The sequence below is a fragment of the Kitasatospora sp. CB01950 genome (genome assembly GCF_001905465.1).
Classification (GTDB): domain Bacteria; phylum Actinomycetota; class Actinomycetes; order Streptomycetales; family Streptomycetaceae; genus Kitasatospora.
The window spans coordinates 111,766-154,342 of record NZ_LISX01000014.1 but is presented as its reverse complement, the minus strand read 5'-3'; the positions used below and the strand labels follow the sequence as shown (position 1 = coordinate 154,342).

General features: G+C 73.7%; 47 protein-coding genes and 1 pseudogene (1 of these 48 cut by a window edge). 19 read left to right on the top strand and 29 right to left on the bottom strand.

Annotation, left to right across the window (positions count from 1 at the left end; all coding sequences use genetic code 11):
* Positions 1–920: pseudogene (locus tag AMK19_RS28295) on the top strand (cytochrome P450); the annotation flags it as partial.
* Positions 921–1,083: 163 nt separating this feature from the next.
* Here the strand turns inward: AMK19_RS28295 and AMK19_RS28290 are convergent.
* Positions 1,084–1,794, bottom strand: a complete 711-nt coding sequence (locus AMK19_RS28290; protein ID WP_073816652.1) for a lytic polysaccharide monooxygenase — start codon at positions 1,792–1,794, stop codon at positions 1,084–1,086.
* Between the two features lie 378 nt (positions 1,795–2,172).
* Between AMK19_RS28290 and AMK19_RS28285 the strand changes: the two genes are divergently transcribed.
* On the top strand, positions 2,173–3,312 hold the full coding sequence (locus AMK19_RS28285) for an LLM class flavin-dependent oxidoreductase (RefSeq protein ID WP_073816650.1): 1,140 nt from the start codon (positions 2,173–2,175) through the stop codon (positions 3,310–3,312).
* A gap of 123 nt (positions 3,313–3,435) precedes the next feature.
* On the opposite strand, the gene AMK19_RS28280 is transcribed toward AMK19_RS28285, so the two are convergent.
* Positions 3,436–4,071: a TetR/AcrR family transcriptional regulator gene (locus AMK19_RS28280; RefSeq protein ID WP_073816646.1), complete on the bottom strand. Its 636-nt coding sequence runs from the start codon at positions 4,069–4,071 to the stop codon at positions 3,436–3,438.
* Positions 4,072–4,153: 82 nt separating this feature from the next.
* Here AMK19_RS28280 and AMK19_RS28275 point away from each other — a divergent pair, with 82 nt between their 5' ends.
* Complete coding sequence (locus AMK19_RS28275) at positions 4,154–4,543, top strand: Dabb family protein (protein ID WP_073816643.1); 390 nt, start codon at positions 4,154–4,156, stop codon at positions 4,541–4,543.
* On the opposite strand, the gene AMK19_RS28270 is transcribed toward AMK19_RS28275, so the two are convergent.
* Complete coding sequence (locus AMK19_RS28270; protein ID WP_073816639.1) at positions 4,540–5,199, bottom strand: class I SAM-dependent methyltransferase; 660 nt, start codon at positions 5,197–5,199, stop codon at positions 4,540–4,542. The genes AMK19_RS28275 and AMK19_RS28270 overlap by 4 nt on opposite strands.
* A 132-nt stretch (positions 5,200–5,331) precedes the next feature.
* Here AMK19_RS28270 and AMK19_RS28265 point away from each other — a divergent pair, with 132 nt between their 5' ends.
* Together AMK19_RS28265 and AMK19_RS28260 are read left to right on the top strand one after the other, a co-directional pair.
* Positions 5,332–6,462 (top strand): sensor histidine kinase, encoded by a 1,131-nt coding sequence (locus tag AMK19_RS28265; RefSeq protein ID WP_241844629.1) that lies wholly within the window; start codon positions 5,332–5,334, stop codon positions 6,460–6,462.
* Positions 6,459–7,109, top strand: coding sequence for a response regulator (locus tag AMK19_RS28260; protein WP_073816633.1), 651 nt, complete (start codon positions 6,459–6,461; stop codon positions 7,107–7,109). The genes AMK19_RS28265 and AMK19_RS28260 overlap by 4 nt, the downstream gene beginning before the upstream one ends.
* 182 nt (positions 7,110–7,291) lie before the next feature.
* Here AMK19_RS28260 and AMK19_RS28255 read toward each other — a convergent pair whose 3' ends face one another.
* Positions 7,292–8,689: a uracil-xanthine permease family protein gene (locus tag AMK19_RS28255; RefSeq protein WP_073816630.1), complete on the bottom strand. Its 1,398-nt coding sequence runs from the start codon at positions 8,687–8,689 to the stop codon at positions 7,292–7,294.
* Positions 8,690–8,866: 177 nt separating this feature from the next.
* On the opposite strand from AMK19_RS28255, the gene AMK19_RS28250 reads away from it, so the two are divergent.
* The 7 genes from AMK19_RS28250 to AMK19_RS28220 all read left to right on the top strand — a co-directional run bounded on the left by AMK19_RS28250 (position 8,867) and on the right by AMK19_RS28220 (position 12,352).
* Positions 8,867–9,271 (top strand): hypothetical protein, encoded by a 405-nt coding sequence (locus tag AMK19_RS28250; protein WP_073816627.1) that lies wholly within the window; start codon positions 8,867–8,869, stop codon positions 9,269–9,271.
* Between the two features lie 495 nt (positions 9,272–9,766).
* Positions 9,767–9,985: a hypothetical protein gene (locus tag AMK19_RS28245; RefSeq protein ID WP_073816624.1), complete on the top strand. Its 219-nt coding sequence runs from the start codon at positions 9,767–9,769 to the stop codon at positions 9,983–9,985.
* A 33-nt stretch (positions 9,986–10,018) separates the two neighbouring features.
* Positions 10,019–10,504, top strand: coding sequence for an NUDIX domain-containing protein (locus AMK19_RS28240; RefSeq protein WP_073816621.1), 486 nt, complete (start codon positions 10,019–10,021; stop codon positions 10,502–10,504).
* Position 10,505: 1 nt separating this feature from the next.
* Complete coding sequence (locus AMK19_RS28235) at positions 10,506–10,748, top strand: hypothetical protein (RefSeq protein ID WP_073816618.1); 243 nt, start codon at positions 10,506–10,508, stop codon at positions 10,746–10,748.
* A 37-nt stretch (positions 10,749–10,785) separates the two neighbouring features.
* Complete coding sequence (locus AMK19_RS28230; protein WP_073816615.1) at positions 10,786–11,370, top strand: class I SAM-dependent methyltransferase; 585 nt, start codon at positions 10,786–10,788, stop codon at positions 11,368–11,370.
* On the top strand, positions 11,367–11,840 hold the full coding sequence (locus AMK19_RS28225) for a GNAT family N-acetyltransferase (protein WP_073816613.1): 474 nt from the start codon (positions 11,367–11,369) through the stop codon (positions 11,838–11,840). Before AMK19_RS28230 ends, AMK19_RS28225 begins: the two co-directional genes overlap by 4 nt.
* Positions 11,837–12,352, top strand: coding sequence for an NUDIX domain-containing protein (locus AMK19_RS28220; RefSeq protein WP_073816609.1), 516 nt, complete (start codon positions 11,837–11,839; stop codon positions 12,350–12,352). Before AMK19_RS28225 ends, AMK19_RS28220 begins: the two co-directional genes overlap by 4 nt.
* Positions 12,353–12,488: 136 nt before the next feature.
* Here the strand turns inward: AMK19_RS28220 and AMK19_RS28215 are convergent, their stop codons facing one another.
* The gene (locus AMK19_RS28215; protein WP_083647438.1) at positions 12,489–13,664 is read right to left on the bottom strand and encodes a methyltransferase domain-containing protein; all 1,176 of its coding nucleotides are present in this window, start codon (positions 13,662–13,664) and stop codon (positions 12,489–12,491) included.
* Positions 13,661–13,795 carry a hypothetical protein gene (locus tag AMK19_RS38300; RefSeq protein WP_274537006.1) on the bottom strand — a complete coding sequence of 45 codons (135 nt, stop codon included), beginning with the start codon at positions 13,793–13,795 and terminating at the stop codon, positions 13,661–13,663. The genes AMK19_RS28215 and AMK19_RS38300 overlap by 4 nt, the downstream gene beginning before the upstream one ends.
* An 872-nt stretch (positions 13,796–14,667) precedes the next feature.
* Between AMK19_RS38300 and AMK19_RS28210 the strand changes: the two genes are divergently transcribed.
* Positions 14,668–15,243, top strand: coding sequence for an AAA family ATPase (locus tag AMK19_RS28210; protein WP_241844628.1), 576 nt, complete (start codon positions 14,668–14,670; stop codon positions 15,241–15,243).
* On the opposite strand, the gene AMK19_RS28205 is transcribed toward AMK19_RS28210, so the two are convergent.
* From AMK19_RS28205 to AMK19_RS28190, 4 genes are read right to left on the bottom strand one after another with little or no spacing between them, the layout of a single operon-like run.
* On the bottom strand, positions 15,240–16,097 hold the full coding sequence (locus AMK19_RS28205) for a hypothetical protein (protein WP_073816606.1): 858 nt from the start codon (positions 16,095–16,097) through the stop codon (positions 15,240–15,242). The genes AMK19_RS28210 and AMK19_RS28205 overlap by 4 nt on opposite strands.
* Positions 16,097–17,332, bottom strand: a complete 1,236-nt coding sequence (locus tag AMK19_RS28200) for a hypothetical protein (RefSeq protein WP_073816603.1) — start codon at positions 17,330–17,332, stop codon at positions 16,097–16,099. The genes AMK19_RS28205 and AMK19_RS28200 overlap by 1 nt, the downstream gene beginning before the upstream one ends.
* A complete protein-coding gene (locus AMK19_RS28195; protein WP_073816600.1) occupies positions 17,329–18,042 on the bottom strand; it encodes a hypothetical protein in 714 nt (237 codons plus the stop codon). Before AMK19_RS28195 ends, AMK19_RS28200 begins: the two co-directional genes overlap by 4 nt.
* The gene (locus AMK19_RS28190) at positions 18,039–19,283 is read right to left on the bottom strand and encodes a glycosyltransferase family 1 protein (protein WP_241844627.1); all 1,245 of its coding nucleotides are present in this window, start codon (positions 19,281–19,283) and stop codon (positions 18,039–18,041) included. The genes AMK19_RS28195 and AMK19_RS28190 overlap by 4 nt, the downstream gene beginning before the upstream one ends.
* 41 nt (positions 19,284–19,324) lie before the next feature.
* Here AMK19_RS28190 and AMK19_RS28185 point away from each other — a divergent pair, with 41 nt between their 5' ends.
* The 4 genes from AMK19_RS28185 (at position 19,325) to AMK19_RS28170 (ending at position 22,855) form a co-directional block, all read left to right on the top strand.
* Positions 19,325–20,260, top strand: a complete 936-nt coding sequence (locus AMK19_RS28185; RefSeq protein WP_073816595.1) for a helix-turn-helix domain-containing protein — start codon at positions 19,325–19,327, stop codon at positions 20,258–20,260.
* 17 nt (positions 20,261–20,277) lie between these two features.
* Positions 20,278–20,841: a peptide deformylase gene (locus AMK19_RS28180; RefSeq protein WP_073816592.1), complete on the top strand. Its 564-nt coding sequence runs from the start codon at positions 20,278–20,280 to the stop codon at positions 20,839–20,841.
* A gap of 476 nt (positions 20,842–21,317) precedes the next feature.
* On the top strand, positions 21,318–22,100 hold the full coding sequence (locus AMK19_RS28175) for a helix-turn-helix transcriptional regulator (RefSeq protein ID WP_143200435.1): 783 nt from the start codon (positions 21,318–21,320) through the stop codon (positions 22,098–22,100).
* Between the two features lie 122 nt (positions 22,101–22,222).
* Positions 22,223–22,855, top strand: coding sequence for a hypothetical protein (locus AMK19_RS28170; protein ID WP_143200434.1), 633 nt, complete (start codon positions 22,223–22,225; stop codon positions 22,853–22,855).
* 849 nt (positions 22,856–23,704) lie between these two features.
* Here AMK19_RS28170 and AMK19_RS28160 read toward each other — a convergent pair.
* Positions 23,705–24,247: a GNAT family N-acetyltransferase gene (locus AMK19_RS28160; protein WP_443135048.1), complete on the bottom strand. Its 543-nt coding sequence runs from the start codon at positions 24,245–24,247 to the stop codon at positions 23,705–23,707.
* Between the two features lie 88 nt (positions 24,248–24,335).
* Positions 24,336–25,331, bottom strand: a complete 996-nt coding sequence (locus tag AMK19_RS28155; RefSeq protein WP_073816578.1) for an aldo/keto reductase — start codon at positions 25,329–25,331, stop codon at positions 24,336–24,338.
* A gap of 97 nt (positions 25,332–25,428) precedes the next feature.
* Between AMK19_RS28155 and AMK19_RS28150 the strand changes: the two genes are divergently transcribed.
* Complete coding sequence (locus AMK19_RS28150; protein ID WP_073816575.1) at positions 25,429–26,148, top strand: TetR/AcrR family transcriptional regulator; 720 nt, start codon at positions 25,429–25,431, stop codon at positions 26,146–26,148.
* An 8-nt stretch (positions 26,149–26,156) separates the two neighbouring features.
* Here the strand turns inward: AMK19_RS28150 and AMK19_RS28145 are convergent, their stop codons facing one another.
* From AMK19_RS28145 to AMK19_RS28095, 15 genes are all read right to left on the bottom strand, one after another.
* Complete coding sequence (locus tag AMK19_RS28145) at positions 26,157–27,251, bottom strand: helix-turn-helix domain-containing protein (RefSeq protein ID WP_073816574.1); 1,095 nt, start codon at positions 27,249–27,251, stop codon at positions 26,157–26,159.
* Between the two features lie 55 nt (positions 27,252–27,306).
* Positions 27,307–28,575, bottom strand: a complete 1,269-nt coding sequence (locus AMK19_RS28140; protein WP_073816572.1) for an MFS transporter — start codon at positions 28,573–28,575, stop codon at positions 27,307–27,309.
* A 4-nt stretch (positions 28,576–28,579) separates the two neighbouring features.
* Positions 28,580–31,159, bottom strand: coding sequence for a class III lanthionine synthetase LanKC (lanKC, locus tag AMK19_RS28135; protein ID WP_073816571.1), 2,580 nt, complete (start codon positions 31,157–31,159; stop codon positions 28,580–28,582).
* Positions 31,160–31,192: 33 nt separating this feature from the next.
* Entirely contained in the window at positions 31,193–31,366 is a 174-nt protein-coding gene (locus AMK19_RS36200; protein ID WP_158071958.1) for a hypothetical protein, read from the bottom strand.
* Positions 31,367–31,394: 28 nt separating this feature from the next.
* Positions 31,395–31,565: a hypothetical protein gene (locus AMK19_RS36195; RefSeq protein ID WP_158071957.1), complete on the bottom strand. Its 171-nt coding sequence runs from the start codon at positions 31,563–31,565 to the stop codon at positions 31,395–31,397.
* Between the two features lie 20 nt (positions 31,566–31,585).
* Positions 31,586–31,747: a hypothetical protein gene (locus tag AMK19_RS36190; RefSeq protein ID WP_158071956.1), complete on the bottom strand. Its 162-nt coding sequence runs from the start codon at positions 31,745–31,747 to the stop codon at positions 31,586–31,588.
* Positions 31,748–31,761: 14 nt separating this feature from the next.
* The gene (locus tag AMK19_RS36185) at positions 31,762–31,929 is read right to left on the bottom strand and encodes a hypothetical protein (protein WP_158071955.1); all 168 of its coding nucleotides are present in this window, start codon (positions 31,927–31,929) and stop codon (positions 31,762–31,764) included.
* A gap of 70 nt (positions 31,930–31,999) precedes the next feature.
* Positions 32,000–32,167 (bottom strand): hypothetical protein, encoded by a 168-nt coding sequence (locus tag AMK19_RS36180; protein WP_158071954.1) that lies wholly within the window; start codon positions 32,165–32,167, stop codon positions 32,000–32,002.
* Between the two features lie 78 nt (positions 32,168–32,245).
* Positions 32,246–32,425, bottom strand: a complete 180-nt coding sequence (locus AMK19_RS28125; RefSeq protein WP_073816566.1) for a hypothetical protein — start codon at positions 32,423–32,425, stop codon at positions 32,246–32,248.
* A gap of 184 nt (positions 32,426–32,609) precedes the next feature.
* A complete protein-coding gene (locus AMK19_RS28120; protein ID WP_073816563.1) occupies positions 32,610–33,185 on the bottom strand; it encodes a GAF domain-containing protein in 576 nt (191 codons plus the stop codon).
* Between the two features lie 40 nt (positions 33,186–33,225).
* Positions 33,226–34,080, bottom strand: a complete 855-nt coding sequence (locus AMK19_RS28115; RefSeq protein ID WP_073816560.1) for a S8 family peptidase — start codon at positions 34,078–34,080, stop codon at positions 33,226–33,228.
* The gene (locus AMK19_RS28110; protein ID WP_073816558.1) at positions 34,080–37,145 is read right to left on the bottom strand and encodes an adenylate/guanylate cyclase domain-containing protein; all 3,066 of its coding nucleotides are present in this window, start codon (positions 37,143–37,145) and stop codon (positions 34,080–34,082) included. Before AMK19_RS28110 ends, AMK19_RS28115 begins: the two co-directional genes overlap by 1 nt.
* Positions 37,132–37,359, bottom strand: a complete 228-nt coding sequence (locus tag AMK19_RS28105) for an aroma-sacti cluster domain-containing protein (protein ID WP_073816555.1) — start codon at positions 37,357–37,359, stop codon at positions 37,132–37,134. The genes AMK19_RS28110 and AMK19_RS28105 overlap by 14 nt, the downstream gene beginning before the upstream one ends.
* Positions 37,356–38,030, bottom strand: coding sequence for an iron-containing redox enzyme family protein (locus AMK19_RS28100; RefSeq protein ID WP_073816552.1), 675 nt, complete (start codon positions 38,028–38,030; stop codon positions 37,356–37,358). The genes AMK19_RS28105 and AMK19_RS28100 overlap by 4 nt, the downstream gene beginning before the upstream one ends.
* A 103-nt stretch (positions 38,031–38,133) precedes the next feature.
* On the bottom strand, positions 38,134–39,189 hold the full coding sequence (locus AMK19_RS28095; RefSeq protein ID WP_073816550.1) for a radical SAM protein: 1,056 nt from the start codon (positions 39,187–39,189) through the stop codon (positions 38,134–38,136).
* Between the two features lie 141 nt (positions 39,190–39,330).
* Between AMK19_RS28095 and AMK19_RS28090 the strand changes: the two genes are divergently transcribed.
* Positions 39,331–39,894, top strand: coding sequence for a DUF3515 domain-containing protein (locus AMK19_RS28090; RefSeq protein ID WP_083647435.1), 564 nt, complete (start codon positions 39,331–39,333; stop codon positions 39,892–39,894).
* A 24-nt stretch (positions 39,895–39,918) separates the two neighbouring features.
* On the opposite strand, the gene AMK19_RS28085 is transcribed toward AMK19_RS28090, so the two are convergent.
* Together AMK19_RS28085 and AMK19_RS28080 are read right to left on the bottom strand one after the other, a co-directional pair.
* The gene (locus AMK19_RS28085) at positions 39,919–41,724 is read right to left on the bottom strand and encodes an AfsR/SARP family transcriptional regulator (protein WP_241844626.1); all 1,806 of its coding nucleotides are present in this window, start codon (positions 41,722–41,724) and stop codon (positions 39,919–39,921) included.
* Positions 41,725–41,783: 59 nt separating this feature from the next.
* Positions 41,784–42,577 carry the 3' portion of a PP2C family protein-serine/threonine phosphatase gene (locus AMK19_RS28080; protein WP_073816547.1) on the bottom strand. Its footprint extends 361 nt past the window's final position, so 794 of the gene's 1,155 nt are visible here — the last part of the coding sequence; its start codon lies beyond the right edge, outside the window; it ends in the stop codon at positions 41,784–41,786.

Here is a 42,577-nt window from a genome sequence, read left to right as displayed (position 1 = left end):
ACCTGCCGATGCTGGTGATGACCCAACTCGTCGGCATGCCCGAGGAGTACGGCCCGCGCCTGGTCGCCGCCGCCCGCGACCTGGTCCGCGGCACCGAGACCGCCGTCGCCTCCAACGAGTACGTCGTCGAATCGCTGCGCCGCACCATGGAGCGCAAGCGCGCCGACCCCGGCTCCGACCTCGTCACCCGGCTGATGCAGCACCCCTCCGGGCTGAGTGAGGACGAGGTGCTCCAGCACCTGCGCTCGGTGCTGCTGGCCGCCAACGAGACCACCATCAACCTGATCTCCGAGACGCTGAAGATGGTCCTCACCGACCGCCGCTTCCGCGCCCACCTGTCCGGCGGCCAGATGACCCTGCCGGACGCGCTCGACCAAGTCCTTTGGGACTCCCCGCCGTTCATGCTCGTCCCCGGACGCTGGGCGACCGGTGACACCGAACTCGGCGGCCGCCACATCAAGGCCGGCGACATGCTGCTGATCGGCCTGGCCGCCGGCAACGCCGACCCGGCGGTGCGGCCCGACCTCAACAAGCCGCTGTTCGGCAACCGTTCACACCTGGCGTTCGGCAGCGGGCCGCACGAGTGCCCCGGGCAGGAGATCGGACGGGCGATCGCCGAGACCGGCATCGACATCCTGCTCACCCGGCTTCCCGACCTCCAACTCGCAGTGGAGGAAGAGAATTTGGACTGGCGTGGCAACTGGATGTCGCGGCACCTGACCGGGCTGCCGGCGCGCTTCACCCCGCGCGCGGCGCTCCAGCCGCAGGACCTGACGACCACGGCCAGCGCGCCCGTGATCTCCACCCCGGTGTCCGCGTCGCACGGCCCTGCCGCGGCCGCGCCCGGTGCGTCCGCTCCCGCCGTGCCTGCACAGCGGCGCGGCTGGTGGGCCAACCTGACGGCCAAGCTGCGGGGCTGACCTGACGCCCGCCCGGGGCCCTCCCCCACAGGGGGCCGCCGGGCGGGCGTCGGTCACTGCCGGGGGCGATCACCGCCGAGGGCGATCAGTGCCGGTGGTGAGCACGGCCGGTAGCGAGAACTGCCGGTAGTGAGAACTGCCGGTGGTATGTGCTGCCGGGGCGCTACTTGCAGGCGCCGAGGTCCTCCCAGACGCCCCACTGGCCGGTGGAGCCGGGCTGCTCGCCCTGGGTCCACCACTTGGCGCGCCAGTTGTGGCTGCCGTAGGAGGCACCGTCGCCGCTGTTGTAGACCCGCGCCGGGTCCCACGCCGCGGCCGTGCAACTGCCGTTGCCGCCACCGGGGTTGCCGCCGCCGGTGCCGCCGATGTTGACGTCGATGCAGGCGTAGAACGCGTTGTTGGTGTCGGAGACGTTCCACACCGCGAGGACCTTCTGCCGGCCCGTGTAGGAGCCGAAGTTGACCTGGTGGCTGACGTCCGCCGGGGGCTGCGCGTTGTTGCCGGAGAACTGGCCGATCAGCTGGCTGCCGATGAAGTACTGCCAGTTCGCGGTGGCGTGGCGGGCCGTCAGGTGCCAGCTGAAGGTCTGGGTGGACGAGACGTTGGTGACCTGCCAGCCCTTGGAGTCGTCGTCCAGCTCCGCGTACTCGGAGTGGCCGCCGCTGCAGCTGAACAGGCCCTTCGGGCCCTCGACGCTCTGCGGCTCGTACTTGATCTGCCCGCAGACCACGACGCCGTTGGCGCACTGCGCCTGGCGGCTGGCCGGGTCGGTGACCCAGCCGTGGGCGCTGGCGGTGCCGGCCGACAAGGTCAGACCGAGCAGCGGGGCGACCAGCGCGCCGATCGCCGCGGTCACCTTTCTGTTTGCCTTCATTGCGGTGCCTTTCCTGATGTGGGGTCAGGGCGGTCCCTCCCGGCGGGCGGTGGGGCGTGCCGGGAGGCGGTCATAGGTCTAGACCGGATGCCGAGGGAGACGATAGCGGCGTACCGGCCGGGGTCAAGGGGTCTCGCCGGCCAGGTCCGCCGAGTCCTGCGGAAACGTGGTAGCTTCCCGGCGTGCCGCAGCGAATCCTCCTGACCACCCGGGGTCACATCGACCTTCTCCGGGTGTGCTCCGCTGCCTGTCGCCGCTCCTGAGCCCCCGCTCTCCCGCTTCGCCCGTTTTTCCGCTTCCCCGTTGCTCCCCGCCCGCCGTGTGACGTTCCACGGCGCTGCGCTCCGTCTCTTTCGGCATCAGAAGAGGATCGATCCGTTGTCCGACCGTGCCCCCGTGTTCCACTGGTTCCTGCCCACCGGCGGGGACGGCCGCGACCCCGGCGGCGTCACCGCCGTACAGGGCCGCACCGGCGCCGCGACCCGGCGGCCCGCCGACGTCGGCTACCTCGCGCAGGTCGCGCAGGCCGCCGAGCAGGCCGGGTTCGTCTCGCTGCTCGCCCCCGTCGGACTGGGCTGCGTCGACCCCTGGATCCTGGCCTCCGCGCTCACCCGGCACACCAGCCGGATCGGGTTCCTGATCGCGTTCCGGGCCGGCCTGGCCAGCCCCACCCTGATCGCCCAACAGGCCGACGCGTTCCGGCGGTTCGCCGACGGGCGGATCCGGCTGAACGTGGTCACCGGCGGCGACCCCGTCGAGCAGCGCGCCTACGGCGACCACCTCGCGCACGACGAGCGCTACGCCCGCACCGACGAACTGATGGCCGTGCTGCGCGAGTTGCTCGACGGCGGACGGGTCGACCACCGGGGCGAGCACCTCCGGGTGGAGGGCGCGCAGCTGGTCGATCCGGCGGTCGGGCATCCCGTCCCGCTGTACTTCGGCGGCGCGTCGCCCGCCGCCGAACAGGTCGCCGCGCGGCAGGCCGACGTGCAACTCCTGTGGGGCGAACCGCCATCGGCGATCGGCGAGCGGATCGGACGGCTGCGCGCCCTGGCCGCCGCACAGGGCCGCACCCTGCGGTACGGGCTGCGGCTGCACGTGATCAGCCGGGACACCGCCGAGCAGGCCTGGGCGGAGGCCGACCGGATCCTCGCCGGGATCGACCCGGCGGCGGTGCGGGCCAGCCAGGCCCGGTTCGCCGCCATGGACTCCACCGGCCAGGCCCGGATGGCCGCCCTGCACGGCCACGGCACCGGCACCGGAAGGGAGTTGGTGGTCGCACCCAACCTGTGGGCCGGAATCGGGCTGGTCCGGGAGGGCGCGGGCACCGCACTGGTCGGCTCGCACGACGAGGTCGCCGCCCGGCTCGCCGAGTACCACGCGCTGGGCATCGACGAGTTCGTCCTGTCCGGCTACCCACACCTGGAGGAGGCGTACCGGGTCGGCGAGGAGGTCGTGCCCCGGGTCAACTCCCTGGTCGGTCAGGGGCTGCCGCGAAAGTCGATCAAGCCCGAGTAAGCGAACGCAGAGGAGGCCGATCGATCGGTCGACCGAGCAACGTCGGGCTCCGCCATGGCCCGAATCGCAGCGAGATCTTCGTCGGTCTTCTCAGCGTGTCCGGCAAGGTCGGCCGGACAGGCCCTAGGCGTGGTCCGAACCGTAGGCGCGGAGGAAGACCTCGACGGCCGCGTCCGCGATCGTGGCCGGGTCGGCGTCGGGTCGGTACTCCAGTGGGCCGGTGAGCAGGGCGAGGAGGTGCTCGGCGGCGAGCTCCGGGTCGCATGGGCGCAGGCGGCCGGCGAGTGCCAGGCGGGCCAGGCGGTCGGCGAGTGCGGACCGGATGCGCAGGGTCGTGCGCTCGCGTACGCTCGCCGCCAGGTCGGGGAACCGTCCCGCCTCGGCAATGGCCAACTGTCTTACTGCGAAAGCTTCTTCGTCATGGTAGGCGCGCGAGAGCCGGCGAATCGGGACCCCGAGTCCGGCGCGTGGGTCACCGTCCGTCGCGACCTCCCGCAGTTGCTCGACGATGGCGACGCATCGCGCGCCCACCCGGTCGGCGGCGGACTCCACGGCCTCGCGGTAGAGGCTCTCCTTGTCGTGCAGATGGTTGTAGACGGTCGGTTTCGCGACGCCCGCCTCCTGTGCGACCTCCTGCACGCACGTCTGTGCGTAGCCGCGCCGCGCAAACAGCGCGAACGCGCCGTCCAGGATCGCCTGCCGTCGATCGTCACGCCCACGGGCCTTGCGCCCGTTGCCGGTTGACACTTCTGAACCCATGGGTTCAGTCTAATGGTGAACCAGCTGGATCAATCTTCTGAACCGATCGGTTCAGTCGGATGAGAGAAGGGGTGGGGCGGGCGTGATCGTTCACATGCTGCGTTTCGCGTTCAAGGAGACCGCGACCGAGGAGGAGCGCGAGCGCGTGCTCGCGGTGATGCGGCGTACGGCCTCGGTGGAGTCGGTGTCGTTCTCGACGGTGGGCCAGAACCTGGACAGCACCGACGACTTCACCCATGCCTACTGCGTGGGAATCGCCGACCTACCGGCCCTGCGGCGCTACATGCACGACCCGGTCCATCTGGCCGGCGACCCGGAGATCATGCCGCACCTGGCCAGGATCGCCATCGGCCCGGATCTGTCCGACGACATGACTCCCACGCTCGCCCGGGAGATCCTCGCCCTGCACGACGAGAAGGTCTCGCTCCACCCGGAGTGGGCCGCCGAACTCGGCCCGCTGCTGGCGGCCTAGCGGGCCGTGGGGTGGAGCTGCCAGACGCGGGCCGGGGGGAGGTTCGCCCAGACCGTGCGGGAGGCGGTGCGGCCGGAGCGGAGGTGGGTGGCGAGGGCGCGTTCGGCTGCCGCGTGGCGGTGCAGTTCCGCGCGGGTGGCGAACAGGGCCCGGGCGCGCCGGGTGCCCAGGTAGGCGAACCAGGTCAAGGTGCCGCCCGGGTGGAGCAGTTCGAGGTAGCGGGCCATGATGCGGTCGACCTGGGCGGGCGTGAAGTTGGTCAGCGGCAGGCCGGAGACGATCACGTCGTAGCGGCGGTCGGTGGCCAGCTCCTCCACGTAGGCCCGGTGCACCGTCACGCGGTCCTCGCAGTGCTGCGCGGCCACCAGGTCGCGCAGCCCGGCGGCGAAGCGCGGATTGGCCTCCACCACGTCCAGCCTTGCGCCGCGCGGCAGTTGGGGCAGCAGGACGCGGGTGACGGCGCCGGTGCCCGCACCGGCCTCCAGGACGTCGATCGGGTGCGGGGCGCGGGCCCGCACCGGGGCGGTCAGCGCCTGGGCGAGGGCCCGGCTGCTGGGGGCGACCGCGCCGGTGGTGCGCAGGTCGCGGACGGCTTCACGGAGGAACGCCCAACCGTCGGCCCGGGGCCGCGGCGGGGGAGTGGTCTGCTCGGTCATGGCTTCGACGCTAGGAAGCGCGCGAGTCCCGTTGATCCGTCGTCCGGCGGCCGTGTGCACCTACCAAAGTCGGGGGTGGATACGGCCGTTCGTCGATTTCGCGGGCCGGGAAGGCTGCCTAGCATGGACGGCGTGACGTGGTGGCGGAGCCCGGTGTGGGCGACCTTGGGGCGGGCGCTGGTGCTGGCGTTCCTGGTCACGGCGATTCGCCGCAACAGCGGGCAACTGGGGGACGGGCGGGAGCAGTTGGCGGTCACGGTGGCGGCGGTGCTGTGTGCACTGTCGTTGACGGTTCCTCAACTGCGGTTGTCGGTCGCACCGTTGCTGGCGGTGGGGGTAACGGCGTGCTGGGGCTGGCTGGTGGATCTGCTGCTGGCCGTGGTGATGTTCGACCTGGCGGTCGCCCGCCGCACCCGGTTCGCGCTGCTGTGCGCGGGGCTCGCGCTGGTGGGGAACCTGGCGGGGGTGCGGGCCGCGTCGGTGTGGGTCGGGCAGCGGTGGCTGTCCACGCTGACGGTGCTGCTGTTCGGGCTGGTGCTGGGCCTGTGGCAGGGCAACCGGCGACGGCTGGTGCAGACCCTGGCCGGGCAGGTCGAGCAACTGCGGGTGGAGACCCGGCTCCGCGAGGACGCGGCGCGGGCCGCCGAGAGGTCCCGGATCGCCGCCGAGATGCACGACGTCCTCGCCCACCGGCTCAGCCTGATCGCGCTGCACACCGGAGTCCTCGCCACCCGGGGCGCGACGCTGCCCGGCCCGGTCGCCGATCGGCTGGCCGTGCTTCGGGCCACCTCGGTCGAGGCGCTCACCGACCTGCGCGAGGTGCTCGGCGCGCTCCACGATCCGCAGGCGGCGCCCGCCGATGCGCCCGCGGTCCGGGAGGTCGCCGCGCTGGTGGCGGACGCCCGGGACGCCGGGCAGCAGGTCGCGCTGACCGTCACCGGGCGGGCGGCGGACGCGCCGACCACGCACCGGCTGGCGGCGTACCGGATCGTCCAGGAAGCGCTGACCAACGCCCGCAAACACGCGGACGGTTCCCCGGTGGACGTCCGGGTCGACTACCGGCCGCCCGCCACCCTGGTGGAGGTCACCAACGGCGCGGGCACCGCCGCGACCGTCGCCGTCGACTCCGGCTACGGCCTGGTCGGCCTCCGCGAACGTGTGACCGCCCTCGGCGGCCACCTCGACGCCGGCCCGGCCGGCACCGGCTCCTGGCGGCTCGCGGCCAGGCTTCCGCACCCGGCTCCGAAGGACGGTCGCGCATGATTCGCACGCTGGTGGTCGACGACGACGCGTTGGTGCGTCTCGGGCTGACGGACCTGCTCGACGGGGACCCCGGGATCGAGGTGGTGGCGCAGGCCGCGGACGGGATTCAGGCGATCGAGCGGGCAAGCGCTTTCCGCATCGACGTCGCGTTGGTCGATGTCCGTATGCCGCGGATGGACGGGATCACCGCCACCGCCCGGCTGCGCGCGCTGCCGGAGCCGCCGCGGGTGATCACGCTGACGACCTTCGACCTCGACCGGTACGTCTACGACGCGCTCGCGGCCGGTGCGGACGGGTTTCTGCTGAAGGACACCGATCCGGCGGAGATCCTGCGGGCCGTCCACCTGGTCGCGGCCGGCTCGGCGATGCTGCACCCGGCCGCCGCGCGCCGCGTCATCGACCGGTACCACGCCACCGGCCGTACGGCCGCGAGCGCCGCCCGGGCGCGGTTGGAGCGGCTGACCCCGCGCGAACGTGATGTGTTGGCGCTGCTCGCGGAGGGTCGGGCCAACGCCGACATCGCGCAGCGGCTGGCGATGCGGGAGAGCACCGTGAAGGCGCACGTCAGCCGGATTCTGACGGCGCTCGGTGTCAGCAACCGGGTCCAGGCCGCCCTGCTGGCGAGGGACGCGGGCCTGGCGGGCTGACCGCGACCGGAGCCCGGGCACCCGTTACCTGTGGGCGGCGCGAAGTTCGGCCGCGTCGTCGAACGCCGCCGACAGCAGGTGCTCCAGCACGCTGCGTCCGGCAGGGTTCGACGGGCAGGGTTCGACGGGCAGGGTTCGACGGGCAGGGTTCAACAAGCGGGGTTCGACGGACGGGCGTCGGCTCAGCTCTCGGGCTTGCTGTCGTCGTAGGTGCTGGTGCCCTCGTCGAGCAGCGGGCCGTTGGCCGGGCCGGGGTGCTTGAGGTGCTCCGGGGCCATCGCCCGCAGGGCGTGGTAGCCGGTCAGGACGATCAGGGTGCCGAGGGCGATGCCGCCGAGCTCGAAGTTGTCGGTGATCTTCAGGTTGACGTTGCCGATGCCGACGATGACGCCCGCCGCGACCGGGACGAGGTTCAGCGGGTTGGTCAGGTCCACCTTGTTGTGGATCCAGATCTGCGCGCCGAGCAGGCCGATCATGCCGTACAGGACGACCGTGATGCCGCCGAGCACACCGCCCGGGATGGCCGCGATCACCGCGCCGAACTTCGGGCAGAGGCCGAACAGGATCGCGAAGCCGGCCGCGCACCAGTACGCCGCCGTCGAGTAGACGCGGGTCGCCGCCATGACGCCGATGTTCTCCGCGTACGTGGTGGTGGCCGGGCCGCCGACCGCCGTGGACAGCACGGTCGCCGCGCCGTCCGCCATGATCGCGGTGCCCATCTTGTCGTCCAGCTTGTCACCGGTCATCTCGGAGACCGCCTTCACGTGACCGGCGTTCTCGGCGATCAGCGCGACCACCACGGGCAGCGCCACCAGGATCGCGGACAGCGAGAAGCTCGGGGCGTGCAGCGACGGCAGGCCGATCCAGTCCGCCTTGCCGACACCCGAGAAGTCCAGCCGCCAGTGGTCGACGGCCGCGCCGCCGCCGATCGGCGAGTGGATCTGGCCGAAGATCCGGTCGAACAGGAAGGACACCACGTAGCCGAAGACCAGACCCAGGAAGATCGCGATCCGCGACCAGAACCCGCGCAGCACCACCAGGGCCAGCCCCGTGAAGAACATCGTCAGCAGCGCCACCCACTGGTCCTGCGGCCAGTACGTGCCGGCCGCGACCGGCGCCAGGTTGAAGCCGATCAGCATGACCACCGCGCCGGTGACGATCGGCGGCAGCACCGCGTGGATCACCTTCGAGCCGAAGCCCTGCACCACCGCACCGCACGCCGCCAGCACCGCACCGACCACCAGCAGCGAACCGGTCAGCGTCGCCGCGTCCCCGCCCTGCGCCTTGATCACGGCCGCCACACCGACGAACGACAGGCTGGAGCCCAGGTACGACGGGATCCGGCCGCTGGTCACCAGCAGGAAGAAGATCGTCGCGACACCGGAGACCATCACCGCCAGGTTCGGGTCCAGTCCCATAAGGATCGGGGCAACGAAAGTGGCCCCAAACATGGCCACGACATGCTGCGCGCCCAGCCCGATCGTGCGGCCCCACGACAGCCGCTCGTCCGGCTTCACCACCGCCCCGGGCTGCGGGGCGCGGCCGTCCCCGTGCAGCTTCCACCCGAACGCGACCTTCATGTCCCTGCCTCGTCTCTGTGCTCTGCCGTGCGAAACCCTGGTGGGCGACCATGCAACCGGTCGCGACATGATCTCCTATCGCTCCCACCGCCCTGACCTCGGGGGATCACCCGACCGGCGGTATCGCAGAACCCACCGTCCCCGGTTACCCACCGTCGCTGAAGGCGGCAGTGAACAGTGGGGGTCGGCATCGCCGACGGCACCCGCGCGCTGACCGTCGCCGGCCGCTGGAGCGAGGCGCTGCGCCACATCGAGGAGCACCGCGGCATCGGGCTGCGCATCCTCGACGGCCGCCAGGTCGCGGTACTGGCCGTCACCTTCACCGGCGACCTGCCCGCCGCCTTCGCGCTGCTGGAGGAGACCGAACCGGGCGACCCGTGGGAGGACGCCGTCACCACCGCGCTCTGCCGTTCCGACGACCAGTGCGCCGCCGGGCGCGCGATCGACCACTGCCTCGCCTTCGAACCCGAAGGGGATGGCCGTGTTCACCACCCGCCTCGCCCTCACCGCCGTCGACGCGGCCGGCCCCGACACGGCCGCAGCCCGAAACCTCCTCGTACAGCTGACCAGCCGAACGGGTGAATCCGGTGACGGCTGCGCCCTGTGCGATCTCCTCACCCGCGACGGCACCCGCAGCCACCTCGAACCGGGTCTGCGGCAGGCGCTCGAACGGGCGCTCGTCGTCTGCGCATTGGACTCCGGCGCCCTGCCCGGGCCCCTCCGCGGCCGACCGGACGAATCCCTGGACCGGGCAGGGAGGGTGCTCGAAATGTCCCTGTTCGACCCAGGCTCGCCCGGTGGAAATCCGTTTGAGCGACGCGTTCGAACAGGACCATCATCAGTCGTCTCCCTGCACGTGAGGCCATCCAACTCGACCGCCTGACAGTGCACTTGATGCGCTCGGGAGTCGACGAGAGCTTCACGTGCCCGAAATGCAGCCGTGCCCGGAGGAGCCTCGTGAACAGCCCGACCTTCAGCGCCCGGACCCGTCCTCCCCACCGGGGAGGAACGCATGAGCGCCGACTTCGAGCGCAGCCAGGTCGAGGAGTCGGTGCGCCGCGACCTCATGGGGTCACGATGCAGCTCACCCCACACCGACCCGACCTGCGTGCGGTGTTCGCCTCCGGGTACGGGCATGAACTCGGCGCCGAGGAGCGCTCGGCGTGCCGGGCGTGGGCCGCGATCGACTGCCCCGCCGCCCTGCGCCGGGCCCTGGACCACCACCGGGACGAGGAGGTCATCGGCTACGCCCGCACCGTGCTCGACCTGCTGCGCCACCCGAACCCCGTCGCGTGAACACCCCCTTCGTCACTACCGGTTGGAGTCCCTGTGCAGTCCCTGCGCCAGACCGTGTGCGTCATCGTCCACGACGAGAAAGCGGGCAAGGTCGCCTGCGTCCACTACGCCAACGATTCCTGGTCCACGGTGCCCGCCTGGACCGTCCCCGGCGGCAAGGTCGAGGAGGGCGAGCGCCTGGACGAGGCCGCCGCCCGTGAGCTGCACGAAGAGTCGGGCCTGGTCGTCGCCCCCGAGGACTTGCGGCTGGTCCACACCATCCAGGTCAAGGCCGGGTGGGACGGCAAGGGCCCGTTCCTCCTCTCGGTCTTCGCCGCGACCTCGTGGCAGGGCGAGCTGACGAACACGGAGCCGGACAAGCACCTTGCCGTCCTGTGGATGGACGCCGCCGCGCTGCCCACCCCGATGTTCCCCACCTCGCACGCCGCCCTCACCGCCTACCTCGCCGGCGACGGGCGCGGGTTCTCCACCTACGGCTGGGGCGCCTCGGAGGACCTGCGCGCCCTGGTCGGGGCCTGAGATGGCCGGCCGCCACCGCCGCCCGCCCAACGGCGAGCAGGCGGCCCTGCCCGCCGACGTCGACCTGAGGCTGCGCGCCATCACCCAGGGCTGCACCGTCACCGAGGAAGTCGTCGCCACGCTCCCCGGCGGCGCGCACCCATACGCCTACCGCACGCTCTACCGGCCCGACGGCACGGTGGACCGGCTGTTGGAGCGCCTGGCCCCCGGCCCGCTGCAGCCGCCCGGCCTGCGCGCCGACTGACCCGTCCACAGGAAACGTCCGATCGAGAGGAACAGCTGTGCCCGCCGCCGACCACTGGAACGACCACTACCAGCAGGGCAAGGGATTTCGTCCCGTCGCCGAGGCCGAGGTCGAGCTGCTCACCGAGCATCTCGGCCCGGGCACCGGCCGGTGGGCGCTCGACCTGGGCTGCGGCACCGGCGAGTACGCCGCCGCCCTCCACGGCCTGGGCTTCACCACGACGGGCGTCGACTTCTCCGAGGTCGCCGTCGCCACCGCCCAGGACCGTCACCAGGACCGCGACGGGCTCGACTTCCAGCTCGTCGACGTGGACCGCGACGGCCTGGGCCTGCTCCCGACGGGCGGGTTCGACCTGATCACCTGCCGGCTGTTCCTGCCCTTCGCCGACCTCGTCCCCACCATCGCCGGCGCCCGCCGCCTCCTCGTCCCCGGAGGTCAACTGCTCGTCACCACCCCGCTCGCCGAACACCAGCGCGCCGGCTGGGAGTCGATCGGCCTGCGCTCGGCCAGTCTTGACCTACTGCGCTCCTTCGGCTGGGCCGCCACGGTCGAGTACCCGCTCGACGACCTGCTCTGCCTCCTGCTGACCACACACCCCGCCCTGCAGAGGACCCGCCGATGACCCCCACCGCCGCGCGGCCCGCCATCCCCGAGGACGCCGACGAACTGCTGCGCCTGCGCGTCGCCGTCCTGGACGGTGGCCCGCTCACCGACGAGTGGCGCACCACCTTCCGCGACGACATGCGCCAGCGCCTGGGCACCGACCCGAACCTGCTCGCCTATGTCGTCCCCACCGACAGTGGCCTCGCCGCGTGCGCCATCGGCATCGTGTACCGCGGCTACCTCGGCCCCGCCTTCCCCACCGGCCTGTGGGGCCGCATCCACACCGTGGCCACCGACCCCGCCCACCAGCGGCGCGGACACGGCCTCGCCGTCACCACCGCCCTCGTCGAGGCCCTCCAGGACCGCGGCTGCGGAGCGGTCGAACTGCGCGCCACCGCCGCCGGCGCACCCCTCTGCAGCTCCCTCGGCTTCGAGCCCATCGACGGCTTCATGACGCTGCGCCCGGGCCCCGGCGGGTGGGTACGGTGACCGCCTTCGTCCCGCCCGAGCAGTTCGTCCCGACCCTGCCGCACGGCGTCTCCTACGCCGGCGTGTTCTTCACCGACCATGACGACCGGCCGCTGCTGCTCACCTCCGTCCACCACCCGGGGGAGTACCAGTACCCCGGCGGCCTCCTCGATCCGGGCGAGGACCCGTGGACGTGCGCCCTGCGGGAGACTGCCGAGGAGATCGGCTTCGTCCCCGCCTCCCTCAACGGCGCACCGCGCCTGCTGTTGCTCTCCTTCACCCCGCCCGAACCGCCGTGGCCGTGGAAGATCGGCGTCACCTTCGACGGCGGCCGGCTCAGCGACCAGGAGATCCAGCGGATCACCCTCGACCCCACCGAACACAGTGGCCACGCCCTACGCACATTCGAGGACTGGTCACCCATCGTCGGCCCGCGCCGCCTGCTCACCCTGCGAGCCTCGCTCACCGCCCGCCGCACCGGCGGCGCGGAGTACCTCGTCTCCCAGCCCCGAATGCCGGGCGAGAACGGATGACCACCCCTGCCCGCAGCTTCCCCACGAAGGAGAGCGCTTGAAGACCCGCCCGCCGGCATCATGGCCGGCGGGACCATCCCCGCGCGTGCGGGGAGCAGGTCTCACGCTTGTTGTTCTTCGGCATCCAGCACCGACGTCAGTGTGCGGGCGGGTGCCAGGGACGGCCGGGGTCGTCGAGCCACACCGTGCGGGTGCCGGTCGTGGTGACGGTCAATCCGAAGCGTTCGTAGCCGGGCTGGCCTGCCTTCTCCCAGGCGGTCCAGGCGGTGTGGATTTCGTCCCACAGCCGGCGGGGTCCGCTCTGGCGTACCTCGAACTCGCTGCGGTCGGGGACGGAGTCGACCGTCGCCCAGGACGTCACCGCGGTGTCGAAGAACCACCACGTCACCATGTCCCCGTACGGCGCCCGACGATAGTAGACGTCCGGCAGGGCGGCGCCGATCGCGAACTGGGCGAGCCAGGAGCCACCGATGCTCTCCGGGTCGAGGCCGGTGACCGACGCCCGGGCGTCGCCCGGCCAGTCGCCGGGCAGGTATGCGTCCACCGGCGGAGCCTGGTAGCGCTGCTGACGCATCCGCATGAAGTCCGACGCCCCGGTGAACCGCCCGGCAGCGCTGCGTCCGTCGTCGGCGACCTGGAGGCGGGCGGTGGCACCGCCGCCGAACAACGTGGCGATGGGGGCGACGATCACTCCGCCCGGCACGGTCTGACCGATCCACGCGACGGGGAGGTCGGTGACCAGACTCGAGCAGGTGGCGATCAGCCGATCGGCCCGGCCGCCCGCTCCGACCGCGGCGTCGGCGCCGTCCCCGACCAACACCCGCACTCCGCCGAGTCCCGCCGCGGCGAGGTTCTTGCGCGCGAGGCCAGCGACGGCCTCGTCGATTTCGACACTCACCACCTTGTCCGCGCCGAGGCGGTGCGCCAGGAGCGCGGCGTTGAAACCCGGCCCGGTCCCCACCTCCCGCACCCGGTGCCCGTCCTCGACACAGAGGTCACCGAGCATCCGCGCCACCATCGTCGGCATGCTCAGACTCGACGTGAAGTCCTGCCGCCCGCCGGCCTCGTCGCCGTCGTCCCACTGCGTGATCGCCGCCGTGTCCCGATAGGCACCGGCCAACCACCCTTCCGGGTCCGCGTTTTGGTCACGCCGCACCGCCACGCCGTCGACGAACTCCCAGTACACCGGTGGCAGGAACAGATGCCGCGGGACAGCCTCGAACGCCCCCCGCCACCCCGCGTCCAGCACACCCGCACCCGCCAGCCGATCGGCCAGCGCCACCTGGGCGCCCGCCGCCACGTCGCCGCTCACTTCTTGTGCTTCGGGTCCGGCACCGGGCCCTGACCGTCCGGACTCGGCTTCGGCCCGATCGCCGGACCACCCGGCTTCGCATGCGCCCCACCACCACCGTCCTGCGCCCCGCCCTTGCTCTCGTCACCCATGGTCGATCCCCTCTCACGCAACGAAACCATCATCGTGGCGCGCACCCAGAGCTGGACACAAGACCGCGCCGCCTCGGCCGGCGACGGCGCGGGGAGGGCGACCGCCGCCCCAGCTGCGACACCATCGGGTGGCCCCCCGCGAGCGAGGAACAGCTGATGTTGCGCCGAGAGCCTGGGACCATCCCGCGCGTGCGGGGAGCAGGGGTGGTGTGGCAGGACCGGGACTGGACGGTCGGGACCATCCCCGCGCGCGCGGGGAGCAGGGTGGGGAGCAGCGCGCGCTCGCCGGGCTGGAGGGACCATCCCTGCGCGTGCGGGGAGCAGACTCGTTGACCTGCGGTGTTACGCGCCGTCGACCGGGAAATGACCCACTTTCAGAGATTCAGACATAAGCGACCTTTCTCTCCTTGCGGGTGCTTCCGGTGCGGTCGGTTCATGGTCGACGCCGCTCGAGCCCGATGGCGCTGCCCTTCGGTTGTGCTGTGAAGGTGTCAAAGGGCGGTGGCGCGCGGGTGGATGTTCCCACGGCAGTACGACGCCCGTGTGTACGGGGAGCAGCTGGCCGTAATGCCCGTCAGCCTGCTGGCGCCGAGACCATCCCCGTGGGCGCGGGGGAGCAGGCCGCCGCCGAGCAGCTTGCTGCCACCACCCCGGGATCCTGCCCGCGTACTGGGGAGCAGGTCGTTGGTGAGCCCGGCGATCGCCAGCAGCTTGTCGCCAATCGCGTGTTGTCGTGGCACTCGCCCATGAGCCGGCGGTCCTTGGGCATGTCCTGGAGGGGGTCGGCCCGCCCCCGGACTCCTCGGTGGTCCGTCGCGCTGTTCTCACCGATCTCGCCCGGTCGTCGTCGCAAGGGGAGGATGATGGATCGCGTGGACGAGAACGATTTCGGTGCGGCTGCGGGTCCAACGGTGCCGGTGGTGCACCGGGGAACGGCCGGCGCGGCGTCCGGCGGTCTGACGCCGACGGTGTTCCTGCTGGTCGGGCTGACCGGTTCCGGGAAGACCACGTATGCCACGCGGGTGCTGGAGCCGGCGGGTGCGGTGCGGCTTTCGGTGGACGAGCGGGTCCATGCCCGGTACGGCCGCTATGGGGTGGACTACCCCGAGCACCGGTACTTCGAGCTGGAGGCTCCGGTGGTTGCGGAGGTCCGCGAGCGCCTGGCCGAGTTGGTCGCTGCTGGGACCGATGTGGTGCTCGACCACGGGCTGTGGCTCCAGCGGGACCGCGACCAGTGGAAGAAGCTGGTCTCCGAAGTCGGCGGGCGGTGGCGGCTGCTGTACTTCCCCGTCCCGAAGGGCGAGTTGCTGCGGCGTCTGCGGGAGCGCAACCAGCGGGACGATGCCAACGCGCTGACCGTGACGGCCAGCGCGTTGGACGATTTCTACGAGCGGTTCGACGTCCCCGAGGACGAGGGCGAGGAGACCGTCGAGTCCGGCTCGTTCTAGCCGAGCGGTCTGGTCGGCGGGCGCCAGGTGTCCACGATGTGCTGGGCCTCCTCGGCCCACCAATCGGGGACGGCGGCGAGGGTGACCGGTCGCAGCCCGAGCGTCTGCACGCCGATCCGGCCGCGGTTGCGTTCCAGGTGGGCGAGGACCTGACGGGCTTCGCTGTGGCAGGCCGGGCCAAGGCTCTCCCAGCTCCCGGTCGCATAGTGCTCGGCTCGTCGACGCACGTCGGCGGCGACGCCGTGTCGCCACTTGAAGTGGTGCACGACGATCGGGGGTCGGTTGACCGGGCGGTGGCCGGGGGCGCGGTGGTTGCCGGAGGCGACCCGTACGGACGAGTGGGCGAGGACGATCTTGCGGGGGTCGCCCCGGACCACGTGGTGGGTGACGAACCCGCCCAGCGGATACGCCGTGTCCAGACCGCCGGCGGTGTCGAAGCCGGTCAAGGAGCCGTCGGTGGTGACCCGGTCGAGCATCAGCCCGCGTACGGTGCCGACGCGGTCCGATTGCGCTTGGGCGATGGCAGCGGCGATACCGGCCGGGTAGGTCTGGAGTTCGTCGGAGTCGGCGAGCAGATGCCAGCCGTCCCCGGCCCGGCAGCGGAGTTCGTCGCGCAGGGTGCCGTTGACGCTCTCGTGCCACGGCCCGGTGCTGAGGACCTCCGGGGTGATTCCGAGGCTCCTGCAGGCGGCGCGGAGGGCTTGGCGGCGGTCGTCGGTGACGTGGTCGGGGAAGTGGAAGGCGAGGTGGAAGCGGGTGACGCCGAGCGTGCGGTAGTGGGCCGCGAAGGCGGCCAGCAGCTCGGGCTCGACGGGGCCGATCACCGAGATCAGCGGTGGGACGGACAGGGTCATCAGGTCGGGTCTCCTTCGCCGGTGAGCCGGGTGTAGGTGTCGGTGAGGTACGCGGTCTGCTGCTGGGCGGTGGGCAGGCCGAGCGCGCGGACGTCGTCGGGGCCGGGCCGTCGGGGCGCGTTGAGGTGGGCGGTGTTCAGGGCGTGCACCAGGTCGTCGGGGTCGCCGGCGGTGAACAGCCGGGCCCAGCCGCAGCCGGCCAGTGTGCGGGTGAGCTGGGGGTCGTGGTCGGAGGCCAGCAGTGGCACCTGGTAGCGGACGGCGTCCGTGACCAGCCCGGACTCCTTCGCCACCCCGCGGTGGCGGGAGACGAGGACCAGGTCGGCGGCGGCGTGCACGGCCCGGATCTCCGGCTCCTCCGCCCGGCGGTCGATGAGGTGCAGCCGCACGTGCCTGAGGGCCCGAATCCGGTCCAGCAGGTCGGCGTCGAGCGGGTGCCCGGCGACCAACAAGTGCAGCGGCCGGTTCAGCCGGGCGAGCGCGGCGGCGATGGTGGGGATGTCCTTGTGCGGCCACCAGCCGCCCACCAGGGCGACGGCCTGCTCGCTCGGTGGGATGCCGAACGCGGTCCGGGCCGGCTCCCGCTCCCGCTCGCCCACAGGGGCGTCCGGGCCGATGACGGCGAAGGGTCGCACCTGCGCGTCCAGGTGCGGCGCGTTCGCGGCGACGTGGGCACGGACTCCGCCGGTCGGGCACAGTGCCCGTACCGCGGGCCCTCCGGGCCGGTCGAGGCGTCGGAGCCATCGGGCGGGGGTGGTCGAGACCTCGTGGACGAACCGTAGATGGGGGAGCCTGCCGAGGCGGGCGGCGGTGTGGTGCAGGGCCTCGCCGGCGGTCAGCACGACCACCGCGCCGGGCCTCTCCCCGGCCAGCACGGCGCGGGCCGTGGCCAGGTGGGCCGCCTCGGCCAGGCACCGGGCCAGCAGGGTGACCTGGTGCGGCACCCGGCGTGCCGACCGGGGCAGTCGGCACGCCCGGGCGGTGCGGATCGCGGCGGCAGCCAGGGTGCCGGTGGCCCGCGCCGCCGCCCACAGGGCACGGGCAGCGGGCCCGACCGGGCGGTCCACGAGCCAGGCGCCGGCCCGGGTGACGGTAGTGGCGGTCTCACGGTCGGTGCCGCCGAGCACGACGGCCACCGCCTGGCCGGGGGCGGCGGTGGCGAGGGCTGCGAGGACCCGTGGGGAGTGTCCGGCCGCTCTCGGCTCGATCAGCACGAGCCGCCCCTGACCCGTCATCGGGCACCCGCGGGGAGGGCGGCGCCGTGGGCCTGGTGGAAGCGCCGGTGCAGCCAGGCCGGGTCGTTGATCAGGTCGAACCCGGCCGCCTCTGCGCGGTGCCCGGAGTCGGCGAAGGAGACGCCCTCGCGGGCGCCGAGCACCGCCCACTCCCCGTACGCTCCGTCCCCCTGGTCGGTCCAGGAGGCGATCCGGAACCGGGCGTCGGCCGGCGCAGTCCCGTACTCGCAGCCCCGCGTGAGCATCGCGCACTCGCGGAAGCCGGCCTTCCAGGCGTGGAACGGGCTCTGGTCGAACCTGGTGATCCCGGCGACCACCTTGGCGAACTCCACCTTCCCGGGCAGCGCGGCGAGCACGTCGAAGGCGTCGCCCAGCTGTCGCAGAGTGGCGGTGCGGATGAGCTTCATGCCGCCGTAGCCGTAGGTCAGGCCGTTGACCGGGTTCACGGCCTGCCACACCCGCATCGCCACCCCCTCGGCCAGCGGCGCGACGGCGGACGCGTCGAAGCGGTCGTCGATCTCGAAGTCGCCGTCGGCGAGGAAGAACGCCTCCGAGTCCACCGCGTCGGCGCACAACCGGTAGGCCCGGCGCATCCCGTGGACGCCGTGCAGGCGCTTGACCGGCCGGCCCAGCACCCGCTCGGTGCGGGCGTGCAGCACGGAGGCCAGCGGCTCGTCGAAGGAGAGGAACACCGCGTCGAAGCCGGTCACGCCACGGCCTCCAGGTAGCGGGCGGCGATCACCGCGGGGGCCAGGGACTCGGTGGATGCCCTGGCGTAGTCGGAGTGGCCGGCGTAGAAGGCCGGGTCGCCGGCCAGCCGGGCGGTGATCTTCACGGCCTCGGCGGGGGTGTCGAACAGCAGGTCGGGGTGGATGTGCTCGGCCATCCAGCCCAGACGGGGGGAGATCACCGGCAGGCCCATGGCCTGGCAGTCGATGACCGACAACGACCACGGGCACGACGGCCGGTGCGGGGCGATCCCGATATGGGCGGCGGCCAGCACCTGCCGGTAGCGGCCCCGGTCGCCGCCGTCGGAGGCCACCTCGACACCCGGCAGGGCGGCGAGGACGTCGCGGAACCGTTCGGGGCTGGCGTCCAGCGCGGTGCGGCCGGCCCGCCGGTTGCCGAACAGGTCCATCACCGTCAACCGCAGGGCGGGTGAGGCCAGTTCGACGGCGAGCCGCACGAACTCCTCGCTGCCGTAGTGCGCGTACAGGCGGTGGTTGTAGACCGCGCTGAGCGGCGTCCCGTCGGCCGGGCCGGGGGCGTCGTCGCGGACCAGGGCGGGGTCGCGTGGCGGCGGCACGATCCGCAGCCTCTCCCCGAGTTCCAGCCCGGCCCGGCCGGCCGCCGAGGTGAGCCAGCGGGCGGCGGTCTCGGAGTGCACAAGCACCCGGTCCAGGGCCTCCACCCCTGCGAGGAAGGTCAGAAGGACCGGTCGTCCGAGGCCGCCGTCGTTCAGCGACGGGTCGAGCAGCAGATTCGCGCGGTCGAAGGAGAACGGCAGGTAGTGGCAGTAGCCCGCGAGGACGGCACCGCTTCCCGCCTCCAGCATCGCGGCGCGGACCAGCGGCGCCGACTCGACCTGGTTGGCCACGACCACGTCCGGGCGGGTCCGCCGCAGCAGGTCCGCCAGGAACGCGGTGTCGCCGTCGAACCGGGCCCGGTACTTCGTGCACGGCACCGCGGTCGGCACGAAGCCGACCCGCCGGTCGGTGACCGGGGCCGGAGCGGCGAAGACCGCCTCCGTGCCGGCGTCGACCAGCGCGGGCAGCAGGGTGTCCGCGACCACCCAGCCGGAGTCGGCCGACAGCCGGTCCGGGTTGGAGATGTTGAGCAGGTACAGCACCTTCGGCATCAGGGCCTCCGTCGCCTCGCGCCACCCCGTCCGGGTGGCTGCGGAGACCAGGACAGCGGGGGCTGGGCCGGTGACGGGATGCTGAAATACCATCACTCACGGTTCATTCATCACTCATTGGGGGCGAGCGCGGGATGACCGAAGCCGATCCGGTCGAGCAGGCCGCAGAGGCGTTCGCCGCAGAAATCTCCTACTGGCGTGAGGTGCGGGGCCTGTCCATGCGGGGCCTGGCCCAGAAGATGGGCTTCGATCCGTCCTACGTCAGCCACATCGAGTCCGGCCGCCACCGGCCGACCGAGGAGTTCGCCCGCCTCGCCGACGAGGTGCTGAACGCCGGTAAGGCGATCCGGCGCCGCTGGACGGAGTTCGACAGCGTCCGCATCCGCACCCGCCCGCAGCAACCGCCGGCCCCGCGCCGGACCGAGCAGCCGTATGCCTCCGGCTCCGCCCTGGTCGTCGAGCACGACGAGGCCCGGCTCCACTTCGACGGCTCCGCCTACCGGCTCACCATGCGTCGCCGCCTGCGGAACACCGGAGTTGAGCCCATCACCCGCTACCTGATCCGGATTTCCGTCGACCGCTACCCCGGAGAGCCGGAACGCTCCAACGCCCACTACCGTGAACACCCCCTCACCTGGGACGAGTTGGCGCTCGCCGCCGAATGCGAGGGCGAGGCGATGCGCTGGCAGGCCAAGCACGACCGCGACGCGTTCAAGGAGGTGTGGCTGCTGTTCGAGAACGAGGACGGACGCTTCCCCCTCTACCCCGGTGACGCGACCTGGATCGAGTACGCCTACAGCGTCACTGAGGACAAGTGGGGCCACTGGTTCCAGCGGGCCGTCCGCCTGCCCACCGAGCACCTCCTGGTCCGCCTCGACTTCCCCGCGAACTTCGACCCGGTCGTCTGGGGCACTGAGACCTCGATGACCGCCGAGGCGGTGCCGCTGCGGACCGCACCCGAGCGAAGGGAGGCCGACGGTCGGCGGACCTTCACCTGGTCGACCGACGACCCCGCCCTGCACGCTCGCTTCCGCCTCGAATGGCGGTTCCGAAACCCCCACCAGCAGTAATCCACCAAGGAGTTCAGGTGATCGAGGTGCGGCCCAGCCAGCACATGCAGAACCTCGGCGTCGTCCAGCAGGGCGCCGACATCCTCCACCGCCCCGCCGCCCCGTTCGACCTGCCCGCCGAACGCGAAGCCGCCCAGGCCGTCATCGACCAACTCTTCGCCGCCGTCGACCGGATCGGCCGCGTCCACTCCTTCGCCAAGGGCATGGGCCTCGCCGCACCACAGATCGGCCTCGACCGCGCCGCCGCCCTCGTCCTCCCCCCGAACCCGGACGCCGCCCCAATCATCCTCCTCAACCCCCGCGTCACCGACGCCTCCGACAACGCGGACGAACAGTACGAGGGCTGCCTGAGCTTCTTCGACGTCCGCGGCAAGGTCCCCCGCCCACTGCGGATCGAGGTCACTGCAACCAGCCTCGACGGCACCGAGACCGCGACGGTCTACGAGCGAGGCTTGGCCCGGCTCATCGCCCACGAGATCGACCACCTCGACGGCCTGCTCTACACCGACCGCATGCGACCCGGCATCCACCCCATCCCCGTCGAGGAGTACCGGGGCACGGGGTCCACCTGGACCTACTGACCTGCTCCGGCTTCGCGACGGGTGGGTGCCGACCTCAAGGAGACCGGCACCCCCGTTCTTCCGCCGGTGATGGTGGGACCATCTCCGAGCGCGCGGGGAGCAGGCACCGAGCTGACGACCCTTGCCCGGGCCGGGCTGCACGGGCCCGAACGGCGGAATCCCCGGTGCGCGCGCCCTCCCACGTCGGCCGGTGCGGCCAGGTATTTGGCGCGTTCAGGTCATCTTTGGGCGGGTCCGCGCCAACTGTCCCGTTGCCCCGGGTCCGGGCGGGTCGGACGCCGCCACACGGCAGGTCCGAGGAACTGGGTTCGAACGCCGAGGGCGGGCGACATGGCACGGCATCTCCGGGTGGCGCACCACGGGCGGCGCGGGCCTTCCGGCGAGGAGCCGGTGAGGCGGACGCGGCTCGCCCAGCGGCCGGGCTGCGCATCACCGAGCCGGCATGCTTCGAGGACCACCGGTCTTTCAGGGCGGTGGTGACCGGGGAGTCGGACGAGGCGGTGCTCCTCGTGTCGTTGATCCGCTCCGGGTGCCTGGTGCTGCGGGCCAGCGGCCGTGAGGAGTTCGTCGACCCGGCCACGGGCTTTCTGCTGCGCCGCGGGGACGACGCGGCCGTCGCGCACCTGGCCCGCCGCCCCGACCTGAGCGCGGTGGTGCAGTTCCACCAGGACGTCCACGGGGAGTGCCCGGGCGCGTCCGGCCCGCAGGTTCTGCCGGTGGACGCGGGCCTCGGCCTGGCCCATCGGGGGCTTGTCGCCGCCTGCCGGGCCGGGGCGGACTCGTTCGAGGTGGCGGAGCGGGCCAACCGCCTGCTGGCCGGGCCGGTCGGCGGCCGCGAGCCTGCCGCCCGCCCGCGGCGCGCCTCCACGGTGGCTGCGCACCGCAGGCTCGTCCACCAGGCGTGCGCGGCACTGACCGACGGGCCGCCGACCGCGGGGCTGGAGGACATCAGCCGCCTGGTCGGCTGCTCGCCGTTCCACCTGAGCAGGGTGTTCCGGGCAGTCACCGGGCGCACGCTCACCGGCCACCGCAACCAGCTGAGGGTGCGTGCGGTGGTGGAGGAACTCGGGGACGCCCGACCGCTGCGAGAGCTGGCCGCGAAGCACGGCTTCGCCGACCAGGCCCACCTGACGCGGGTGTTCCGCCGGCACGCCGGCGAGCTCCCCAAGGTCGTCCGGGCCGCGCTGCGGGGGACGGCGGCTCCGGCGCGAACCGAGCAAGAATCTTCAACGCCGCGGACGCCGCCGTCACCAGAATGAGCGTGAACCCGCTGCACCGCGTCGGCGCGGTCCGGCTGCGGACCGACGACATGGCGCCCCGCTCAACCACGGAACGGCGACTCACGAACCGTCACGAACCCCGGAGAGTGGAGGGAACGTTCATGATCAGAACGAAGACCGCGACAGCACTCGGCGCGCTCTGCCTGGCTGCGGCCGGCGTCTCCGTCGCAGCGGCGCCCGTCTCGGCGGCACAGCAGGGCCCGGCGGGCCTTCTGGGCATCGGCACCCGGATCAACACGCTGGTCGACACCCCGCTGTACTTCGGCCCGGGGCTGAGCACCCCGCAGGTCGGCGTGGCCTGGGCCACCGACAACGTGGCCGGCATCTGCCAGATCTACGACAACAACAACAAGCGCCTGGTCCTGGGCATCGAGCGCCCCGGCCGCAACGGTGTCCAGTGGGCCAACACGGCCGGCTACATCTGGGACGACTTCATCTTCCAGAACACCGCCGGCTTCCCCTCCTGCCTGAGCTACGGCCCGAGGGTCACCCCGATCCGCAACACCACGATCTATTCGGGCCAGGGTCTGAGCACCCCGGGCGTCGGGGTCGCCTGGGCCGGCGACGACGTGGAGGGCATCTGCAAGGTCAACGACAACAACGGCAAGCGGATGGTCCTGGTCATCGAACGGCCGGGCCGCAACGGCATCCAGTGGGCCAACAGCGCCGGGTACGTGTGGGACCTCGACATCGCCGAGAACACCAATTCCCTGCCGGACTGCGGCACCGTGTAGGTCCTGGACACGCAGGAACCTCGGCCGGTGCACCGACCTGGGGTTCCTGCGCGCCACTGGGCCGCAGCCTGCGTCTGCGCGAAGGGACCATCCCCGCGGGCGCGGGGAGCAGCTCTCCCGGAGGAAGAACACCGAGCTCGGCGGCGGACCATCCCCGCGGGCGCGGGGAGCAGTCTTGTTGACCTGGGGCGTTATGCGCGGGTGGTGCGAGAATTTGCCACTCTCTGGAATTCCGGCATATGGGACATTGGTTTGCTTTCTTGTCTTTGTCGGGTCGGGGGCCCTCAGGACGGGGTCGGGGTTCTGGTCATCTGGTTCTGTGACGGGTGGTCGCGGTTGCGGGTTCGGCGGCTGGCCTCGCCGACAGCCTTCTCGATCCTGCCCGCGCCGCCGCCCTCGCGTGGCTGTTGAACCGCGCCGCTGACCGCGAACGGGCCGCGACGCCGTCGGTCGGTATGGCGGGCGAAGGGCGTGCGGAGTCTGTCGCCTGCACCGCCGGGGCTACCGGTCGGCGGCGCTGGACCCGCTGGCCCCTGCCGGAGCGTCGGCGGGTTCCGCGGATCGCCGGCGATCCGTGAGGGCGGAGGAGCTGTTCGAGGCCTTGCCGGGGGCGGCCTGCGGGCTCTCGCTCCGTGTGGGAACGGTAAGGCGGCGAGTTACTGGTCGGACTTCGGTCTCATCATGCTTTGGCCGGGGCGGCGAAGGTGGCCCCGAACATCGCGACCACGTGCTGCGCGCCAAGCCCGGTCGTGCGGCCCCACGACAGCCGCTCGTCCGGTTTCACCACCGTTCCGGGCTGCGGGGCGCTCCGCAGGGGAGCGCCCCGGTCGCGCTGCAGGGGCCGTTCCGTTACTGCGCGGCCTGCTTTTCCCGGGGTTCCCAGTCGTCCACCAGGAGGCCGAGGACGGCCTGATCGGCCCATCCGTCGTATGTCCAGGCGGCCCTGCGCAGTGTCCCCTCGCGGAGGAATCCGGCGCCGGTGGCCGCGGCCAGCATCGGGGCGTTGTCGGTGAGGGTCTCCAGTTGCAGGCGTTGCAGGCCCCGGACGGCGAAGCCGTACGCGCAGAGGGTGCGCACCGCGTCGGAGGCGAGCCCGCGGCCGCGGAAGGCGGGGCGCAGGGCCAGCCCGAGGTGGGCGGAGCGGTTGTGGGTGTCGATGCCCCAGAGCACCGCCTCGCCGGCCAGTTCGCCCGATGCCAGCTCCTCGACGGAGAACCACGCCACGTCGTCCTCCGGCCCCGCCACCACGAACGGGGAGTGGGCGGCGGACAGGGGCCGCCAGGGGCGGGAGTCGGCGCGCGACCGGGTGGCCACGTCCTCGTACAGCTCGGAGTGGAGTACCGGAATGTCGTCATCGTGTCGGGCCCGCAGCCCGATCGTCTCGCCTCGCATCACAGGCAATTACTAGAGGAAGGGCGGTAGTTGATCAACCGAATTGCCCCTGCTGTTATGGCGGCCATGGGATCCGCCGCGGGCCCGGTCAGCGCTCGCTGTCGAGCTGGGCCATGAACGGGGCGGCGTAGCGGGAGCCGGCGGCGGAGTCGGCGGGGACGGCCTGTTCGACGGCGGCGAGGTCGGCAGGGGTGAGGTGGAGGGTCTCGGCGGCGAGGGCTTCGGCGAGGCGGTCGCGGCGGCGGGCGCCGACCAGCGGGACGACGTCCTTGCCCTGGGCGGCGACCCAGGCGATGGCGACCTGGGCGACGGTGGCGCCCTTGGCGTCGGCGACGGCCCGCAGCGCCTCGACCAGGGTCAGGTTGTGGTCGAGGTTCTCGCCCTGGAAGCGCGGGCTGAAGCTGCGGAAGTCGCGTTCGCCGACGGCCCGCTGCCGGCTCCAGTGGCCGGACAGCAGGCCGCGCGAGAGCACCCCGTAGGCGGTGATGCCGATGCCCAACTCGCGGGCGACGGGCAGGATTTCGGACTCGATGCCGCGCGACATCAGCGAGTACTCGATCTGCAGGTCGGCGATCGGGTGGACGGCGTGGGCGCGGCGCAGGGTCTCCGCGCCGACCTCGGACAGGCCGATGTGGCGGACCAGGCCGGCCTGCACCAGTTCGGCGATCGCGCCGACGGTCTCCTCGATCGGGACGGCCGGGTCGAGGCGGGCCGGGCGGTAGACGTCGATGTGGTCGACGCCGAGGCGGCGCAGCGAGTACGCCAGCGAGGCCTTGACGGCGGCGGGGCGGGCGTCGATTCCGAGGAAGGCGCCGGAGGCGTCACGCTGGACGCCGAACTTGACGCTGATCACGGCGTTGTCGCGGTCACGGCCGCGCAGGGCGTCGCGCAGCAGCAGTTCGTTGTGGCCCATGCCGTAGAAGTCGCCGGTGTCGAGCAGGGTGACGCCGGCGTCGAGCGCGGCGTGCACGGTGGCGACCGACTCGGTGTCGTCGGCCGCGCCGTAGGCGTCCGACATGCCCATCAGGCCGAGGCCGAGGGCGGAGACGACTGGTCCGTCGGTGCCGAGGATGCGCGTGTCCATGAGGGGGTTCCCCGTTCGCTCGTGGTTAGCGGTGGTAGCGAGAGAAACTTAGCACTGATAATTCACTGCTAACAAGGATCCGGTAGCGTTGCTTCGCATGAGTGTAGAGACCTCCGCCGACCCCCGCGAGCGCATCCTCGCCGCCGCCGCCGAACTCCTCGCCGAGGGAGGCGCCGAGGCCATGTCCACCCGGGCCGTCGGGGCGGCTGCCGGCGTGCAGGCCCCCACCCTGTACCGGCTGTTCGGCGACAAGCAGGGCCTGATCGACGCCGTGGTGAACCACGCCTTCGAGCGCTACCTCGCCGAGAAGACCGCCCGCCCGCCCGGCTCCGACCCGGTCGACGACCTGCGCCGCGGCTGGGACCTGCACGTCGAGTTCGGCCTGACCCACCCGTCGTTCTACGCCCTGATGTACAGCGCCACCCGCTCGGGAGAGGCCGTCGAGGCCGCCGAACGGTCCGCCCGGGTGCTCACCGGCATGCTGGAACGCGCCGCCCGGGAGGGCAGGCTGCGCCTGCCGGTGGAGCTGGCCGGTCAGATGATCCGGGCCACCGCCCGCGGCGTCACCCTGACCCTGATCGCCGAACCGCCCGCCACCCGCGACCTCGCGCTGTCCGGCTGCACCCGCGAGACCGTCCTCGCCGCGATCACCGGCCGCCCGGCCCCCGCGCCCGACACGCTCACCCCCGCAGCCCTGGCCATCGCCCTGGACGCCGCGCTGCCCGAGCAGCCGCACCGGTTCACCGCCGCCGAGACGGCCCTGCTGCGCGAGTGGCTGCGCCGGCTGATGGACGAGGGCGGGATCAGCCCGGAGTGAGGGCGGGATCAGCCCGGAGTGTTGAGCGCCTGCATGATCAGCGCGGTGAGCTCCTGGCGGCGGCCCACCCCGGTCTTGGTGAACACCGATTTCAGGTGGTCCTGCACCGTATAGGGCGTCATCGCCAGCCGCTGGGCGACCTCGCGGGTGTCGGCGCCGCGGATCAGCAGCAGCGCGACCTCCTGCTCCCGGGCGGTGAGGCCGTACGCGGCCAGGTGCAGCGGGACGATGTGCGCCGGCGAGGCGGGGGTGGCGACCACGGTGACCTCGTCGGCCGCCGGGTCCGCGGGCAGCATCTCGCGCAGCGCGGCGGCGTGCAGCAGGTACCAGTGGCCGTCGTGGGTGCGGATCCGCACCGGGACGTGCGGGCTGGGCAGGCCGTGCGTGGCCCGGCGGGCGTGCTCGGCGGCCATCGCGATCGCGGTCGGGACGCGCAGCGAGGTCGGGGACGGGTCGGCGAGCCGGGACAGCAGCTCCTCCGCCGGACCGGACAGCGCGCGCGGACGGTTGTGCCGGTCCAGCAGGAACACCGCCGGCGTCGGGTCGGCGCCCGGCGGCCCGGCTGTCGGGATGTGGCTGGCGCGCAGCGCCTGGCCGAGCAACTTGGCCGCGGCATCGGCGAGTTCGCGCTGCTGCGCCGGGAACGGGCCGCGGTCCTCGACGCGCATGAACGCCGCGCAGCCCCACATGCCGCCGGCCGCGTCGAACACCGCGCGCAGCTCGTCGCCGAATCCGTGCCGGGAGATCTGCTCGCGGAAGCGGATGCTGCGCTGCGGGACGCCCCGGCTGGCCCGGCTGAGGGTCTCGGCGTGCACCCCGCTGTTGCGGATCTTCGGGAAGGTGGCCAGGTCGTCAGCCCACACCTCCAGGTGCACCGCGTCCTGGAACTGGCCGAGGTTGAGATCGTCGCTCTGCACCGAGTTGACCAGCCCGGTGGAGGGGTCGTTGGTGTGCCAGCACACCGCGTCGAACTCCAGCGCGGGGCGCAGGAGTTCGTCGGCACGTCGGAAGATCTGACTGCTGGTCAGGCCGAGTTCGGTGAGCTCCCGCAGGCCCTCGATCGCTGCGCGTGCGGCAGCGCGCCGCGGTCCGCGTAATCCCATGCGTCGGACGCTAGCACCTGTGTTCGGTTCGTGGCGACGGTGTGTGCGCGGATGCTCACGGCGTGACGGCGGCGGCCGCCTTGTGCACGGCCGGCTCGTCCGGCGGCGGCACGGCGCGGACCACCCGCAGGGCGAGCGGCGCGGCGAGCAGGACGGCGGCCGCGCCGGCCGCCGCGAGCGCCCACAGCGCGGCGCGGACGCCGAGAAGATCGCCCAGCAGGCCGCCGGTGAGCGCGCCGAGCAGGCCGAGCGCGCCGACGTAGACGTGCAGCGTCGCGGTGACCCGGCCGAGCGCGTCCTCGCTGGTGCCCGAGACCAGCACGGGGCTGAGCGCGATATTGGCGACGGCCCCGAACAGGGCGGGCACGCCGATGCCCAGGCCCGCCACCACCAGGGCGAGCGGCAGCGGCCCGCCGGCGGCCGGGTACAGCAGCGCGAGCAGCGAACTGGCGAAGTAGCACACCACGACGACCCGCCGGGCGTCGCGGTGCGGAGCGAGCACCCGCCCGGCCAGCGTCGAGCCGAGCAGGCCCAGCAGCCCGCCGGCCATGCCGACCAGGCCGTACACGCCGGTCGGGACGTGCAGGGTGTGCAGCAGGAAGATCCCGCCGAGGGCGCCGCTGCCCGCGCCGGTGAAGACCGGGACGGCCAGCATCAGCATCAGCACCCGGTAGAACCGGTTGCGGTACAGGACCTGGGCGCCGACCAGCGCGTCGCGCAGGAACGTCGACGGTCCGGTACGCGGGGGGCGGTCCAGCGGGGCGACGGGTTTCATGGCGAGCAGCGCGGTCGCGCTCAGCAGGTAGCTGACGGCGTCGATCGCCAGCGCCGTCGCGGTGCCGAAGGCGACGATGGCCGGGCCGGCCACCAGTCGGCCCACCAAGCCGGCACCGAGCTGCCCGCTCTGCAACCGGGCCCGGGACTTGGTGAGTTCGTCGGCCCCGACGACCTGGTTGAGGTGCAGGAAGTACACCACCTCGGTGACCACCGCCACTGCGCCGGCCACCAGCGAGAGGGCGATCAGCCAGGGGATCGAGACCACGTCGCCCGCCACGGCGGCGGCCACCGCGGCGATCGCCAGTGCGGAGACGGCGTCGAGCAGGACCAGCGCGCGCCGGGGCCGGCTGATCCGGTCGGCCAGCACCCCGGCCGGCAGTCCGAACAGCAGGGCCGGGAGGGTGCCGGCCGCGCCGATCAGCGCGAGCTGGCCGGGGGACGCGTCGAGGTGGACGACGGCGATCACGGGCAGCGCGATCGCGGTGAACAGGGAGCCGACGGTGGAGGCGGACTGCCCCCACCAGTACAGCGTCAGGTCGCGGGCCACCGGTTCACTCCGCGGGCGTGTCGAGGGTGAACAGCAGGTCGGCGCGGGGCGCGAGGACCTGGTCGAGAGCCAGCAGGACGCCGGCCGAGCCGGTCCACAGCTCGGTGCTGTAGCGGAGCAGGCCGAACCCGAGGAAGCACACCGTCCCGTCCTCCTGAGGCACCGCGTGCTTGTACAGCTGCCGGGCGGCCCGGACGGCCCCGGCGCGCGAGGCCTCGTCGCCGGTCAGCAGGGCGTGCTCGGCGAGGACGAACGCGAACCCGGCCGTGCCCGCGTACAGCGCGGGCAGCGCGGTGTGGCCGCCGTGCAGCGGGGCGAGCAGGCGCGGCAGTGTCTCGGTCAGCCGTTCGTCGGCGCCGGCGCGCAGGTACCGGGTGGCGACGTGCGCCAGGCCCGCCGAGCCGCAGTACAGGTACGGCATGGCGCGCTTGTCCTCGGTGGAGACCGGGAACAGCAGGCCCGTCGCGTCCGGGTCGGTGGCCCGGTCGAGTTCGGCGTGCAGCAGCTCCACGCCCCGGGCGAGCAGCGAGGTGTCGCCGGTGACCCGGGCGAACTGCTGGTATGCGAGGGCCAGTCCGGCGCGTCCGTGCAGCAGGCCGGTGGCGTCGTCGCGGCCGAGCCGGGACACCAGGTCCGCGCCGTGCGGCTGGGCGGCCAGCAGGGCGTGCGCGCGCTCGGCGTGGTGCGCGTCGCCGGTGCGGCGGTACAGCGCGAGGTGGCCCATCGCCAGGCCGGCCGCGCCGCCCTGCAGGGTGGCGTTCTGCCCGACCAGCGGGTGCGCGTCGGCGGTGTCCAGCAGGCTCCGGGCCTCGTCCAGCAGCCCGTGTTCGGCGAGCACCCAGGCGATGCCGGCCAGGCCGACGTACAGGCCGGGGGCGAGCTGGTCGGCGTCGGCGAGCGCGTCGCGGCGCAGCCGCTCCAGCGCGCCCTCGGGGGCGGCGATGCCGCAGCGGTTCAGGGTGTGCAGCACGCCGGCCGCGCCGAACAGCACGCACCGGGTGTTGCTGGCGTAGCCCTGCGGGACGGTCGGGAAGGTCCGTTGCGGGTGCTCGGGGTCGGCGGCGGCGAGCAGTCCCGCAGCGACGGCCTCGCGGAGGTCGGCGAGGTGGCGCAGCGGATCGGCGGCGACCTCCTGCGGCGACGGCAGCGCCGGGGACTCGCTCGGCGGGTGGTAGTGGGTGGCGCGCTTCCACAACGTCTCGGTGACCGGGGCGAGTTCGGCCAGGTCGTGGTGGAAGTGGGCGAGCGTCTCGGGCGCGCGGCCGACGGTGAGCGGCAGACAGCCCACCAGGGTCTGGGCGAGTGCGCTGACGCCGAAGTCGTCCTGGGCGGTACGGCCGTCGCGGTCCACGATGTGCTGCGGCGGGACGAACCCAGGCGTGCCCATTTTGCCGGGTGTGTCGTCGGGGCCGCAGGCGGTCTCGAAGTCGATCAGCCGGATGTCGTCCTCGGGCGTGACCAGGACGTTGGCCGGGCTGACGTCCTGGAACGTCCAGCCGAGGGCGTGCAGGCGCTCCATCGCGGCCTCGACGGAGGCGAGGATGCGCTCGCAGCGCGCGTAGTAGGCCGCGTACTCGTCGGGGGTGCTGTCGGCCTTCATCAAGGGGTGGCTGGTCGGCGGTATCCGGTTCAGCGACATGCCCTCGACGAACTCGGTGACCATGAACTCGTGCCCGCCGGCCGTGAACAGGGCGATCGGCTCCGGGGCGAGGCCCGGCGCGAGCTCGTGCAGGGTGGTCAGCGTCCGCCACTCCCGGTGCAGCCGGTCGACCGCGTCGTCCTCGCCGTCGCCCAGGCCGTGAAACGGACGGGCTTCCTTGAGGAACACCTTGCGGCCGGTCGCGACCTCCAGGCCCTCGTAAGTGCCGCCGCCGCTGGAGTGGACGATCGCGCCCTCGATCGAGAAGCCGCGCAGCACGACCGGCCCCTCGGGGCGGGGCGCGGCTTCGGGGTCGGCCGTGGTGAACGGGTCGGTGAAGCCCTCCGGCAGGTGGAACGAGGCGCCGCGCTTGTCCGGCACGGCCTTGCCGTCGGCGTCCCGGGTCAGCGAGGTGCGGTTGCCGTCCGCGTCGACCTCGTCGCGGCCCAGGTACGCCCCGTACCGGTACTGCACGGTGTCGCTGCCCGGGAAGCGCCGGTCGGTCAGGATCAGCGGGCCCTGCTCACCGTCCAGCGCCTCCCGCAGCGCCTCCATCAGCCGGCGGGCCGCCTCCGCGTCCACCGGGTACGCGGCGATGAACTTGCCGCTCTGCGGCCGTGAGGCGTGCTTGCGGTGCAGCCACCAGTACCAGTGGTCGGTGGCGAGGTGCTTGAACGCCACGTCCTGCGCGAAGCAGATCTCGGCGACGGTGTCCAGCACGGCGGCGGCCCGCGACCGACGCGCCGAGACGTGCACCTTCCAGCCGTCGTCGGGCAGTTCCGGCATCCCCTCCCGGCGCCACATGGTCCAGATCCCGCCCACCTTCCCGGACCAGCCTTCGGCGGGCCGACCCGGCGTGAACGGGTCGCCCTGCGGCGCGGCGGTGTCCAGCGGCTCGTAGTACTCCCGGTCCGCGACGGCGAATTCCGCCAGCGCCTCGGCCATGAACGTGCTCCTTCGTCCGGTGGGTGCGGGGTGTCAGCTGACGGTGGTGACGGGCGGCTTGACGACGCAGGCGATGCTCCACGTGCTGTAGAGGCTGGCCCCGTGCGCCTCCACCTCCGCCCCGTCGTCGGCGGTGGGCGTCTCCTGGAGGGAGAGCACGGCTTCGGTCTCGGCGTCGCTGTCCTCGGGGGTGCGGTCGGTGCTCATCAGCGGCCTCCGGGCTGGTGGTGCGAGGTCAGGACAGGGTGGGGTGGGTCGGGTTGGTGGGCGTGGTCGGGCACATGGCCACGCTGGTGTTGCTGACGGCGTGGGCCTCGACGTCGTCGCCGACGGCGGGCGCCTCCTGGAGGGAGAGCACGGCTTCGGTCTCGGCGTTGCTGTCCTCGGGGGTGCGGTCGGTGCTCATTTGCGGCCTCCCGGGGGGTGTCAGGACTCGGTGCGAATGGTCTTGGTGACGGTGATGTTGCAGCCGATGGTCCAGGTGCTGGCCTCGTGCGCCTCGACCTCCTTGCCGGTCTCGGTCTCCTGGAGGGAGAGGACGGCTTCGGCCTCGGCGCTGTCGTTCTCGGGGGTACGGTCGGTGGTCATCTACTGCCTCCGGGTCAGGCCTCGGTGGGGAGGGTCGGGTGGGTGGGCGGGCCGCACAGAGCCACGCTGGTGGCGCTCATGGCGTCGTGCGCCTGGACGTCGTCGTCGACGGCGGCCGCTTCCTGGAGGGAGAGGACGGCCTCGGTCTCGGAGGCGTCCGCACGGATCGGATCGGTGCTCACAGTGGTCTCCCGATGGGTGGTGCCGCCGGGCCGATCGGCCCGGCGGGACACGGCGGTGGCTCCGCGCGGCTCAGGGCTGGGTGTTCGTCCCGGGCAGGCGGATGTGGCAGGTGACGACGCTCCAGGAGCTGTAGGCCTGCTCCGGGCCCTCGTGGCCGGCCTCGGCGACGGGCGTCTCCTGGAGGGAGAGCACGGCGGCGGTCTCGGCCGCGTCCGTGACGGTGGGGCTGGTGCTCATGGCGGTCTCCTCGGCGGTCGCCGGGAGGGCCCGGGGCCGGGGCCGCGCCGGATCGGTGCGGGCCCGGCCCCGGGAGGGTCAGACCTGGGTCTTGGTGGGGGTGACGGGGCCCGTGCCGGTGCAGACAGCGATGCTGTAGCTGCTCGACCCACAGTGCGCCGCGACGTCGTCGCTGTTCTCGGAGGTCTTGGTCTCCTGGAGCGAGAGAACGGCCTCGGTCTCGGCGGCGTTGTCCTCGGGGGTCTGCTCGACGCTCATCGTGGTCTCCTTCGCTGGCGGGAATCCGGCTCAACTGCCGTTGAAACAAAGCTAGTTGTGTCCGCTTCAGGGCCGGTACGAGCCCGGTTCAGCGCCGGTACAGACCACCGCCCGCCGGTACAGACCACCGCCCGCCGGTACAGACCACCGCCCGCCGGTACAGACCACCGGGCGGCCGCCCCCGTCACCGGTCGGGGCGGTCGCCGATCAGCCGCTGCACCTCCGTCAGCAGCCGCACCGCGCGGTCGCGTTCGTCCGCGCCGGCCGCCGCCGCTGAGCCGTCCACGGCCACCCGCAGCGCCACCGCCGCCTGGCGGGCGAACAGTGCGAGCAGGTCGAGCTCCGGCAGCGAGGCCCGGGTGGACGCGGGGGCCGGGTCCAGCACCTCCAGGACGCCCAGCACCCGGTCGCCGTGGATCAGCGGGGCCGCCATCAGCGCGTCCGGCACGTACCCGGTGGACTCCGCGACGGTGCGGTCGAAGGACGCGCTGCGCCGCAGGTCGTCGACGATCATCGGCTCGCCCGAGCCGGCCACCCAGCCGGCGATGCCCTGACCTGCGGGGAAGCGGCGGCCGATCAGGAACTCCTGCCCCTGGCCGGAGACCGCCTGGAAGACCAGTTCGAAGGACTGGTGGTCGAGCAGCAGGATCGAGCCGGCCTGCGCGCCGAAGATGGCGCGGGCCACATCGACCACCGACTGCAGGAGTTCCGCCACCACCGGATCGGTGTTCGGCGCGGCGGGGGCGGTTGACTGGGTCATCTCGACCACGGTCCCTTTCTCACGACGTACGGGCCGGCGCTCACCGGACGCCGCCGAGGTGGACGTTGGCTGCGGACAGGTACAGGGCGTGCTTCAGCTGGAACGGGGTCAGCCGCGGCCGCTCGGACAGGACCCGCGCGCACAGGCCCGCGACGAACGGCGTCGCGTAGCTGTTGCCGCTGCTACGCACCGTCCCGCCGCCGAGCCAGGCCACCTCGACATTGGCGCCCGGACCGAAGAACTCCACCGGCGGCTCCGGGTTGTACAGGTGCAGATCGGGGTCCTCCTCCAGGTGGCTGCCCACCGACACCACCGAGGAGAACCGCCAGGGGAAGCTCTCCACCCGGGAGTTGTGCGCGGACGCGACGATCACGCTGCGCCCGAAGTACGCCTCGTCGGCCAGCGTGTGCAGGTCCTCGAAGAACCGGGCGCGGGTGGTCGACAGGCTCAGGTTGATCACCTCGAAGCCCTGCCGGATCGCCCACCGCAGCCCCTCCAGCAGCACGTCGCCGCTGCCCGAGCGCCGCTCGCCGAGCACCCGCACGCTGTGGATCTCGCAGTCCGGCGCGACCCGGCGGACGATGCCCGCGCAGGACGTGCCGTGGCCGCACACGTCGCCCGGGTCGTCGGCCTTCAGCGGATCGACCCGGATCGTCCCGTCCGCGTCCTTGCGCACCACGTGCGCGCCCGCCACCGGGCCGACCAGCGGATGGGTGCCGTCGACTCCGGAGTCCACCACGCAGACCCGCACCCCCCGGCCGGAGCCGCCGACCAGTGCGCCCGCTGCCGGACGCTCCGGCAGCGCATCGGCCTCCAGCCGGACATCCGCGGGGGTCCGGTCGGTCAGGCGCCAGGTCAGGCCGCGCGGGGGCGCGGCGTCGGGCACGGTCGTCATCAGGAGATCGCCTCTCTGGGGGGATGGTGGCAGTCGGCCAGGGAGTCGGCGAGCCGCACGCCCGGACCGTGTCCCTTGGCCGCGAATCGGCTGCGGGCGGCGTCGGCGGCCAGCGCACGTTCCCGGTCCAGGCCGAGCAGCGCGGCGGTGCGGGACAGGTCGGCGGCGGCCAGGCCCTGGAGGATCGGCGAGTCCGTCCGGGCGGCCTCCGCGACCGCGCCGCGGGCGAGCTCCAGGGCGCCGTCCCGGTCGCCGCGGTCGGCCGCCAGCCGGGCCCGCAGGCCGTCGCGCTCGGCCAGCGCCGCGAACGACAGCCGCCCGCCGGTCCGGGCCCGCTCCTCCTCCAGCGCCGCCAGCGCGGCCCGGGCCGGCGCCGGCTCGCCCAGGTCCAGCCGCAGCCGCGCGGTGTCCAGCAGTGCGCTGCTCAGCAGTGCGCCGCCGCCCAACTCCGTTGCGGCGGTGGACGCTTGGCCGAGCAGGTCGAGCGCCTCCCGGGACCGGCCGGCCAGTGCCGCCACCGTCGCGCCGAACAGCGGCAGGAACGCCGCCGCCTCCGCGTAGCCCAGGCGCTCCGCATGGCGCCCGGCCTCCGCCAGGCAGGCCGCCGCCCCGGCCCCGTCGTCGCCGAGCGCCAGCAGCACCGCCAGCGGACAGTTCAACGTCACCAGCACCGCCCGCCGCCCCGGGCCCTGCGCGGCCAGCAGCCCCCGGCAGCGCGCCACCGCCGCGGCCGCCGGCAGCGGACCGCGCCACAGCGACACGCCGATCGCGCCCAGCGCCGACGCCCGCTCCTGCTCGCCGTCGGACCGCTCGGCGTGCCGCAGCGCCCGGGCCAGCAGCCGGGTCGCCGCCGCGTGCCGGCCGTCGACCTGCTCCTGCTGCGCGAGCCGCAGACAGGCCCGCGCCTGGCCCAGCTGGTCGCCCGCCCGCTCGAACACCGGAAGGGTCTGCCGGGCCACCGGCGCGGGCGCCTGCTGCTGGCCGACCGCGGCCAGGCTGAGCCGGGCGTGCGCCGCCTCCACCGGGTCGTCCGCGCCCGCCGCGACCTCGGCGAGCAGTGCCCGGCCCGGCTCGATCCGGCCCAGCGCCAGCAGCGCCTCGCCGAGCCGCCGGGCGGCCGGCAGCCGGCCGTCCTCGCCCGGGCGCAGCAACCCGGTGGCCCTGGTCAGCAGGTCCACCGCCCAGCCCGGGTCGGTGCGGGCCGCCGCCCGCGCGCCCGCCTCCGCCAGCGCCGCGGCCGCCGCCCGGCGCAGTTCCTCGGTGTGCTCGCCCGGCAGGCCCAGTTCGGCCCGGAAGCGGTGCGCGCGCTCCAGGTGCCCGCCGACGGCCGCCGGGCCGCCCGCGCGCACCGAACGCAGCGCGGCGGCCCGTTCGTGCCGCTCGGCCCGGCCCTGTTTCGACAGGCACTCGTACGCGACCTCCTGCACCACGCCGCTGGCGAACCGGAACGCCGCCCCGTCCGCCACCACCAGCCGGTGCCGGCCCAGCCGCCGCAGCGCCGCCGACAGGTCCGCTCCGTCGTCGGCCAGTGCGGCCAGCTCCTCGGCGGCGAATTCCCGGCCCAGCACGCACGCCAGGTCCACCGCCCGCCGCTCCGCCGGATCCAGCGCGTCCAGCCGGGCCCCGATCAGGGTCTGCAACGACAGCGGAACCCCGTCGCCCGCCGCGTCCGCGGGGGCCGCGAGCAGCTGTTCCAGGTGCAGCGGGTTGCCGCCCGCCCGCTCCAGCAGGTGCGCGGGCACCTCCCCGGCGAGTGCCCGCGCCAGCTCCTCCGCGTCCCGGTCGGGCAGCCCGCCGAGCGTCGACACCCGGTGCGCGCCCGCCGGTCGGACGTCCAGCAGCTCGGGCCGGCCCGCCACGACGACCAGCACCGGCGCGCCGGCCAGGGCGGCCACCACCCGCTCCAGCAGCTCCAGCAGCAGCGCGGCCGCCCGGTGCGCGTCGTCGATCACCAGCACCACCGGCGCGGGCCCGGCCAGCGCGCCCAGCACCTCGGCCAGCGCCGCGCAGGTGTCCTCCGGCGACGGCGTCGGCGTGCCGTCGGCCAGCAGGCCCCGCGCCAGCACGTCCAGGCCGGGCGGGTGAGGGTGCCCCGGCGACCTCTCCAGCAGCGACGCGACGGCGTCGGCCAGCGGCTGCAGACCCGCCTGCTCGCCCGGCGGGCGGCAGCGGCCCGCACCGAACCGCACCCCGCCGGCCCGCTCCAGCCAGTGCCGCAGCAGCCGGGTCTTGCCCTGCCCCGGCTCGCCGCCCAGCACCAGCAGCCGGCCCTCGCGGCGCTCCGCGGCCTTCCCCAACTCGGCGTCCAGCAGCGCGAGTTCGGGGCGGCGGCCGACGAACGGCGGATCGGGTCGAGTGTCCCCGGGGTCGCCGCGGTCCAGGCCGAGCAGCCGGTGCGCGAGCACCTCCCGCGCCACGCCCTTCAGTCGCAGCGGCCCGACCTCGACGCTCCGCACGCCCGCGCCCGCCGCCCGCACCGTGTCCGGGCCGAGCAGCACCTCGCCCGGGCCCGCGTGCTGCTCCAGCCGCGCCGCGACGTTCACCACCTCGCCGGAGACCAGCGCCTGCCGTGCCGACGCGTCCGAACCCGTCACCACCCGGCCCGTGTTGACGCCGATCCGCACCTGGAGGCGCGGCCCCAGCTCGGCGTCCAGCTCCGCGTTCAGCGCCCGCAGCGCCGCCCGCATGCCGAGCGCCGCCGCCACCGCCCGCCGGGCGTCGTCCTCGTGGACCGACGGCACCCCGAAGACCGCCATCACCGCGTCCCCGACGAACTTCTCCACCGTCCCGCCGTGCTCCTCGATCGCCGCACGCATCGCGTCGAAGTACCGCAGCGTCACCCCGCGCAGGGCCTCCGGGTCGAGCGTCCCCGACAGGGCGGTGGAGCCGACCAGGTCGCAGAAGAGCACCGTGACGATCTTGCGGCCGGCGGTCGTCGGCCGTCGGAGGTCCGCGCGCGCCGTGCCGCACGCCGCGCAGAACCGGGCGTCGGCGGGCAGCGGACGGTGGCAGCCCGGGCAGCGGTCGCCGGCCGGGCCCGGGCCGAACGCGTCAGAAGAGAGCACCGCCCGCCACCTCCGCATGCCCCTGGACCTCCGGCCCGGCCTCCTCCAGCCGGCCCTTCAGGTCGGCCAGCAGCGCCAGCTCCTGGTCGGTGAGCGAACGCAGCACGGCGTGCTGCTCCTCCGTCAGGCCGCTCAGGTCGAACCCGGCGGCGGCCAGCGCGGCCAGCGCCCGGTCGGGGTCGGCGGTTCCGGGTGCTTCGGTGCGGTCGGTCATCGGTGTCCTCCGGGGTCCGCGGCGAGCTGGTCGAAGAGCCGGGCGAGGATGCCCGCGGTGTGCAGGGCGCTGACGGCGACCTCGGTCCGCTGATCCGCCGTCAACGGCAGCCGGTCGAGCTGCCGTTCGACCTCCGCGATGTGGTCGGCGTCCAGGTCGGCGTGCTCGCGCAGGGTGCGGAACGCGGCCTCGGGCAGGCCGGTGCGGGCCGCCAGCACCCCCGCCAGCACCGGCGACGGGGCATGACCCTCCAGGACGGCCAAGTAGCCGAGCAGCGTCGCCGGATGGCGGTGCTCGATCCGGTAGTACTGCGCCCCCGCCAACTCCACCACCAGCGGCGGCGGCAGCGGCCTCGGCTCCCCGGTCGGCTCGCCCGCCGCGACCAGATCCGCCAACAGCCAGGCGTCGTGGCCCCGTTCCTCCTCCGCGTGCCCCGCGAAGTACGCCGCCAACGACGGCGCCCAGCCGTCGTCCCACCGCGAACAGGCGCTCGCCGCCCGCTCCAGCAGCGGCACGGACGCGGTCGTCACCGCGTGCATCGCCCACAGGTAGCGCCGGTAGCGCCCCGTGAGGTCGCCGTCCGGCCGCCACAGCCGCGCACTGGCCCGGTGCAACGCGGGCGCGACGAGGGCAAGCCGTGCGTTCAGCGCGCGGGAGAACGGGATGCTCATGAGGTCACCGGCCGTGCGGTAGCTGTGTGTCGGGGACGAAGGCCCGGCGCCCGGTGCGCCGGAGGACGGGGTGCTCACGCGGCCACCCGCCGTGCGGTGGCGCTCATGCCGGGGCTCCGGGTTGCGCGAGGTGGGCGTACGGGGCGCAGCCGTGGCGGCGCAGCAGGGCGATCGGGCCCTGGGCGCGGAGGCGGGCGGCGGACAGCTGGTCCAGCAGGCGGCCGGCCGCGCCCGCCGCGGCGTCGTCGTCCGGGCCGGGCTGTGCGGGGAGGGCGCGGCAGCCGGCGCAGTAGCCGCCCTCGGCGGGGCCGCCGCCGGTGCGGGCGCGCAGGTGGTCCGGGCCGAGGACGCGGATCAGGCGCAGGCGCGGCGAGTCCAGGGTGCGGCGGCGGACGGTCGGCCAGTCGTCCTCGGCGATGTGGCCGAGCCTCAGGTGCGGCGGGACGGGCCGCCGGTCCACGGTCCGCTGGCTGCAGCAGGCCAGCACCGTCCCGTCGGGCGCGACGGTCGGCCACGCCGCCATGGCGCACGGCCCGCCGGGTCCGGTCGCCGTCCGGCCGGTGGTGGAACGCCCCACCGCGCGCACCTCGTTGACCAGCATCGGCACCCGCTCGCCGAACTCGTGGAGCACCGCCGCCGTCGCGTCCGCCAGGTACGGATCGTCCGGCCCGGTGCCGGTCAGGTGCAGACTGACGGGCACGCCCGCGTCCAACACCCGTGCCAGCACCCGGAATACGGCCGCGCGCGGCACCTCGCGTTCGTGCGGGGCGTCCAGGCTGGCCGAGAAGTGGTCGAGCGCGGTGATCGTCCGCAGGATCGGCGGCGGGATCCGCCCGCCGTCGCGCGCGAAGAACAGCCCGCTCAGCAGGGCGACTTGGGACCCGGCGCCCTGTGCGGCCCGGGTCAGCGCGTGTGCCAGGTCGGGGAGCAGCAGCGGTTCGCCGCCGGTCAGCAGCACCACGTCCGGTCGCTGCTTCGGCGTGAACGACCGGACGAAGCGCAGCAGTTGGGACCGGCGCGGGCGGTCCGGGTGGTCGGGGGAGTCCATCGACGAGTCGGTCGAGCAGTGCGCGCAGGCCAGCGGGCAACGGCGGGTCAGCGCGAGCAGCAGTCCGGCGGCGGGTTCGGGGCGCAGGTCGAGGATCTCCGACAGTTCCATGTCCGTCCCTCCCCTCCGCGCGGCTGCCAACAGCACTGTGGGACGCGGCGGTTGCGGGCCGGTACAGGAACGCCTAAAGGGCGGTACAGGCGTCCTGCCGCCCGGGCGCGGTTCGTTCGTAAGGGTCAGTAGCATCGGGCAATGCGTATGCGTTTAGAGCGTTCTCTTCGCTTCTTCGGCAGGTTCCCGGACTCCGTCCGGCTGCTGGCCCTGCCGTCCGTTCTCGCCGTCGGCGTCGTCGTCTTCGCGGTGAACGCCGGTGCCACCTGGCAGCCCCCACTGGGTGATCCCGATCCGAGGGACGAGGCTGCGAAGTACTGCGAAACCCTCATGAAGTCCCTGCCGACGGAAGTGTTCGGCCATGCCCGGACGGACCCCGATCCGTCCCCCCATGTGGCCACTTGGGGGAGTTCTCCCCGCACGGTGCTGCGGTGCGGAGTGCCGCGGCCGGAGAGCCTCGACGACATCGAGAATCAGCGTGCGGAATCGCCGAGCGTCGACAACGTGACGTGGTACATGGAGAAGGACGGCCACGGCGGATACCGGTTCACCTGCACGAAGCGAAAGGTCTTCGTGGAAGTCGAATCCCCGGCCGGGGCCTATCCGAATTTCGTCGATCCGCTGAGCCTGATATCGACGCCGGTGAATTCGACGATTCCGGACTCTTTCGGGCGGCTGAACGCCGGCGACGACGACGCCGCGTAGCGCGAACGGCCGGCCGACGGCCCGTCAGGCGGCGGCGGGCTGGAGGCGGGCGTGCAGGTGGGTGAGGCGGGGGAGGGCATAGCGGGCGGTGTGGGCGGAGGTCTCCTCGGCGGGGCAGAGCAGGACGCCCGCCATGATGAGGCGTTCGAGCGCGTCGAGGGCGGGGGCGGCGTCCAGGGTGAGGGCGCGGCGGGCGTGGGCGAGGTCGAAGGTGGCGGCCCAGGGGTGGCGGGAGAGCCGGGCGAGGGTGGTGCGCTGGTCGGGGGCGAGGGCGTGCCACTGGGTGTCGAGGCGGTCGCGCAGGCGGGTCTCGTCGACGGCGAGTTCGTCGAGGGCGCGGTGCGGGTCGGCGAGGCGGTCGGCGAACTCGTCCAGTGGCAGGTGGCGGAGCGCGGCCAGTTTGTAGCCGGCCAGCCGGACCGCCGAGGGCAGCAGGCCGCACCCGGTGACGATGCGTTCGGCGGCGGCCGGGGCGGCGTCCACCCGGTGCGCGCCGACCAGCAGCGACAGCAGGGCGAGCGCCTCCGGGACGGTGAACGGGGCGAGGTCGATGCGGTGGGCGGCGCCGAGGCCGGGCAGCGGGGTGCGGCCGGTGACCAGGACGGTCGCGGGGCCGCCCGGCGGGAGCAGGGCGTGCGCGGTGCGTGCGTCGGCGACGCCGTCCAGGACGACCAGGACCCGGTGCTCGGCCAGCCACTCGCGCCAACGGGCCGGTGTGTGGACCGGATCGGCGCCGGCCGGGTCGCCGGCCAGCAGCCGGGCCAGGTCGGCGGCGACGGCCTGCGGATCGCGGGCGTGGCCGGCGGCGTCCCGCAGGCGGACGAACAGGCGGCCGTCGGGGAAGTCGTCGCGCAGCGCGTGGGCGGCGCGGATCGCCAGCGCGGTCTTCCCGACACCGACCGGCCCGGTCAGCACCACCGGCCGCCCGGCGCCGCGCACCGCGCGGACCAGCTCCGCCGACTCCGTCTCCCGCCCGGTGAACGCCGTGGTGTCCGGCGGCAGCACGCTGCGCCCGTGGCGCGCGGCGACCCGCGGGGGCGGCGTCGGACAGTCGGCCAGCAGTTCGCGGTGACACGCCTCCAGCTCCGGACCGGGCGACAGGCCCAGCTCCCGGGAGAGCTGCTGGCGCAGCTGCCCGAACGCGGCCAGCGCCTCGGCGCGCCGCCCGGCCCGGTGCAGGGCCAGCAGGTGGACGGCCTGGAGGCGTTCGCGCAGCGGGTGACGGTCCGCCAGATCGGCGAGGGTGTTGGCGACCTGGCCGGCGTGGCCGAGCCGTAACTCCACCTCCGCCCAGTCCTCGACGGCCCCCAGGTAGCGACAGGTGAGCCGCTCGGCGACGGCCCGCAGCGCGGAGGAGTGCCGCAGGTCCGGCAACGGCGGGCCGTCCCACAGCCGCAGCGCCTCGCCGAGCAGCCGGGCGGCCTGCCCGTCCGCGTCCCCGGCGGCCGCCTCGCGGCCCTCGCGCACCAGGGCGTCGAACCGCAGGGTGTCCAACTCCCCGTCCGCGACCCGCAGTTCGTAGCCGCCGGGCCGGTGCGCCAGCCGCTCCGCGCCGAGCGCACCGCGCAACCCGGAGACGTACACCTGCAGGTTCTTGCGGGCCGAGCGGGGCGGCTCGTCCTCCCAGACCGCCTCCGTCAGCAGGTCGGTGGAGAGCAGGGTGTTGGGGTGGCCGAGCAGCGCGGCCAGGACGGCCCGCTGCTTGAGCGACCCGAGAGGCACCGGGCCGCCGTCGCTCTCGGCGACGAGCTGCCCCAGAAGGCGGAACCGCACCCCCGGGTGCAGGGGGACGGGGACGGTGACGGAGCGGCCATTCAGCCCGGCGACCACGAAACCTCCTCATGCGCACGACGCGCCATCGCTGTGTGCGTCCATGACAGACCAGCCTGTCAGAGCGGTGCGCACCCGGGATATCCCAGGTTTCTGGGATGCGTGGCACCGGGCGGCCAGGCCAGCGCGAGCAGGGCCGCGTCGTCGTCGGCGCCGCCGGTGGCGAAGGCCCGGGAGTCGCGGTGGAGCCACTCCAACAGGGCGGCGGGGTCGGGGCCGTCGGGGTGCGACTCCAGGTGGGCGGTCAGGCGGGGCAGCAGCGGGTAGAAGGCGCCGTCGGCGGCGCGGGCCTCGGTGAGCCCGTCGGTGTACAGCAGCAGGGTGTCGCCCGGGTACAGGCGGACGGCCGGGGCGGGCGGCGGGTCGTCCACGTCGCCGAGGCCGCCCGGGCCGCCCAGGCCGAGCGGCGGTCGCGGCGAGACCGGGAGTTCGGCGACGCGGGTGCCGCGCAGGATCAGCGGCGGCGGGTGCCCGCAGGACAGGCCGTGGGCGGTTCCGTCGGCGGCGATCTCGACCAGGAAGGCCGTTCCGAACGCCTCCGAGTCGGTCAGGTGGCGCCGCAGGCTGGTGTCCATCCGGTCCGCGAGGTCGGTCAGCCGGGCGTGGTCCTGGGCGGCCTCGCGGAACGAGCCGAGGATCACGGCGGCGGTGGCGACGGCGTCCAGGCCCTTGCCGCGGACGTCGCCGATCAGGGCGCGGACGCCGAACGGGGTGTCGGTCACCGCGTACAGGTCGCCGCCGACCCGGGCGTACTGCGCGGCGGCCCGGTACGCGGCGGCGATGCGGAACGGGCCGACCACGGGCGGCGGCGGCCGCAGGATCGCCCGCTGCGCGGCCTCGGCGACCGAACTGA

What these genes read in the sequence shown, in the direction of transcription:
- AMK19_RS28290 (WP_073816652.1), bottom strand. Translation starts at nt 1,794, where the DNA reads ATGAAGGCAAACAGAAAGGTGACCGCGGCGATCGGCGCGCTGGTCGCC.
- AMK19_RS28280 (WP_073816646.1), bottom strand. Translation starts at nt 4,071, where the DNA reads ATGGGTTCAGAAGTGTCAACCGGCAACGGGCGCAAGGCCCGTGGGCGT.
- AMK19_RS28270 (WP_073816639.1), bottom strand. Translation starts at nt 5,199, where the DNA reads ATGACCGAGCAGACCACTCCCCCGCCGCGGCCCCGGGCCGACGGTTGG.
- AMK19_RS28260 (WP_073816633.1), top strand. Translation starts at nt 6,459, where the DNA reads ATGATTCGCACGCTGGTGGTCGACGACGACGCGTTGGTGCGTCTCGGG.
- AMK19_RS28255 (WP_073816630.1), bottom strand. Translation starts at nt 8,689, where the DNA reads ATGAAGGTCGCGTTCGGGTGGAAGCTGCACGGGGACGGCCGCGCCCCG.
- AMK19_RS28245 (WP_073816624.1), top strand. Translation starts at nt 9,767, where the DNA reads ATGCAGCTCACCCCACACCGACCCGACCTGCGTGCGGTGTTCGCCTCC.
- AMK19_RS28235 (WP_073816618.1), top strand. Translation starts at nt 10,506, where the DNA reads ATGGCCGGCCGCCACCGCCGCCCGCCCAACGGCGAGCAGGCGGCCCTG.
- AMK19_RS28225 (WP_073816613.1), top strand. Translation starts at nt 11,367, where the DNA reads ATGACCCCCACCGCCGCGCGGCCCGCCATCCCCGAGGACGCCGACGAA.
- AMK19_RS38300 (WP_274537006.1), bottom strand. Translation starts at nt 13,795, where the DNA reads ATGGGTGACGAGAGCAAGGGCGGGGCGCAGGACGGTGGTGGTGGGGCG.
- AMK19_RS28205 (WP_073816606.1), bottom strand. Translation starts at nt 16,097, where the DNA reads ATGACCCTGTCCGTCCCACCGCTGATCTCGGTGATCGGCCCCGTCGAG.
- AMK19_RS28200 (WP_073816603.1), bottom strand. Translation starts at nt 17,332, where the DNA reads ATGACGGGTCAGGGGCGGCTCGTGCTGATCGAGCCGAGAGCGGCCGGA.
- AMK19_RS28190 (WP_241844627.1), bottom strand. Translation starts at nt 19,283, where the DNA reads ATGGTATTTCAGCATCCCGTCACCGGCCCAGCCCCCGCTGTCCTGGTC.
- AMK19_RS28185 (WP_073816595.1), top strand. Translation starts at nt 19,325, where the DNA reads ATGACCGAAGCCGATCCGGTCGAGCAGGCCGCAGAGGCGTTCGCCGCA.
- AMK19_RS28170 (WP_143200434.1), top strand. Translation starts at nt 22,223, where the DNA reads ATGATCAGAACGAAGACCGCGACAGCACTCGGCGCGCTCTGCCTGGCT.
- AMK19_RS28160 (WP_443135048.1), bottom strand. Translation starts at nt 24,247, where the DNA reads ATGCGAGGCGAGACGATCGGGCTGCGGGCCCGACACGATGACGACATT.
- AMK19_RS28155 (WP_073816578.1), bottom strand. Translation starts at nt 25,331, where the DNA reads ATGGACACGCGCATCCTCGGCACCGACGGACCAGTCGTCTCCGCCCTC.
- AMK19_RS28150 (WP_073816575.1), top strand. Translation starts at nt 25,429, where the DNA reads ATGAGTGTAGAGACCTCCGCCGACCCCCGCGAGCGCATCCTCGCCGCC.
- AMK19_RS28145 (WP_073816574.1), bottom strand. Translation starts at nt 27,251, where the DNA reads ATGGGATTACGCGGACCGCGGCGCGCTGCCGCACGCGCAGCGATCGAG.
- lanKC (WP_073816571.1), bottom strand. Translation starts at nt 31,159, where the DNA reads ATGGCCGAGGCGCTGGCGGAATTCGCCGTCGCGGACCGGGAGTACTAC.
- AMK19_RS36200 (WP_158071958.1), bottom strand. Translation starts at nt 31,366, where the DNA reads ATGAGCACCGACCGCACCCCCGAGGACAGCGACGCCGAGACCGAAGCC.
- AMK19_RS36195 (WP_158071957.1), bottom strand. Translation starts at nt 31,565, where the DNA reads ATGAGCACCGACCGCACCCCCGAGGACAGCAACGCCGAGACCGAAGCC.
- AMK19_RS36190 (WP_158071956.1), bottom strand. Translation starts at nt 31,747, where the DNA reads ATGACCACCGACCGTACCCCCGAGAACGACAGCGCCGAGGCCGAAGCC.
- AMK19_RS36180 (WP_158071954.1), bottom strand. Translation starts at nt 32,167, where the DNA reads ATGAGCACCAGCCCCACCGTCACGGACGCGGCCGAGACCGCCGCCGTG.
- AMK19_RS28125 (WP_073816566.1), bottom strand. Translation starts at nt 32,425, where the DNA reads ATGAGCGTCGAGCAGACCCCCGAGGACAACGCCGCCGAGACCGAGGCC.
- AMK19_RS28120 (WP_073816563.1), bottom strand. Translation starts at nt 33,185, where the DNA reads ATGACCCAGTCAACCGCCCCCGCCGCGCCGAACACCGATCCGGTGGTG.
- AMK19_RS28115 (WP_073816560.1), bottom strand. Translation starts at nt 34,080, where the DNA reads ATGACGACCGTGCCCGACGCCGCGCCCCCGCGCGGCCTGACCTGGCGC.
- AMK19_RS28105 (WP_073816555.1), bottom strand. Translation starts at nt 37,359, where the DNA reads ATGACCGACCGCACCGAAGCACCCGGAACCGCCGACCCCGACCGGGCG.
- AMK19_RS28100 (WP_073816552.1), bottom strand. Translation starts at nt 38,030, where the DNA reads ATGAGCATCCCGTTCTCCCGCGCGCTGAACGCACGGCTTGCCCTCGTC.
- AMK19_RS28095 (WP_073816550.1), bottom strand. Translation starts at nt 39,189, where the DNA reads ATGGAACTGTCGGAGATCCTCGACCTGCGCCCCGAACCCGCCGCCGGA.
- AMK19_RS28090 (WP_083647435.1), top strand. Translation starts at nt 39,331, where the DNA reads ATGCGTATGCGTTTAGAGCGTTCTCTTCGCTTCTTCGGCAGGTTCCCG.